This window comes from Myceligenerans crystallogenes (assembly GCF_039529775.1).
In the GTDB taxonomy this organism is placed as follows: Bacteria; Actinomycetota; Actinomycetes; order Actinomycetales; family Cellulomonadaceae; genus Myceligenerans; species Myceligenerans crystallogenes.
The window spans coordinates 1-57671 of the sequence record NZ_BAAANL010000005.1 but is presented as its reverse complement, the minus strand read 5'-3'; the positions used below and the strand labels follow the sequence as shown (position 1 = coordinate 57671).

40 protein-coding genes (1 of these 40 running past the window's edge) are annotated in these 57671 nt (G+C 70.5%); 14 read left to right on the top strand and 26 right to left on the bottom strand.

Annotated elements, in window-relative coordinates:
- From ABD208_RS12715 to ABD208_RS12700, 4 genes are all read left to right on the top strand, one after another.
- Positions 1-165, top strand: partial view of a hypothetical protein gene (locus ABD208_RS12715; protein ID WP_344103357.1) — the end only. It extends 1161 nt beyond the left edge of the window; 165 of the gene's 1326 nt are visible here — the last part of the coding sequence; its start codon lies off the left edge, out of view; its stop codon occupies positions 163-165.
- Positions 162-2063 (top strand): galactose-binding domain-containing protein, encoded by a 1902-nt coding sequence (locus ABD208_RS12710; protein ID WP_344103354.1) that lies wholly within the window; start codon positions 162-164, stop codon positions 2061-2063. Before ABD208_RS12715 ends, ABD208_RS12710 begins: the two co-directional genes overlap by 4 nt.
- The gene (locus tag ABD208_RS12705) at positions 2063-6466 is read left to right on the top strand and encodes an FtsK/SpoIIIE domain-containing protein (RefSeq protein ID WP_344103352.1); all 4404 of its coding nucleotides are present in this window, start codon (positions 2063-2065) and stop codon (positions 6464-6466) included. The genes ABD208_RS12710 and ABD208_RS12705 overlap by 1 nt, the downstream gene beginning before the upstream one ends.
- A 63-nt stretch (positions 6467-6529) precedes the next feature.
- Positions 6530-7966 (top strand): alginate lyase family protein, encoded by a 1437-nt coding sequence (locus tag ABD208_RS12700; protein ID WP_344103349.1) that lies wholly within the window; start codon positions 6530-6532, stop codon positions 7964-7966.
- Positions 7967-7997: 31 nt separating this feature from the next.
- Here ABD208_RS12700 and ABD208_RS12695 read toward each other — a convergent pair whose 3' ends face one another.
- The 3 genes from ABD208_RS12695 to ABD208_RS12685 all read right to left on the bottom strand — a co-directional run bounded on the left by ABD208_RS12695 (position 7998) and on the right by ABD208_RS12685 (position 11023).
- Positions 7998-8591, bottom strand: coding sequence for a hypothetical protein (locus tag ABD208_RS12695; protein WP_344103347.1), 594 nt, complete (start codon positions 8589-8591; stop codon positions 7998-8000).
- 78 nt (positions 8592-8669) lie between these two features.
- On the bottom strand, positions 8670-10181 hold the full coding sequence (locus tag ABD208_RS12690) for a WXG100 family type VII secretion target (RefSeq protein ID WP_344103345.1): 1512 nt from the start codon (positions 10179-10181) through the stop codon (positions 8670-8672).
- Between the two features lie 152 nt (positions 10182-10333).
- Positions 10334-11023, bottom strand: a complete 690-nt coding sequence (locus ABD208_RS12685; RefSeq protein WP_344103343.1) for a DUF6766 family protein — start codon at positions 11021-11023, stop codon at positions 10334-10336.
- 516 nt (positions 11024-11539) lie between these two features.
- Here ABD208_RS12685 and ABD208_RS12680 point away from each other — a divergent pair.
- Complete coding sequence (locus ABD208_RS12680) at positions 11540-12400, top strand: SDR family oxidoreductase (RefSeq protein ID WP_344103341.1); 861 nt, start codon at positions 11540-11542, stop codon at positions 12398-12400.
- A gap of 54 nt (positions 12401-12454) precedes the next feature.
- Here ABD208_RS12680 and ABD208_RS12675 read toward each other — a convergent pair whose 3' ends face one another.
- The gene (locus tag ABD208_RS12675; RefSeq protein ID WP_344103339.1) at positions 12455-12649 is read right to left on the bottom strand and encodes a hypothetical protein; all 195 of its coding nucleotides are present in this window, start codon (positions 12647-12649) and stop codon (positions 12455-12457) included.
- Between the two features lie 213 nt (positions 12650-12862).
- Between ABD208_RS12675 and ABD208_RS12670 the strand changes: the two genes are divergently transcribed.
- On the top strand, positions 12863-14092 hold the full coding sequence (locus tag ABD208_RS12670; protein WP_344103336.1) for a sulfotransferase family protein: 1230 nt from the start codon (positions 12863-12865) through the stop codon (positions 14090-14092).
- 73 nt (positions 14093-14165) lie between these two features.
- On the opposite strand, the gene ABD208_RS12665 is transcribed toward ABD208_RS12670, so the two are convergent.
- From ABD208_RS12665 to ABD208_RS12655, 3 genes are all read right to left on the bottom strand, one after another.
- The gene (locus tag ABD208_RS12665; protein WP_344103334.1) at positions 14166-16742 is read right to left on the bottom strand and encodes an alpha-amylase family glycosyl hydrolase; all 2577 of its coding nucleotides are present in this window, start codon (positions 16740-16742) and stop codon (positions 14166-14168) included.
- 272 nt (positions 16743-17014) lie between these two features.
- Positions 17015-18157, bottom strand: a complete 1143-nt coding sequence (locus tag ABD208_RS12660) for a hypothetical protein (RefSeq protein ID WP_344103332.1) — start codon at positions 18155-18157, stop codon at positions 17015-17017.
- Positions 18158-18292: 135 nt separating this feature from the next.
- Entirely contained in the window at positions 18293-18940 is a 648-nt protein-coding gene (locus ABD208_RS12655) for a hypothetical protein (RefSeq protein ID WP_344103330.1), read from the bottom strand.
- Positions 18941-19118: 178 nt separating this feature from the next.
- Here ABD208_RS12655 and ABD208_RS12650 point away from each other — a divergent pair, with 178 nt between their 5' ends.
- Together ABD208_RS12650 and ABD208_RS12645 are read left to right on the top strand one after the other, a co-directional pair.
- Positions 19119-19397, top strand: coding sequence for a hypothetical protein (locus ABD208_RS12650; protein ID WP_344103327.1), 279 nt, complete (start codon positions 19119-19121; stop codon positions 19395-19397).
- A gap of 62 nt (positions 19398-19459) precedes the next feature.
- A complete protein-coding gene (locus ABD208_RS12645; RefSeq protein ID WP_344103325.1) occupies positions 19460-20248 on the top strand; it encodes a hypothetical protein in 789 nt (262 codons plus the stop codon).
- On the opposite strand, the gene ABD208_RS12640 is transcribed toward ABD208_RS12645, so the two are convergent.
- Positions 20231-22438, bottom strand: coding sequence for an MMPL family transporter (locus tag ABD208_RS12640; RefSeq protein ID WP_344103323.1), 2208 nt, complete (start codon positions 22436-22438; stop codon positions 20231-20233). The genes ABD208_RS12645 and ABD208_RS12640 overlap by 18 nt on opposite strands.
- A gap of 119 nt (positions 22439-22557) precedes the next feature.
- Between ABD208_RS12640 and ABD208_RS12635 the strand changes: the two genes are divergently transcribed.
- On the top strand, positions 22558-23235 hold the full coding sequence (locus tag ABD208_RS12635) for a TetR/AcrR family transcriptional regulator (protein WP_344103321.1): 678 nt from the start codon (positions 22558-22560) through the stop codon (positions 23233-23235).
- Between the two features lie 77 nt (positions 23236-23312).
- Here ABD208_RS12635 and ABD208_RS12630 read toward each other — a convergent pair whose 3' ends face one another.
- Both ABD208_RS12630 and ABD208_RS12625 read right to left on the bottom strand, forming a co-directional pair.
- On the bottom strand, positions 23313-25823 hold the full coding sequence (locus ABD208_RS12630; protein WP_344103319.1) for a NucA/NucB deoxyribonuclease domain-containing protein: 2511 nt from the start codon (positions 25821-25823) through the stop codon (positions 23313-23315).
- Between the two features lie 39 nt (positions 25824-25862).
- Positions 25863-26468 (bottom strand): TetR/AcrR family transcriptional regulator, encoded by a 606-nt coding sequence (locus ABD208_RS12625; RefSeq protein WP_344103317.1) that lies wholly within the window; start codon positions 26466-26468, stop codon positions 25863-25865.
- 87 nt (positions 26469-26555) lie between these two features.
- Between ABD208_RS12625 and ABD208_RS12620 the strand changes: the two genes are divergently transcribed.
- From ABD208_RS12620 to ABD208_RS12605, 4 genes are all read left to right on the top strand, one after another.
- On the top strand, positions 26556-27005 hold the full coding sequence (locus ABD208_RS12620; RefSeq protein ID WP_344103315.1) for a DUF4267 domain-containing protein: 450 nt from the start codon (positions 26556-26558) through the stop codon (positions 27003-27005).
- 43 nt (positions 27006-27048) lie between these two features.
- Positions 27049-27330, top strand: coding sequence for a hypothetical protein (locus tag ABD208_RS12615; RefSeq protein WP_344103313.1), 282 nt, complete (start codon positions 27049-27051; stop codon positions 27328-27330).
- Positions 27331-27482: 152 nt separating this feature from the next.
- Positions 27483-28028, top strand: a complete 546-nt coding sequence (locus ABD208_RS12610; protein ID WP_344103311.1) for a hypothetical protein — start codon at positions 27483-27485, stop codon at positions 28026-28028.
- Between the two features lie 166 nt (positions 28029-28194).
- Entirely contained in the window at positions 28195-29379 is a 1185-nt protein-coding gene (locus ABD208_RS12605) for an NAD(P)/FAD-dependent oxidoreductase (protein WP_344103309.1), read from the top strand.
- A gap of 101 nt (positions 29380-29480) precedes the next feature.
- Here ABD208_RS12605 and ABD208_RS12600 read toward each other — a convergent pair whose 3' ends face one another.
- The 11 genes from ABD208_RS12600 to ABD208_RS12550 all read right to left on the bottom strand — a co-directional run bounded on the left by ABD208_RS12600 (position 29481) and on the right by ABD208_RS12550 (position 39252).
- Positions 29481-30035 carry a VapC50 family PIN domain-containing toxin gene (locus ABD208_RS12600; RefSeq protein WP_344103307.1) on the bottom strand — a complete coding sequence of 185 codons (555 nt, stop codon included), beginning with the start codon at positions 30033-30035 and terminating at the stop codon, positions 29481-29483.
- On the bottom strand, positions 30035-30484 hold the full coding sequence (locus ABD208_RS12595; RefSeq protein WP_344103305.1) for a helix-turn-helix domain-containing protein: 450 nt from the start codon (positions 30482-30484) through the stop codon (positions 30035-30037). Before ABD208_RS12595 ends, ABD208_RS12600 begins: the two co-directional genes overlap by 1 nt.
- A gap of 32 nt (positions 30485-30516) precedes the next feature.
- The gene (locus ABD208_RS12590) at positions 30517-31134 is read right to left on the bottom strand and encodes a dihydrofolate reductase family protein (protein ID WP_344103302.1); all 618 of its coding nucleotides are present in this window, start codon (positions 31132-31134) and stop codon (positions 30517-30519) included.
- An 8-nt stretch (positions 31135-31142) separates the two neighbouring features.
- Positions 31143-32126: a hypothetical protein gene (locus tag ABD208_RS12585; RefSeq protein ID WP_344103299.1), complete on the bottom strand. Its 984-nt coding sequence runs from the start codon at positions 32124-32126 to the stop codon at positions 31143-31145.
- A gap of 3 nt (positions 32127-32129) precedes the next feature.
- Positions 32130-32687: a hypothetical protein gene (locus tag ABD208_RS12580; protein WP_344103297.1), complete on the bottom strand. Its 558-nt coding sequence runs from the start codon at positions 32685-32687 to the stop codon at positions 32130-32132.
- Between the two features lie 221 nt (positions 32688-32908).
- Positions 32909-34255: a serpin family protein gene (locus ABD208_RS12575; RefSeq protein WP_344103294.1), complete on the bottom strand. Its 1347-nt coding sequence runs from the start codon at positions 34253-34255 to the stop codon at positions 32909-32911.
- Between the two features lie 119 nt (positions 34256-34374).
- The gene (locus ABD208_RS12570; protein WP_344103291.1) at positions 34375-35058 is read right to left on the bottom strand and encodes a hypothetical protein; all 684 of its coding nucleotides are present in this window, start codon (positions 35056-35058) and stop codon (positions 34375-34377) included.
- Between the two features lie 47 nt (positions 35059-35105).
- A complete protein-coding gene (locus ABD208_RS12565) occupies positions 35106-35798 on the bottom strand; it encodes a hypothetical protein (protein WP_344103289.1) in 693 nt (230 codons plus the stop codon).
- A gap of 48 nt (positions 35799-35846) precedes the next feature.
- The gene (locus ABD208_RS12560) at positions 35847-36539 is read right to left on the bottom strand and encodes a hypothetical protein (RefSeq protein WP_344103287.1); all 693 of its coding nucleotides are present in this window, start codon (positions 36537-36539) and stop codon (positions 35847-35849) included.
- Positions 36536-38806 carry a DUF6571 family protein gene (locus ABD208_RS12555; protein WP_344103285.1) on the bottom strand — a complete coding sequence of 757 codons (2271 nt, stop codon included), beginning with the start codon at positions 38804-38806 and terminating at the stop codon, positions 36536-36538. Before ABD208_RS12555 ends, ABD208_RS12560 begins: the two co-directional genes overlap by 4 nt.
- 113 nt (positions 38807-38919) lie before the next feature.
- Positions 38920-39252 (bottom strand): hypothetical protein, encoded by a 333-nt coding sequence (locus ABD208_RS12550; protein ID WP_344103282.1) that lies wholly within the window; start codon positions 39250-39252, stop codon positions 38920-38922.
- A 280-nt stretch (positions 39253-39532) separates the two neighbouring features.
- On the opposite strand from ABD208_RS12550, the gene ABD208_RS12545 reads away from it, so the two are divergent.
- Entirely contained in the window at positions 39533-40393 is an 861-nt protein-coding gene (locus ABD208_RS12545) for a SecDF P1 head subdomain-containing protein (RefSeq protein WP_344103280.1), read from the top strand.
- A 31-nt stretch (positions 40394-40424) separates the two neighbouring features.
- Here the strand turns inward: ABD208_RS12545 and ABD208_RS12540 are convergent, their stop codons facing one another.
- The 5 genes from ABD208_RS12540 to ABD208_RS12520 form a co-directional block, all read right to left on the bottom strand.
- Entirely contained in the window at positions 40425-43814 is a 3390-nt protein-coding gene (locus ABD208_RS12540) for a helicase-related protein (RefSeq protein WP_344103277.1), read from the bottom strand.
- Positions 43811-48793 (bottom strand): DEAD/DEAH box helicase, encoded by a 4983-nt coding sequence (locus tag ABD208_RS12535; RefSeq protein WP_344103275.1) that lies wholly within the window; start codon positions 48791-48793, stop codon positions 43811-43813. The genes ABD208_RS12540 and ABD208_RS12535 overlap by 4 nt, the downstream gene beginning before the upstream one ends.
- Positions 48793-52116 (bottom strand): hypothetical protein, encoded by a 3324-nt coding sequence (locus ABD208_RS12530; protein ID WP_344103273.1) that lies wholly within the window; start codon positions 52114-52116, stop codon positions 48793-48795. The genes ABD208_RS12535 and ABD208_RS12530 overlap by 1 nt, the downstream gene beginning before the upstream one ends.
- Before the next feature lie 2 nt (positions 52117-52118).
- A complete protein-coding gene (locus ABD208_RS12525; protein WP_344103270.1) occupies positions 52119-55526 on the bottom strand; it encodes a Swt1 family HEPN domain-containing protein in 3408 nt (1135 codons plus the stop codon).
- A 1-nt stretch (position 55527) separates the two neighbouring features.
- Positions 55528-57671 (bottom strand): DUF1156 domain-containing protein (locus ABD208_RS12520; RefSeq protein WP_344103268.1); only part of this gene is annotated, 2144 nt, incomplete at its 5' end.

Sequence of the window (57671 nt, the reverse complement as noted above, 5' to 3'; positions counted from 1 at the left end):
CGGTTCTCCGACCCGCGGTTCGGCTGGGTGGTCATCGTGCTCGGCCAGGTGCCGGTCGCGCGGTGGCGGTTCACGGCGCGCGACGACGGCTGGCTGCGCAGCAGCTTCCTGCCGGACGTGCGCTTCGACGAGCAGACGGCGGTACGACGGGCGGGAACACGATGAGGTGGCACACGAGGATCCTGCGACGGGTGGCGGTCGCCGCCGTCGTCGTGGCGACGGGGACGACGACGGCGCTGGCGGGCCCCGCGGCGCCCGCCGCCGCCGAGCCCGAGCTGCTGTCGCAGGGCAAGCCGGTGTGGGCCTCGAGCGTCGAGAACAACGACCCGGAGCTCGTGGCCGCGCACGCCGTGGACGGCTCGATGGCCACGCGCTGGGCGAGCCACCACGCCGACCCGCAGTGGATCGCGGTCGACCTCGGCAGGAGCTCCGACATCCAGCGCGTCGAGATCGTCTGGGAGGCCGCCCACTCCACGATGTACGGGATCGACGTGTCCGGCGACGGCGAGAACTGGACGAACATCGGCGTGGTGAACCCGGCCGACGGCGGCACGGACGTCCTGGAGTTCACCGGCACCGGGCGCTACGTGCGGATGTTCGGCAACACGCGGAACAACATCGCCGGGCACTCGATGTGGGAGTTCCGCGTGTACGGCACGCCGGTCCCGGAGCCCGCCGAGCAGGAGCCGGAGCAGGAGGACGAGGAGCCGGCGAAGAAGAAGGAGCAGGCGCAGGCCGAGCCCGCGCGGGAGCCGAGCCCGAGCCCGACGCCCTCGGCCGCGCCTGTCGTCCCGGTGCCGCCGTCGCCCTCCCCGTCGCCGTCCGCCCGCCCGGTACCGGACCGCAAGGGCCCGCCCGGATCGGTCGTCCACTACATCGTGAAGAAGAAGCAGGACGGCACCGCCGAGAAGATCGAGGGCATCGCCGAGCGGTTCCTCGGCAGCGCCGGCCGGTGGAAGGAAATCGTCGCGCTCAGCAAGGCCCACCGCCAGCGGGACGGCAAGTTCCTCACCGACCCGCACCAGCTCCGCCCCGGCTGGGTGCTGCAGCTGCCCGAGGACGCCGTCGGCGAGGGCGTGCGGTTCGGCCCGCTGCCCGGGTTCACGGCCAAGAGCCCCTCGCCCTCGCCGACGCCGTCCCCGGCGGCGGCCGAGGTCAGCCAGGACCGCGCGGGCCAGGGCTTCCGGCTGCCGCCCGTGCTGCTCCCGATCGGCCTCGGGCTGGGCGCGCTGCTGGTGCTCGCCGGCCTGGTCCTGGCGGGCGTGCGGCTCGTGGCCGCGGCCCGGCGGCGCCGCGCCGCGAAGGTCACGTTCGACGACAGCATGCTGCGCACCGACACCTCGGCCGCGTGGACCGTGAACCACGCGCTGCGCGCCCTCATCGCGGCCTGCGAGCGCGACGGCCTCGAGGTCCCCGGCGTGACCGCCGTGTTCATCGAGGGGAGCGCGCTGCGCCTGCGCCTGACCAACCCCGCCTCGCCCGCGCCCGAGCCGTGGACGGTGAGCGAGGACGGCCAGAACTGGCTGGCGCCGCTGTCGAGGCTGCAGGGCGCGCCCGTGTCGGACGGCTCGACGGCGCAGTTCGCGCGCCTGGTCAACCTCGGCATGAGCGAGACCGGCCGCGTGCTCGTCGACTTCTCCCTCGCCCGGGGCGCGATCAGCCTCGACGGCTCGGTCCGCGCGCGGCACGAGGTGCTGCGCCGCTGGCTGGGGGAGTTCACCGGCAACCCCTGGTCGGGCGAGCCGCGCGTGGTGATGGTGGGCGACGGCCTGCCCCGCCCCGACCAGGTGGAGCACGCCTCGGCGTTCGACCAGGTCAAGTCCGAGATGGAGGTCGGCGAGGGCGGGGTGCTGGTGCTGTCCCAGCCGCCGTCGTCGGCCGATCGCGACCTGCTCGCCGAGCGCTTCGCGGACCCGGAGTTCCACTGGGTCGTGGTCGTGCTGGGCTCCTGGCCCGCCGCGAAGTGGCGCTTCACGGCCCGCGACGACGGGTGGCTGCGCAGCGGCTTCCTCCCGGAGGTCCGCTTCGACGAACAAGCCGCGGTACGACGGGGGAACGACTGATGCGGGTACTGATCACGGCGCGGCACGGTGCGCGCGAGGCGCTGCTGTCCGTGGACGCCGACGAGGCGACGCCCGTCGCGGAGCTCGCCGAGCGGCTTGCCGCGGAGGTGGGGGCGCCGCGCGGGAGCGTGCTGCACGTGGACGGCCGGCCGGTGGCGGACACCCGGCCGGCCGGCGGCCCGGCGCTCGCCGCCGACAGCCCGGTCCGCGACGGTTCCGTGGTCACCTTCGCCCCGGCCGCGCCCGACCGCGCCGCCGGCGTCGGCGGCCCCGTCGACCTGTGCGTGACGGGCGGGCTCGGCGCGGGCGCCGTCGTGCGGCTCGGCGTGGGGGAGTCGGTGCTGCAGGTCGGGCACGACGGGCGGGTCCGCGTGGACGAGCGGCCGGAGGGCGGCCTGCCCGCCGTCGCCGTCGTCGTCGCGCTCGACGGCGGCGTGACGGTACGGCGCGTCCCCGACCCGCGGTCCGCGGGTCAGGACGTGCGCCACGACCGTCTGATGGAGCCGCTCGGGGACGACGACGTCGCCTGGCCCGCGGGCACGCAGCTGCGCATCGGCCCGAGCGTGCTCACGGTGCAGTCCGCCACGCGGGCCGACGCCGACCTGCGCCCCGGGGAGCAACCGGGCACGCTCGACTACAACCGGCCCCCGCGGCTGGTCCCGCCCATGCCCGCCACGCACTTCCGGCTGCCCGCCGAACCCCCGCCGCCCGTGCGCAACCCGCTGCCGTGGCTCGGCATGGCGATGCCCGCGGTGCTGGGCATCGTGATGGCGATCGTGTTCCGGTCGCCGTACTACCTGATGTTCGCCCTGGCCTCGCCGCTGATGTTTCTCGGCAACTGGTGGATGGGCAAGCGCAACGGGAGGACCACGCACAAGGAACGCCTGCAGCAGCACGCCGAGGAACGCGCGGCGCTGGAGGCCGAGGTGCTCGACGCCGTCCGGCGCGAGCAGCACCGCCGCCGGCTGTCCAGCCCCGGGGCGGCCGAGCTGCGGATCATCGCCACCACGCCGACCCGCCGCCTGTGGGAACGCCGTGAGACCGACGCCGACCACCTCGCCGTGCGCCTCGGCCTCGCGGACGCGACCAGCCAGGTCGAGGTCGAGGACTCCGCCGAGCCCGAGCACCGCCGCAAGTCCCGGGCCACCGTGCAGTCCGTCCCCGTGACGGTCTCGCTGCGCGAGGCGGGCGTCGTCGGCATCGCCGGTCCCGGCGCCTGGCCCCGGCGCCGCGCGCGCTGGATCGTCGGCCAGCTCGGCGTCCTGCAGTCCCCGCGCGACGTGCAGGTGTACCTCCTGACCGGCCCCGAGCACGTGGACCAGTGGGCCTGGGCCGCCTGGCTCCCGCACGTGCGCCCCGGCCTGGGGCAGGAGGCCGTCGCGCTGATCGGCACCACCACCGAGACGCTGTCGGCGCGCGTCGCCGAGGTGAACTCCCTGATCACCCAGCGCCGCGCGCTCGCGCAGAGCATCGGCGGCGGCAAGGTCGCGCTCGGGCCGCAGGTCGTCGTCGTGCTCGACGGCGCCCGCCGCCTGCGCGCCCTGCCCGGCGTCGTGGCCATCCTGCGGGACGGGCCCGCCGTCGGCGTCAGCGTCGTCTGCCTCGACGGCGACGAGCAGCTGCTTCCCGAGGAGTGCACCGTCGTCGCGCAGGTCCGGGCCGACGGCGGCCTCATGCTGCGCCGGCAGGACGCCGACGACCTGCGCGCGGTCACCCCCGACGAGGTCGCCGACGACTGGTTCGAGCCCGTCGCCCGCGCCGTCGCCGCCGTCCAGGACGTCACCGCCGCCGAGGGCGAGGGGATGATCCCCGGCTCCGCCCGGCTCGTGGAGGTGCTCGGCATCGAGGAGGCCGGCGCGGACCAGTTCGCCGCGCGCTGGCGCGGCATCGGGAACACCGGCAGCTCCCTGGCCGTCATCGGCGTCTCCATCGACGGGCCCTTCGGGCTCGACCTCGTCAAGGACGGGCCGCACGGCCTGGTGGGCGGCACCACCGGCTCCGGCAAGTCCGAGTTCCTGCAGACCGTGGTCGCCGCGCTCGCCGTCGTCAACACGCCCGACACCATGAACTTCGTGCTGGTGGACTACAAGGGCGGCGCCGCGTTCAGCCAGTGCGAGCACCTGCCGCACACCGTCGGCATGGTCACCGACCTCGACTCCCATCTCGTGGAGCGGGCCCTGGACTCGCTGCGCGCGGAGCTCACCCACCGCGAGCACGTGCTCGCCGCCGTGGGCGCCAAGGACCTCGAGGACTACCTCGACGCGCAGAACCGCGGGCACCAGGGGCCGACCCTGCCGCGGCTGCTCATCGTCATCGACGAGTTCGCCGCCATGGCCACCGAGCTGCCCGACTTCGTGGCAGGCCTGGTCAACATCGCCCAGCGCGGGCGCTCCCTCGGCATCCACCTCATCCTGGCCACGCAGCGGCCCGGCGGCGTCGTCTCCCCGGAGATCCGCGCCAACACCAACCTGCGCGTCGCCCTCCGGATGACCGACAAGGGCGAGTCCCAGGACGTCATCGACGCCCCCGACGCCGCCGAGATCGCCAAGTCCCAGCCCGGCCGCGCGTACGCGCGCCTCGGGCACGGGTCCGTCATCCCGTTCCAGTCCGCCCGCGTCGGCGGACGCAGGCTCACGCGGGCCGACGTCGCCGAGGTGCCGCCGCCCTTCGTGGCCCGCGTGCCCGTGGCCGAGCTCGGCAACCCGACCCCGCGCCGCCGCCGGACCGAACGACGCCAGGAGATCGAGACCGACCTCGCCGCCCTCGTCGCGACCCTGCGCGAGGCGGCGCACCTCGGCGGCTGGGACACGCCCCGCAAGCCCTGGCTGCCGCCGCTGCCCGGGCTGCTCGCGCTGGACGCCGTGCCGCGGCCGTCGGCCGGGCCCGCAGGGGCGTCCGCGTTCGGCTGGGCCCTCGAGGACGAACCCGCCTCCCAGCGCCAGGGCCCCGCGGTCATCGACCTCGACGAGTTCACCCACCGCTACGTCGTCGGCGCCCCCGGCAGCGGCCGGTCCACCGCCCTGCGCACCACGGCGTTCGCGGCCGCGCACGCCCTGTCCGTCGCCGACCTGAACATCTACGCGATCGACTGCGGCAACGGGGCGCTCGCGGTGCTGGACGAGCTGCCGCACACGGGCGCCGTCGTCCAGCGCGGGCAGGAGGAGCGCGCGCAGCGCCTCCTGACCCGGCTGCGCGCCGAGCTGTCCCGGCGGCAGCAGATCCTCGCCGCCGGGAACTTCGCCAACGTCACCGAGCAGCGCGAGATCGCGGGCCCCGGCGAACGGCTGCCGCGCGTGCTGGTGTTCCTCGACCGGTGGGAGAGCTTCCTGACCACCTACGGCGAGTCCGACGGCGGCGCGCTCCTGGACGCCGTGACCGAGCTGCTGCGCGACGGCGCCGGCGCCGGGATCCACGTGATCGTGGCCGGCGACCGCAGCCTGCTCACGAGCCGGATGAGCGTGCTCACGGACGACGTCGTCGTCCTGCGCCTGACCGACCGGCTCGACTACGGCATGGCCGGGATCAACCACAAGAAGGTGCCGGACGAGGTGCCGCCCGGCCGCGGGTATCGCGGGGGGAGCGGGCTCGAGCTGCAGATCGCGATCCTCGGCGAGGACCCGGCGGGCCGCGCGCAGAGCGCGACGGCGCGGGCCATGGCCGCGGCGATCCGGGAGCGGGAGGACGTCGCGCCGGGCACGGGGCCGTTCCGGGTGGACGACCTGCCGTCGACCATCACGGTGGAGGCCGCCTACCGGTACGCCCCGGCGGCCGCGGCGGGGCCGCTGTGGGCGATGCTCGGCGTCGGCGGCGACGACCTCACGGCGATGGGGATGGACCTGGCCGGGGACGCGCCGTCGTTCGTCGTGGCCGGCCCGGCGCGCTCCGGGCGGTCCACGATGCTCGCCGTCATGGCCGAGTCGCTGCTGCGCGGCGGGACCGAGCTGCTGGTGGCGGCGCCCCGGCCGAGCGTGCTGCGGGACCTCGCCGGGCGCGACGGCGTGCGTGCCGTGCTGACCGAGGCCGGCGAGCTGACCGAGGAGGCGCTCGGGCGGCACCTCGCGCCGGGGGCGCCGGTCGTCCTGCTGGTGGACGACGCCGAGCTGGTGGCCGACTGCCCGGCGAAGAACTGGCTGCGCACCTGGTTCCGGACCGCCGCGGACCACCGGCAGGCCCTGGTGCTCGGCGGGGACGCGAAGGAGGTCGCGAGCGGGTTCTCCGGCTGGCAGGTCGACGCCAAGAAGCACCGGCGGGGTGCGCTGCTCAGCCCGCAGGACCGGTTCGACGGCGACCTGGTGGGCGCGAGCCTCGCGCGGTCGGCGGTGGTGTCGCAGGTGACGCCGGGCAAGGCCCTGGTGCACCTGGGGGACGGGGAGCTGCGGACGGTGCTGGTGCCGACGCCCTGAAACCGCGCACCGACGCCGCTCGTGTGGCACTCTCCCCTTATGCGACCTTGCATCGCTTTGGTGATGACCGTGCTGATCGTCGTGAGCGGCTGCGCTCCCGGTGCGGTCCAGCGTGCCTCCGCGGAGCCGCGTGCGGCCTCGGAACCGGAGCAGGGACTCGGCCTGGCCGGGCCGGGGGCTCCCGCGGAGTCCGACGCGACGACGAGCCCCGGCGGGCTCGCGCCGCCTCCCGTCGTCGGGGTCCGGCCCGCGCCGGACGAGGACGGTCGCGAGGGTGACGACGGACGCCGCGGTGGCGGCCGTGACGGGGACGACGGCGCCGGCCGGGACGACGGCGCCCCGCGGCCGGACGCGGGCGCGGCCCCCGACGGCGGGTTCGAGCACCCGGGGATCCTCCTCGACCAGGGCAAGCTCGATCGCATGCGGTCCCGGGTGGCCTCCGGCGCCGAGCCGTGGGCGTCGGAGTTCGACCAGCTCCTCGGCTCGAGGTGGGGTTCGCTCGACGTCGTCCCGCACCCGTACGGCTACGTCGAGTGCGGCGCGCACGACAACCCGGACAACGGCTGCCGCGAGGAGCGGTTCGACGCCCACGCGGCGTACGCGCACGCCCTGGCCTGGTACGTCACCGAGGACTCCCGGCACGCCGAGAAGGCGATCGAGATCATGGACGCCTGGTCGGCGACGATCAAGGACCACACGAACGTCAACGAGCACCTGCAGGCGGGGTGGGCCGGGGCGATCTGGCCGCGCGCGGCCGAGATCATCCGGTACACGTACGACGGCTGGGCCGCCCCGGACGTGGAGCGGTTCGAGCACATGCTCCGCACCGCCTACCTGCCCGACGTGTCGGTGCGCAACTACGCGAACGGCAACTGGGAGCTGGCGATGACGGAGGCGGCGATCGCGATCGCCGTGTTCACCGACGACCGCCCGGCGTACGACCGGGCGCGGGCCGTGTTCCAGGACCGGGCCGAGGCGTACGTCTACCTGGCGTCCGACGGCGCCGCACCGCTGGAGGCCGCGGGCAGCCCTTACAACACCCTGCTGGAGATCGTCGCGTTCTGGCGCGACGACGACTTCGGCGAGGGCGCCACCCAGGAGACCTGCCGCGACCTGAACCACGCGGGGCTGGGCCTGGCGGGGATGTCGCACAACCTGGCGACCACGGCGATCCAGGGCGACAACCTCTACGGCACGGCGGGCCGCCGGCTCGCCGAGGCGTTCGAGCTGCACGCCAGGATCGCGGTGACGGGCGAGGTGCCGTCCTGGCTGTGCGACGGCTCGCTCAGCGGGGAGCTGGAGTACCTGCCCGACTCCGCGCTCACGACGCTGACCGGGTGGTACGGCTGCGAGATGTCGTGGTCCCGGCAGCACAACGCGGTGACGCAGCTCCCGTACGGCAGCGGGGAGCTGCTGACCGCCTGGGAGCCGCTGACGCACGGGGCGGCGACGGCGCCTCCCGCGGGGGCCGAGGCCAGCCCGACGGTCTGTCCCACCTGACCGGCCGCCTGACCGCGGCGCGGCGCCGCCGTCAGGTCGCGGTCTCGACCACGTCGCGGACGTAGAACTTGTACCAGAGGCGGGTCGGGGTGCCCTCGCCCTGGCCCACCTCGGTGCTGGGCTTGACGGAGGTGGAGACCTCGCCGGCCGCGCCGTTGTAGTTGGCCTTCTCGCGGGTCCGGTGGGTGGTGGCGGTCTCCGCCCACCGCGCGACCTCGGCCCACTCCGCCACGCGGGCGGCGTCCACGCCCAGCAGGGCGGCGTCGGCGACCATCCGGTCGGCGGCGGCCTGCCCGTCCGGCTCGGTCCAGAACAGGTCGACGGAGTCCACGTAGCCGTGGCGCGTCGAGACCGTCATCTCCTCGGTGCGCCCGGTCCAGGTGCCGGTCGCCAGGACGAGGCTCACCGTGGCGTCGCCGGGCACCTCCACGACCACCATCTGATCGGACGGCAGTCCCAGGGCCTCGGCCTCCAGCGGCTTCGTCAGGTCCCACTCCATGCTGTTCCCCTCTTCGAACACCTTCGCGCCGTCGTCGCCGGCACCGCCGACCCGGATCGAGCAGCCCGCCGTGGCCACGAGGGCGACGATCGCTGCTGCCGCGAGGATCACCTGACGTACTGACATGGGTCCACCTTGTCATGCTTCTCGTCGCGTCCCCGCGGGGCGTCGCGCCGGGCCGTACCGCGAGGCGGCCGTGCGGGCTCACTGGTCCGCATCGACGCTCCAGTCGGTCGCCAGGCGCTCCGTGATGCGGCCGAGCCGGTCCGGGTTGGTCAGGCGGTACTCGTCGATGCGCTCGGAGACGGGCGTCTCCAGGATCTCCTGGATGCGGCCGGGGTCGTTCGCGAGCAGGTCCTGGTAGGCGGGGAGCGTGTCCGCCTGGATGTACTCCCACCGCTGCGGCGTGTCGGCGATGTTGCCGTCCGGCAACGGGGTCTCGATGCTGACCGAGCCCTGGAGCGGGTTGTCGATGCCGGTGAACGGGATGTTGTCCGGGCCGGGCGTCTCCGCCGTGATGGTCAGCGGGTTGACCTCGGCGAACGTGCTGGTCCCGGGGATGGACGCCTCGCCCACGAGCGTCATCATGTACGTCATGGCCTCGCCCGTGACGGGGCGGTCCATCATCGCCTGGTAGTCGTCGTGGATGATGTCCTGCTGCTCGCGGCGCAGCATCTCCACGTTGCCCTCCGAGACGCGGTCCGGGTCGCCGGAGTCGATGTCCGCCCAGGCGTCGTAGGTGGCCTCGTCGATGGCCCCGGACTCGTACATCCGCTCGATCTCGGCCATGCCGCCGTGCTCGTAGGCGGCGTGCATCGAGGCCTGGTCGTGGAAGATCTCCTGCTGCATCGACAGGAAGGTGGTCTCGTAGAAGGCCAGCTCCTCGTCGGTCATGGAGCCGGCCAGCTCGATCAGCTCCGCGCCGGGCACGTTGCCGTGCTGCAGCACGTCGCCGCCCACCTCGAAGCCCTGCGCGACGTCTCGCATCATGTCCAGGTCGAGGAAGCCCGCGGCGAACGACGGGCCGATCATCGCCGCCATCCCGGCCCACTGCAGGTCCGGGTTCTCCAGGTAGAGCTGGGCGTAGTACTCGTAGACCGCCTCGATGTTCGCGCGGTTGGCCTCGGAGCCCTTGCTCGGGTCCCAGGAGAGGTAGTCGATCCCGGCGTCCTGCGCGGCCTGCCGGGTCCAGTGCTCGCTGGCGACGGCGCCCGCGTCCGGGCCCGGGTACAGGCCCTGGGCCTCCATCGCGGCGAGCAGGTCGGCGACCTCCTGGTCGGTGGCGGTGGCCAGCCACTCCTGGCGCTCGGCCTCGGACATGTCCTCGTACTCGTCCGGGGTGATCGTCAGGGCCTGCGGGGCCGTGGGGGCGGTGCTCGGGTGCCCCGCCGGGTCGGGCCCGCCGCCGGAGTTCGTGCCGGTGCCGGCGCCCGCTCCCGCGCCGCCGGCGTCGTCGCTGGTCCGTTCCTGGTCGTCCGCGTTCCGCTCGAGGGTCTCGCCGGCCCGGGTGAGGGTGTCGATGGCCTCGGTCATCGTCAGGCGGTGCGTGCCGGTCCACTCCTCGCGGAACCCGTCGGAGTCCTGGCCGAACCACTGCACGTCGTCGACGGCGACGTCCACCTGCGTGCGCGCGGCCTCCAGGGCCTGCGCCTCGCGGAGCATCGTGGTCGCGAGCTCGCGCAGCGAGGCGATGTCCGCGCCCCATAGCTCACCCAATGGTCTCCCCGTCCTGCAGTCGGCCCCGCCGGGCATGCCGGCGGATCCGGCTGCGGAGAACCTAGCAAGGCCGCCGGTCAGGAGCCATGGGGAGATCTGCCCGGACGGCGGCGGGGCCCGGCGTCGTCGGGCACGACGACGACGCCCGGCCCCTACTCCGCCACGACGCTCGTGGTGTGGTGCGGGATCCCGACGGGCTTCGACTCGCTCGACCCGCGCTGCCGCAGGTAGATCGAGAACGTGACCATCGCCGCGACGGCCAGGAACTCGGACTGCCAGTTCTGCAGCGTGCGGTTCCAGAACTCCGGGGACGCCACGTACTGCGCCAGGGACGGTGCCGGTTCGCCGTGCAGGGCGCTCTCCTGGTTCGCGACCCGGTGCCCGGCCAGGGCCTGAGCCAGCCACGAGAGCAGGAAGATCGTCCCCATCACCAGCAGGAGCGAGTTGGACAGGAGCCACAGCCGCAGGCCGCGCACGCGTGCCCAGGCCGGGGAGTCGTCCCGGGCGTACTCGCCGATCAGCTGCTCCTCGTCCGTGCCGAGGCCCTCGTCGCCGGGCTGCTTCGACTCGGGCGACCCGCGCTGCACCAGCCAGACGGTCGCGAGGATGAACATGAAGAACTGCAGGAACTCGGACTGCCAGTTCTCGGCGACGTCGACCACGAACGCCGACGAGCTCACGTACCGGAGGTACGGCTCCGCGGCCGCGCCGTGCCCGGCCAGCTCCTCGTTGCGCTGCGCGTGTCCCACCAGGGACTGCCCCGCGAGCGTCAGCAGGAACATCCCGGTGAAGGCGAGGCTCAGGCCGTTGTCGCGCACGACCCGCCGCACGGGCCTCGTCACCGCCCCGCCAGCGGCACGGCGATCATCAGCGCCAGCCCCGCCCCGACCAGCCCCAGCAGCACCCAGAACACCGGCCCGGCCCCGGGCCCTTTCCCGCGTCCGCCGTTCATGGCTCCCCCTCGGTCCTCGTCGCGTCCTGCCACTCGTCGCGTCCCGCACGGGGCGATCGTGCCCGCGGCCCGTCACGCCTCCTGTCCCGCAGGCGCGGCGGACCGCGGACACGATCGCCTGACCGGTACTACTTGTTCGGCGGGGCGTCGGAGATGTCCGCGAGGGCCGACGTCGGTCATGACATCCATGACCTTCTGCGGTCCCATGTCGTCCTCCTCGGGTCGTGGTGGTCGGCCTTCTCAACGTAACCCCGGGTACCGCCGCTCGCACACGGCCCGCGGGCGCCCGTCCCGGTCTCCCGCCCATGCGAGTGACCTGGGCCCGGCCTACGGTGGGGGCACGGTCACCCCGCCGCGACGCACGCCCCCAGACAGCAACCACCCGCATCGGTTCCCGGAGGACGTCATGAGCGACGAGACAGAGTTCCCGCCCCAGCAGCAGGACCCGCCCGGCCTGACCGAGCACATGGACCCGGTGCCGGACCACGGCGAGGGCAGCTACGTGGGCAGCGACAAGCTCGCCGGGCAGCGGGCGCTGATCACCGGCGGCGACTCCGGCATCGGCCGCGCGGTCGCGATCGCCTTCGCCCGGGAGGGGGCCGACGTCGCCCTGTCCTACCTGCCCGAGGAGGAGATGGATGCAGCTGTCACGGCCCAGTGGGTGCAGGACGCCGGGGCGCGGTGCGTGCTGCTGCCCGGCGACCTGCGGGACGAGGCCACGGCGCGCGGCGTCGTCCACCGCGCCGCGATCGAGCTGGGCGGGCTCGACGTCCTCGTGAACAACGCGGGCTACCAGATGGCCCGCCGCGAGTCGATGGCCGACATCACCACCGACGAGCTGGACCGCGTGCTCAAGACCAACCTGTACGCGCTGTTCTGGGTGACGCAGTCGGCCCTGGAGCACCTGGGGGAGGGCGGCGCGATCATCAACAACTCGTCCATCCAGGCGTACCAGCCGTCGAACGCCCTGCTGGACTACGCGGCCACGAAGGCGGCGATCAACAACATCACGGTGAACCTCGCCGCGGAGCTGGGCCCGCGGGGCATCCGGGTCAACGCGGTGGCCCCCGGCCCGATCTGGACGCCGCTGCAGCCGGCGACGCAGCCCGCGGAGAAGATCGGCACCTTCGGCGCCGACACCCCGCTGGGCCGCGCGGGCCAGCCGGCCGAGGTCGCCCCGGCCTTCGTCTTCCTGGCCTCGCCGGTCACGGGGTCGTACGTCTCCGGGACGGTGCTGGGCGTCACGGGCGGCCGCCCGGTCTTCTGACCGGCCGGGAACGGCGGGCCGCCGGCCCGTCGTTCCCGGCCGCTCGCCGCCGGGTCAGAGATGGGCGCGGTGCTCGCCGAAGATCCGGTCGATCTTGGCGGCCTCCTCACCCGGGTTCTGGCTCGGGGTGTGGATCTTCGTGCTCCAGCCGCAGGGGCACTCGATGAACCAGAACTCGACGTGCATGCGCTTCATGCGCAGACCGGCCTTCGCGGCTTCCATGGCGCTGTTGAGGATCTTGTGGTGCACCTGGATTCCTTTCGTCGTGTGCGGACGAGGCGAACGTAGGGGTCTGGCGCAAGCCCGGGCCTCTTGACCAAGGAGTCAAGATGCTCGTCCGGCGGCCGCCTGGTAAAGACGCATCGCAGGCCACGGGGCATCTGCATGCCGGGAATCTTGGACACCGGTCGAAATATCCGGCAGTCTCGGCCACGTCAGAGACGTTCCCCGGAAGGAAACATCGTGAGCCGCACCACCCGCGCCTCGAAGGTCGTCAACACGCTCCTCGCACCGGTCGTCAAGGGACGCGAGGATCCCGTCCGGACCTGGGCCGACGCCGTCGCGCAGATCGAGCAGGACGCCGGTACCCAGGACCCGGCGTACGCCGACGGCCTCGGCGTCCTGGTCCGGGCCGTCGCGGCCGAGCCCCGGCTCACGCCGCTGGGCTGGACCCTGGCGCTCACCGACCTCAAGGGCCGTTACGCGAACAAGCTCCGCGTCCGGCGCCTGCTGGCCGAGCACCCCGGGATCGCGGGGGAGCGGATCGAGAATCCCGTGTTCGTGCTCGGGCTGCCCCGCACGGCCACGACGCTCACCCACCGGGTGCTCGCGGCGTCGGCCGCCCATCGCGGCCCGCTGCTGTGGGAGATGAGCTGGACGGACCTGGAGAACCGGGAGCGCGCCGAGAAGCAGATCAGGATGATGGACCGGGGCAGCAAGGTCGTCACCGGCCTGCTCGCGCCGGACATGAAGAACATGCACCCCACCGGTGCGGGCATGCCCGAGGAGACCCTGTGGCTCCTGCCGCACGGCCCCTTCTACGCGGGGATGTTCGGCACCCTCGCGCCCTACGTCGAGTGGTTCGAGCAGCGCCCCGCGGCGGACCTGACCGCGGACTACCGGTTCGTGCACGACGCGCTGAAGGTGCTGCAGCACGGGCGGGAGCCCAAGCGGTGGATCCTGAAGTACCCGGGGCACCTCAACGACATGCCGACCATCCGGGAGGTGTTCCCGGACGCGACGTTCGTGTGGACGCACCGCGACCCGTCGTCCGTCGTCGCCTCGGCGTGCAGCCTGGTGGAGACCGGCTGGGCGATGTACCAGAAGGACCCGGACCCGCTGGAGGTGGGCCAGGTGGTCATGAACTGGATGGTCACCTGGCTGGGTAACGCGCTCGAGGCGCGGCTCGACCTGCCGCCGTCGTCCCTCGTGGACGTGCCGTACCACACGCTCGCCGCGGACCCCCACACCGAGGTGCCGCGCCTCTACGAGGCGATCGGCGCGACCTGGACCGCGGCCGACGCCGAGAAGCTCGCCCAGGTGATCGCCCGCCCGGCGGGCGCCAAGCCGCACCGCTACGACCTGTCCCGCTACGGCTTCACCCCGGACCAGGTCCAGGAGACCTTCGCCGACTACCTCCGCCTCCTGTCCACCATGGACGTCCTGGACGCCAAGCCCGCCGCCGACCTCTGACCGTTCCCGGGTGATGCCCTCCGCCGCGGCACCCGGCCACCGGCCGCGGCGGAGGGCACGACACGGAGCCCGGCTACCTCAGGTACGGACCCGTGGCGCCGACCTTCCCGGGGGCCGGGTTGCCCGGCAGTTCCAGGACGTACGCGCGCAGGTTGCCCTTGCCCGGGGCCGCGACCGTCAGGGTCCCGTTCGAGACCGTGCGGCGGTCGCCCGTCACGGCGTCGACGTACGTCCCGTCCGGGATCCGCGAGAACGTCGCCCCGCCGGACACGGTCACCAGCACGAAGCTGTCCGTGGACCCCTGGGTGAACCGCCGCTTGTACGCCGTCGATCCGGTCACGCCCACCGTCGAGTACTGCCCCTTCTGCAGGGCCGGCACGGCCCGCCGGATCAGGTTGAGCCGCTGCACGTGCTTGACCAGCGGCTGCGCGAGGGTCTGCGCCACCGCCCCCGACGCGCTCGACACCACCCCGAAGTCACTCGCCGTCACCGACCCCGCCAGATGGTCGCCGTAGTATGCCCGCCCGGTCGTGGCGAGCGGGCACGTCGGCCCGCAGTCGATCCGGCTGCCCTTCCGGAACTCGATCTCCGACCCGTAGTACAGCGTCGGGATCCCGCGGAACGTCCACATCAGGGCCATGTTCTCGGCCCACGCGTCCGTCCCGCCGTCGTACCGCACCGTGGACTTGTTCGGCCCGTAGTCGTGCGAGTCCACGTACACGGCGTTGTAGGTCGAGTCGTTGTACGAGTCGTCCGAGTCCTTCCCCGCCCAGAACGCGTTCCCGGCGTCCCCGAAGTTCATGTGCATGCGCATGTCGATCACGTTCATGCCCGAGAACCTCGAGTGGTCCGGCGCGTGGTACGTGTTCCCGTCCGTTCCGGTCAGGAACGCGTTGTCCGACGTCGGCTGGTTGCCCGTGCCCTGCAGGTTCTCGTACTCGAACTGCTCGGCCGCCGCCACGACGTCGTCGAGCGAGTACTCCCGCCGCTCCTTCCACGTGTAGAACTGCGCCGAGTGGTTCACGGACCCGCGGTTCCACTTGTCGTGCACGAACGCCGCGACCTCGCCGAACACGTAGAAGTCGTTTCCCTTGGCCCCGTGCGTCGCCACCGCGTGCTCGCGGATCGCGGGCAGGAAGTGCCGGTTCCACATGACGCGCGGGACGTGCACGGCCGTGTCCACCCGGAAGCCGTCCACGCCCATGTCGATGTACCTGTTGTACGCGTCGATCAGGTACTGCTGCACCACGGCGTTCTCGGTGTTCAGGTCCGCCAGGTCCTCGTGCAGCCAGCAGTCCTGCGCGTCCTTGCCCTCCCAGTTCCCGATCCAGCACCGGTGGTACCGGTCCGCCGGGAACATCCCCGACGTCGGCGACGGCCACTGGCAGTGGTGCAGCGCGAAGCCCTCCCGGCTGTAGCCACCCGTCGGCGCGCCGTAGTTCGCGCACGCGGTGCCCGCGGGCGCCGTCGTCGACCACAGGTCCCCGTTGTACGGACGGCCCTTCGCGAGCGCGTTCTGCGCCGGCGTCAGCGCCGGATCGGCGCCGTCGTGCTCCTCCAGGGGGTCGTACCCGCGTCCCGCCTCCTTCGCCGAGTACATCCAGTCCCACTGCCCGTCCCGCGCACCCCACACGGTCGGCGTGAACAGCCCCTTCGCGCCCCAGCGCGACGAGTGGTTGTACACGACGTCCTGGTAGATCTTGATTCCCTCGGCGTGCGCCGCGTCGATCAGCTCCTGGTACGACGCCCCCGGACTCTCCAGCCGCGGGTCCACCCGGAAGAAGTCCCAGCCGTGATACCCGTGGAAGTCGTAGTCCGACCGGTTCAGCACCACCGGCGTGATCCAGATCGCCGAGAACCCCAGCGCCTTGACGTAGTCGAGCTTGTCCACCAGCCCCTGGAAGTCGCCGCGGAACATCGGATCGCCGTTCGCTGCGTTCCCTGAGGCCACGTGCTGCGACCCGCCGCGGTTGTTCGCCGCCGCGCCGTCGTTGAACCGCGCCGTCATCACGAAGTAGATCGAGTCCTCGCGCGGGTCGCCGCCCAGCGGTGCGCCGGCGGGGGCGCTCGAGGTCGGTGTCGGGGAGGGCGTCGGCGTCGTGCCCGGGGACGACGACGGGGTCGGGCTGGGGCTGGGCGAGGTGGTCGGGCTCGGGCTCGTCGTCGGGTTCGTGGCCGACGGCGTCGGGCTGGGTGCGGCACACGGTGCGGTGCCGGTCGTCAGGACACCGTCGGCGACCCGCACGATCCCGGCGCCCGCACGGTAGTTCGCACCGCGGTTGTTGTCCCACCAGCCCTGGCCGTTGTTGAAGGTGAGCTGGACGCCCGAGGCCGGGCCGAGGTCGATGTCGTAGCGGAGCCAGCCGTCGCAGGCCTTCGTCATCGGGTGGCCGGGGACGGCGGTCCACGACTGCCCGTCGACGCCGTAGTGGATGTTGGTCAGGGCCCATTCCGCCCGGTCCTTGTAGTACACGGTCGTCACGGCGTTCTGCGCCCCGGCGGCGGGTATCCCCGCCAGCGCGGCCACGGGTGCGGCGATCGTGGCGGCGAGCACCGCGGCGACCGCTCGCCTCGTCGCGGCCACCCGCGATCGTGCGCCGATGCGCGGCCCTGCGGCAGCTCGCCTCTTCGCGAGCAGTGATCCGTACATGATCCTGTCCTCCCTCACCGGTCGCGCCGTCGCGACCGGATGCTTCGTGCCCGGCGGCCACGACACTGCGGCGGCCCGGAGCTGCGGCGTAGCAAGATTTCAGAAACTTGCAGCACGTCTTGCAGGATCGTACAGACCGGACATCCACGTGTACAGAGCCGGCACGGACGTAGCGGGGAAGGGGCGCGGCGGACCTGCCGGTCGGCACGACCGCACGCCGGGGACCACCACGCCGTGGTGAGAGGTTCGCCCTGGTGACGGGCTCAGGCGCCTCAGCCGAGGGGGAGGACGGCGGCGAGGTCCGCCGCGAGGAGGAGCTCGCGCAGCGGGACGACCAGGAGGCCGAGCCCGACGGCGACGGCGATGCTCGTGCGCAGGCGCGGGGTGTCCCGGGCCCCGCGGAGGTGGACCGCCGCGATCATCGCGGCGACCGCGAGACCCGGCAGGATGCCGACGACGATCGCCGGCACGGTGCCCAGGACGACCTCCAGGGCGGGATGCCCGGTCAGGGAGATCGCGGAGGCCGTGACGGCGCCGCACAGGTCGATGAGGTGCCCGACGACGGGCGGGGCGCCGCTCTCCTCGATGTGGCCGTCGAGCGACAGGCGGAAGCCGAAGCACAGGAAGAGGAAGATGTAGGACGCGATCGGCAGGACGGCGCCGAGCAGACCGGGAACGGACGGTTCGGACGCCGTCGAGGCGTAGATCCAGGCGGTGGGGAGCGCGAGCACCACCGTGAGCAGCACGAGGGCGATGACGCCGTACACCAGGCTTCGGGCCTGCGCACCCCGCTTCCGCAGGATGCGGTCCAGGGCGAGGGCGGCCGGGACACCGAGGACGAGCAGCCCGCCGAACACGTACGCGTTGAGGTCGCCGAGCACCCGGGCGTTCCCGCCGGTGAGCGCGAACGGCACCACCGACAGCACGAACATCAGCGCGAGGAAGGCGGTGCCGCCGATCACGGCGACGAACGGTCCCCGCAGGCCCGGGCCGCGGACCCCGCTGAGCCAGGCGAGCAGCAGCCAGCTCACGCCGAGGACGATCGTCTGCGTGAGGATCGCGGCCGGGGCGATCGTGCCGAGGAGATCGGTGACCAGGCGGCTCGCCTGATCGGCCGGATCCACCTGCTCGCCGGGGAACAGGCCGTACGCCACCACGAGCAGCACGAGCGAGACGAAGGTGCTCAGCTGGCCCGGGTCGCGCCAGGCTCGCTCCCGGATCTTGGTGCGGACGAACCCGATCACGCCGTCGGCCGCGCCGACGAGCCACCGCACCACCTTGTACGTGACGTAGATGCCTACGGCCGCCGCGGCGATCCGCAGGATGCCGCCCAGCTCGTCCGGTCCGAGCTCGCCGAGGAACGGCTCGAGGTCCCCGAACCCGATGTCCCCGACGAAGGACTCCCACCACTCCACGAGCCGAGGCTAGGGCCGCAGCTCGCTCCCAGGAAACCCTGTGACCAGGTGAAATCTGCGACCAGGTGAGAGCCGCAGTGCGGCGGGCCCGGGCCGGGAGACTCCCGGCCCGGACCCGCCGCACGGGTCAGCGGATCAGGGCTGGACGGTGGGGACGAAGTTGTCGAGGAGGAACTGGCCCTCCTCGCCGGCGGGCAGCTCGCCCATGAAGCGGGTGACGACCCGCGTCTCGGCCGACTTCACGAAGAGCTGGAAGTCGATGGTCTCGACGGACGCGTCGGCCCAGTGGCCGGTCTGCGCGGCGACGAGCACGGCCTTCGAGGCGCCCTCGACCTCGACGTACGAGGCGTGGAACCCGAGCCGGTTCAGCTCCGCCGGCCGGGGCATCCGCTGGTCGAAGAACGGGGACTGGACGAGGACCCGCCAGTGCAGGTCGCCGAACTCGTCGGAGACGGCGACCTCGGGCGACTCCCACTCGTGGCCGTCGCCGCCGTCGCCGGAGATCGCCCGGCCGGTCCAGTCGGCGGGGAGCTGGTAGCCGACGCCGTTGGTGGCGGTGGCCTGCCAGCCGTCGGTCGCGCCCGGGGTGGGCTCGCCGAGGGTGATGGGCGTGCCGACGGGGTCGCAGTCCGCCGGGGTGTCGGCGGCGGCGACGCGCGCGGCCGGGGAGCAGGCCGCGGCGGGTGCGGCACCGGCGACGGCGATCGCCGCGGGTGTCGCGAGGAGTCCGACGGCGAGGCCGGCGGACAGGACCTTGGAGCGCATCGTGCGTGTGTCGTTCATGCCTTCCAAGACGCGGGCGGGGGCGGTGAGGTTGGCTCTACCTGCGCATTCACCGGTGGAGAAATGGTGAGGGGCGCGCGGCGTCGTCGTCCGCCCCCGCGCGGGCGCGCCCCCGCGCGGATGCGATGATGAGCACCGACCGACCGGGTCGACGGACCCACCGACCGAGGAGAACCGCATGTCCGAGTCCGAGTTCCTGTCCCAGCAGCCGGGCGAGCACGACCTGGACGGTGACGGCGTCACCGACGTCGAGACCCGCGACACGGACGGCGACGGTGTCGTCGACGCCCAGTACGAGGACTACGACGGCGACGGCGTCCCCGACCTGGAGCTCCACGACACGGACGGCGACGGCCACCCGGACGTCGTCCGCGAGGTGGCGGCCGGTGTCGAGACGATCGGGGTCGACACGACGGGCGACGGCGAGCCGGACGTGATCGACACCTTCGACGCCTGACACACCCCAGGCCCGGCGGCCGTTCGTTGTCCGGTTCGGGCTGGTATCGGTATGCTTCGCCGGTGAATCTTCGGATGGCCGGCTCGAGGGCTGCACTGCTCGCCGTGGTGCTCGTGGCCGTGCAGCCGGTGCTGCTGCTGATCGGGAGGGTCGCGGATCCGGCCCAGGCGGCCGAGGTCGACGGGGCCTCCTTGCCCGAGGTCGTCGTCACGCTGGCGGGGGTGCTGGTCCTCCCCGTGGTGGTGGCGTCGGTCGCGCTGGTCCTGCTCGGGCGGCGGCTCGTGGTCATGGCCGCACTCGTGCTGACCGCGGCATGGACTACCGCCATCGGGTTCGCGGAGACCTCGGGCGCGGACCTGCCTGCCTCCGTGGACGAACTGACGATCGCCGTCGTGCTCATCGACGCAGGCCTGGCCATCGCTCTGGCCGAGACGGAGACGGGCCGGCGGCTCTGGCGCCGGGTGGGCGCGGGTTTCCTCGCCGCCGCCGCGATCTGGTGGGGCGTGCACACGCTGCTGGGCACGGTGGGGCCGGTGTTCTACCTCTTCGAGCAGCCGCCCGGCGTGTTCGTCACCCTGGTGGCCGACGCCGTCGTCGTCCCCGCGGTCACCGTGGCACTCGTGATCCTGCTGTGCACGGGTGGTCCGCGCGGCCTGCGCGTGGCCGGCTTCCTGGCAGGCGCGCTGGTGCTCGACATGGTCTGGGCGCTGATCGGCCTGATCGCGGCGGGGGCGCATCCGGCGTGGCCCGTCGTCGCCGTCCTCCGGGCCGCCGCGCTGATCGCTGTCACCCTGCTCGCCTGCCACGCGGCCGGTTCTGAGGCGGGAACGGCCTCACCTCGGGTGCCGTGACGTGAGACGCCTCCGGCGGGTGCCGGGCCACGACGGCGCCCACCAGTTCGCGTCCCCGGCGAGCCGCATGAGGGCGGGCACCAGGATCCCGCGGATCACCGTGGCGTCCACCAGGATGGCGACGGCGGTGCCGATCCCGATCATCTGCAGGTACATGACCGACCCGGTGGCGTAGACGCCGAACGAGACGGCGAGGGTGACGGCGGCGGCGGTGATGAGCGGGGCACTGCGCTGCAGTCCCGCCAGCACCGCCCGCCGGTTGTCGCCGGTGCGCTCGTACTCCTCCCGGATGCGGGACACCATGAACACCTCGTAGTCCATGGACAGCCCGTAGACCAGGCAGAACATCAGGATCGGGAACGCCGGGTCGAGGGTGCCCACGGGCGTGAACCCGATGACCCCGGCCAGCAGGCCCTCCTGGAACACGAGGGTCAGCACGCCGAACATGACGCCGATGCTGAGCAGGTTGAGCAGGGTCGCCTTGAGCGGCACCACCACGCTGCGGGACAGGGCGAACAGCACCACGAAGGTCATCGCGAGGATCAGGCCGCCGACCAGCGGCAGCCGGTCCAGCAGCACGGCACGGAAGTCGGCGAGCTGCGCGGGGTAGCCGCCCACCAGGACGTCGTCGAACGGCGACGGCGCGGCGCGCACCCCGGCCACCGCCTCGCCGGCGCCCGCCTCCAGCGCGTCCCGGGCCAGGACCACCTCCAGGCGCTGGTGCGTCCCGCCGTCGAGCCTGTCACCGGTCGCCTCGGTGCGGCCGCCGGTCACCGGCTCGCCGCGGCGAAAGACCCCCGCGGCCGAGCCGACCTGGATCACGCCCGGCAGGCGCGACAGCTCGGTGGCGTAGGCCGCGACGGCGCCGTCCGACGGCGGGGCCGCGGCCGTCCCGACGACCTGGAGCGCGTCGTGCGGCTCGGTGGCGAAGTCCCGCCGCATCAGGTCGTAGGTGTCGCGCACCGAGGAGCCCTGGGCGAGGACCCGGTCGTCCGGGACCCCGACCCGCAGCACCGCGACGGGCGCCGCCGCGGCGAGCAGCACCAGGAGCGCGGCCGTACCCCACACCACCGGGCGGCGCATCACGTGCAGCCCCAGCCGGTACCAGCCGCCGGCCTCGACCGGCCGCGGCGCCGGGAGCACCACCCCGCGCCGGGCCCAGCGCTCGCCCAGCACGGCGAGCGCCGCGGGCAGCACCACCAGGGCACCCAGCGCCGCGGTGAGCACCGTCGCCACGCCCGCGTACGCGAACGAGCGCAGGAACGGGAACGGGAGCGCCGCCAGCACGGCCACCGAGGCGGCGACCGTCAGGCCGCTGAGGATCACGGTGCGGCCCGCGGTACCGAGCGTCTCCCGCAGCGCCGCCCGCACCTGCGCGCCGCGACCGAGCGCCTCACGGAACCGCGAGATGACGAACAGGCAGTAGTCCACCCCCAGCCCGATGCCCATCACGAGCACGATGTTGGCCGCGAACGTCGCGATCTCGACCAGCGAGGTCAGGGCCCGCAGCACCGCCAGGGTCAGGACCACGGAGAACACGCCCACGCCGAGCGTCAGCAGGGCGGCGCTCACCCGCCGGTGGATGATCGTCAGGAGCACCAGCATCAGCGGGACGATGATCAGCTCCGCGCGGACGAGGTCCTGCGCGGCCTGCGCGCCGATCTGCGTGGAGGCCGCCTCGGGCCCGGCCACGCGCACGGCGACCGTGCCGTCGTCCCGGGTGAACTCCTGGATGTAGCGGGCGATCTCGGCCCGCGCGGCGGTGGCGTCACCGGTCACGTGGGCGAGCACGAGCGCGGACGCGCCGTCCTCGCTGCGCATGGTCGTATCGCCCGTGGACCAGTAGGACCAGACCTCGGCGACGGCAGGCTCCCGGGCGAGGTCGCCGGCGACGGCGCTCGCGGAGCGGGCCACGTCCGGGGCGTCGACGTCGCCGGCGTGCGCCGAGACCAGCAGCACCACGTTGGCGTTGCCGGTGCCGAACTCCCGGCGCAGCAGGTCCTGCGCGGCGACCGATTCGGTGCCGGGCGCCTCCCAGCGGCTGAGCACGAAGGACGACATCGCCCCCGCCGCCACCACGCCGAACGCCACGAGAGCGGCGCACGCGGCGACGAGCACGGTGCGGCGCCTGCAGTACAGGACGTCGGCGAGGCGTTCGAGGGCGGACGCCGCCCGGGGAAGGTTCGTCATGGTGTCTCCGCTGCTTGCTAGGCTGATGCGAGCGAATGCTCGCGATCCGAGGTTCGCGACCGAGAATACGAGCGATTACTCGCATTGTCGAGTGTCGGCGGGACGGAGGTGTGCGCGCCATGGGCGGGACGACGGGGACGACCGGGACGGCGGAGGCCGGCGACGGCGCGCCCGTGCGGCGCCGGCAGGCCCGCGGGCAGAAGCGGATCGAGGAGATCCTGCACGCGGCGGCCGAGGTGTTCGGCGAGCAGGGCTACGACGCGACGACCACGAACGCGATCGCCGCCCGCGCCGGGGTGTCGCCCGGCTCGCTGTACCAGTTCTTCGGCAACAAGGACGAGGTGGCCCGGGCGCTCGCGGAACGTTACGCGGCCCGGCTCGAGACCCTGCGGGCCGAGCTCGGGACCGTGGGGGACCCGGGCGACGGCCAGGACCTGGAGGAGCTGGCCGCGGACGTGCTCGGCCCGCTGGTCGCGTTCAACCTGGCCCACCCGGGGTTCAAGGCGTTGTTCGCCCGTACCGACATGCCCGCCGGGCTGCGCGACGCCGTCGCGCCCGTGCAGGCCGCGATCCACGGCCGGGTCGCCGAACTCGTCGGCCGGCTCCTGCCCGGCCGCCCGGACGGGGAGGTGGCGCGGGTCGCCACGGTCTCGATCCAGCTCGTGCGAGGCATGATCCCGCTGGTCACGGGCGCCGACGACGGGCGTGAGCGCGAGGCGATGATCGCCGAGCTGCACACGGTGGTGGTGAGCTACCTGCGCCGCCAGGCGGACCTGGCCGGGGAACGCCCGGTCTGACCGACCACCCCGGCGCGGCCCGCGGGACGTCGTCCCGGGGCCGCGCCCGCGAGGTCACCGTCGTGATGACCGCCCGGTCAGCCGAGCCTGCACGAGCTCACGGTGATCTCCTGCCCGAGGGCGACGGCGCGGATCGCGTTCTGGACCAGGCGTCCCTCCGGGTCGATGGTCTGCTCGTTGTAGTGGATCTCGACGAGCCCGAGCACCGAGAGCGAGCCCGTTCCCGTGCCGATCGGGATCCCGTTGATCGTGCCGACGGCCGAGGTCCGGACGATCCCCGCGGCGTCGGCCGTGCACGTGCTGACGATGTCCTCGATCCGGACCAGCCCGCCGAGCAGGGCGACGTCGCCGACCTCGGAGTGCACCTCGGTCCGGCCGCTGGTCGTGTTCACCGAGCACGAGACGGCGAGCGCGCGGAGGTCCGCGACCGGGGTGCCGAGACTCGCGGCGGCCTGTTCGTCGTCCGGCGGGCATCGCACGTCGGGGGTGCGGCCGACGTCGATCGTCCCGTCCGCGGACAGCGCGTGTCCCGCTCCGGGGACGAACACCACCACGTCGACCGACCGCACGTCGGCACCGCCGTCGTCGTCGGTGACGGTCGTGGTGATCGTGCGCGGCCCCAGCCCGTCGAAACCGTACGTGTGCGAGGCGGTGCACGTCCCGCGACCGCGTTCCTGGCTCACCGTCCCGGGAACCGCGGGCGTCCCGTCGCCGAAGTCGACCGCACAGGAGTGGGTGTCGTTCGCCCCGGGGTCGGTGAAGGCCACGGTGACCGGCGCCGGCACTCTCGCGTTGACGAGCTCGCCGGCGGCGGGCGCCGTGATGCCCGAGCTGGGTGCCACGTTCGTCACCTGGACGAAGGCCGGGTCCGTGACCGGAGGGTTGTGGCCGTCGTCGGCGGTCAGGGCCACGACGGCGTCGCCGTCGTCGTCGCACACGAAGGTGGTGGCCGTCGAGCCGGGCGTGCCGAGGGCGCAGGCCGCGCCGGGGTCGAACTGCTCGCCCTGGCCGTAGGACCAGGACACCGCGGGATCGTCCTCCGGATCGGTCACCGTTCCCGTGAGGCCGACCGGCGTGCCCTCGGGCGTCGTCCGGTCCGGCCCCGCGTCCACGTGCGGCGGCTGGTTCACCGGGGGCGGGGGATCGTCGGGGTGGGGCGGGCGGGGGAAGCACAGGACCCCCACGTCGTCGGACGCACCGGCCGCCGTGCTGCCGCAGCCGCCCGGGCTCAGCCCGAGCAACGGCTCGCACGTGGCGGTGACCACCTCATCCTTCTCGCCCACGTGCACGAAGAAGTCGTCCTGGTGGATGAAGGTGCCGGTCTGGGCGCGGTAGGACCGCAGGATCCGGTCCTTGCGGTAGTAGTGCTGGAGGGCGGTGCCCGCGCATTCGTTGTCGTCCGCGGAGACCCCCTCCACGGAGTAGTCCTCGGCCCCGTGGGCCGCGCCCTCCGCTGTCGAGGCCATCGGGTACTCGTCGCACTGCTCACCGGCGGCCGGGTCATAGACACTGGTCGGCGCCTTGCCGCACGTCGACTGCACGACCTTTCGGTTCGCCTCGGCCTCCTCTGGTGAGATCCGGTGCAGTGCTCCGGCGCGGGGCTCTCCGGAGACGTACTCCCCCGGGATCGTCTTGCCGTCGAAGTACGGGTAGGTGTTGTGCCGGGCGCCGTCGCGATAGCAGTTCGGCTCCGCCTGCGCGCATCTGATGTGCTCCGACACCTCGTCGACCAGCGGGTCCCGGGTCGATAGCTCGAAGCGGGGGATCACGTCGTTGAAGACGCACGCGCCCTCCCTCCCCGGGAAGTAGGCCGCGGAATCACACCGGATGTTGTGCCGGGCCGAGTTCGCCATCGTGAGCTGATACCCCCAGTCCGGATCGTTCAGCGTGCCGGTGAAGAACCAGGGGGCATGCGACACCTGGTCAGGCCCGCTCCCGAAGGCGGGGTCGGAGGTGACCTCGAACCTGGTCCACGAGCCGACCCAGTCCTTGATCTGCTTGCGCTCCCAGTCGGTGTCGTCGCACTGGTTCTCGGGGCACGAGATGCCCTGCTCGATGTAGGACGTCGGCCGGATCTGCCCCTTCGGCGTCGGCCAGTAGTCGACGTCGTCGCCGCGGAAGAAGATCACCACCGACCGCTGCTGGTCGTCGCGGCCGTACCCGACGATCGAGTAGTCCATCTCCATCGTCGCCACGACGCGACCGGCCACGCCGCGTACCGCGTGGTGGTGCCACCGCTGGCACCACATGAACCGGTTGTAGACGCGTCCGGCCTCTGAGTGCGCCTCGTCGCTGGCCAGGCAGTCCTCGACGTCCTCGCCGCTCGGTTCCGCCGGCGGCGTCCGCTTGGGTTCCGCGAGGATGCCGACGTCGGCGGCGGGCGTTCCCGGGCCGGGTACGTCATCGGTGGTGACGCGACCGACGCCGGCGGGTGCGGGGGCAGCGCCGGCGGCGGGCACCGACACCAGCACCGACATCGAGACACAGACCGCCAGCAGGACGGCCCACGCTCCCCGCGCGCGTCGTCGTACCCACCGGTACGAAAGCATCAGGTCGTTCGTTCCGGCGATATCGCGGAGCTCACGCATTCCCGGATATTATCGTGCGAAATTCACCCGGTCTACCCTTCAGGCCGGCGGGCCCGCAGGTGAGCCTGTGGGCGGGCCGGTGAAGCCGGTCAGGAAGCGGTCCAGCCGGTCGGCGGCCTGGTCGGGGCGCAGCCGGCGGGCGGTGCCCAGGGTGGCCAGGCCGTGCAGGCCGCTCCACAGCACCTCGGTCGCGGTCTCCGTGTCCGTCCCGCCGGCGAACGGGGTGACCACCTCGACGATCTCGGCGAACGCGGATCGCAGGGGCGCGGGGGTCTCCGCGGTGCCGAAGGGGATGCCGAGCGGCCGCACGAACATGGCCTCGTAGAGCGCCGGGTGCGCGGCCGCGAACGCCAGGTACGCCTCGGCGAGGGCGCGCAGCGCCGCCCGCGGATCCGCCGCCCCGGCGCGGGCCGCCCGGGTCAGCTCGCCGAGCTCGTCGAACGCCTCGATCGCGACCGCCCGGACGATCGCCTCCTTGCCGGGGAAGTGGCCGTAGAGCACGGGCTGGCTGTACTCGATCTCCCGCGCGAGGCGCCGCACGGTGACGGCGTCCCACCCCTCGGACTCGGCGATGTCCCGTGCGGTCCGCACGATGAGGCGGTGCCGTTGAGCGCGCTCCCGCTCCCGCCGCTCCTCGATGGCCATGCGCTGATCCTAGCAGTGCTAGACAGGCGATCGCCGGTAGATGTAGCGTTGCCCCGAAACCTAGCACCGCTAGAAACTGGAGCCCTCGTGAAGCACCTCAACACCGTCCTCGTCGCCCTGACCGTCTGCGCAGGGCTGTTCTTCGGCCTGAACTTCCTCGTCCTGGGCGCCGGCGCCGCGGCCGGATTCGGCATCGAACCCTGGCCCACCGGCAACGCCGCCGGCTACTACACGGTCAAAGGCGTCCGGGACATCGCCTACGGGCTGACCGCCCTCGTGCTCCTGGTCCAGGGACAGCGCCGCGCGCTGGCCTGGGTCCTCCTCGTCGACGCCGTCATCCCGGCCGGCGACATGATCGCGGTGATGACCCACGGAGGCACCGTCGGCCAGGCGCTCGCGGTCCACGGCACAGCCGTCGTCCTCGTCCTGATCGCCTCGGCGCTGCTGTTCCTCGAGCAGCGCGGCGTCACCCGTGACGGTGCCCGGGACGGCGACCGCGACACGGACCGCGGCGCGCCGGTGCCGGCCGCTCGCTGAGGGATGGCGCCACCGCTCGACGGCGTCCGTGTACGGTCAAAACGTGAACGTGCACGGAAGCCGCCGGACGACGACGCCCGCGACCCACCCCGCCGAACCTGCCCTGACCTCCCTGGCGCCCGGCTCCGGGCGACTGCCCGCCCGCGCGCGGCTCCGTTCCGGCGCGCCGGAGCTCTCGCTCGACGGCGGCCGGGCGTTCCGCCTGGGCGCGGGGCAGCACGACCTGACCGAGGGCTTCGAGGCCCCGGAGTTCGACGACGCGGCCTGGGACGAGGTCGCCCCAGCCCCCGCCTGCTGGTCCACGCTGCTCCGCCACGACGCCTGACGACGGCGGACGGCCTGGTGTCCGATTGGGCGGGTTTCCTTGCAGATTTCGCATCTGCGCACCTAAGATTGTGAGAGCGGCCTCGTCTTTGTCGGCGATCGCCACACCTTCGGATTGATCACGGATCGGAGCAATGCTCTTAATATTTCATTATGACGGGGGTGAATGTTGCCGTGAGAGCTGTCGGAGTGGCTCTGGTCTTCATCTTGGTGATTGTGGGAATGATTGTTAATCTCCGCCTGGAGGGTCGCGGCAAGGAATTACTTCGAGAGCACCTGGACAAGGTCGGGGTCGTGACGACCGCGCGGGTGACTGCCCGGGCTACGACCACAGAGCACCTCGTCATGCATGACGGGGACGCCACAATGGAAAGGCGCGAGCTACCCGTGATGTTGTGGGTGGACGCTCCGGTCTCGGCAGAGGTCCAGCTGGGCACGGACGGTTATGCTGGATTTCAGGAGGGTGACCGCGTTCGCGTGGTGTACGACCCGGCGACGGTCGGCGACCCAGCGATCACGGTGTTGCTCGAGGAACAGGTAGAACTCGGTCTGGCTGAGGCGGAGGCCGCCCATCTGAAAAAGTACCCGAAAGCAGATCCTGAGGTACGACCAGTTCCTGGGTACGAGTGGGCCCTGCTTGTTGTTGCCTTGATCGCTGTCGGTGTGACAAGCGCATTCTGGGACCGGCGGTCTGATTGAAAGCACGATGATCTCGAACTCCCGTGCAGCGCCCGAAGGGATCCGCCACGTGAGCGGTCGGAAGCTGCCGTTGCTGTGCGTCACGTCACGTCCCCTGGCCGTCACGTTCTGCTGGTGGTCTCCTGTCGTCAGGGGTAACAGCAGATCGAGCAGCATGGGAGTCACCATGAGCAGCACCCGAGTTGTCGTGATCGGAGCCGGGTACGCGGGAGTGCTGGCCGCGAACCGGCTCACCCAGCGCGACGACGTCGCCGTCACCCTGATCAACCCGCGCGCCGAGTTCGTGGAGCGCATCCGCCTCCACCAGCTCGTCGCGGGCAACCACAGCGCCGTCCACCGCCTGGAGGACGTCCTCGCACCGCGCGCGCGGCTGCTGGTCGACGCCGTCGAGCGGATCGACGCACCGGCACGGGACCTGACGCTCGCGTCGGGCGAGCACGTCGGCTACGACCGGCTGGTCTACGCCGTCGGCAGCCGGTCCACCACGCCCGACGTGCCAGGCGCCGCCGAACACGCGTACCGGCTCTCGACCGTGGAGGAGGCCCGGAGCCTGCGTGCCCGCCTCGACGAGATCGCACCGGGCGCGCCGATCGTCGTCGTCGGCGCCGGCCCGACCGGCATCGAGTCCGCCGCCGAGCTCGCGGAGCAGGGCCGCGCCGTGACGCTGGTCTGCGGCGAGCGGCTCGGGCCGTACCTGCACCCGCGGCTCCGCGGCGTCGTGGGGGAGCGCCTCGCCCGTCTCGGCGTGAGCGTGCTGCAGGGCGCCGGCGCGAGCGTCGAGCAGGTGATGCCCGACGCCGTCCGGCTGGCCGACGGCCGCACCCTCCCGGCCGCGGCGACCGTCTGGACCGCCGGTTTCGGCGTCCCGGACCTGGCGCGGCGCAGCGGGCTGAGTACCGACGACGCCGGGCGCCTGCTGACGGACGAGACCCTGACGAGCATCGACGACGACCGGATCGTCGCGGCCGGCGACTCCGCCGCGCCGTCGGACGCCCCGTTCCGCATGAGTTGCCAGGCGGCGCTCCCGCTCGGCGCGATCGCCGCGGACACCGTCCTGGCCGGGATCGAGGGCCGCGAGCCCCGCACCGCGAACGTCGTCTTCGCGGGGCAGTGCCTGAGCCTCGGCCGGGGCGACGGGCTGTTCCAGCTCGCGACCATGGACGACCGCGCGACGCCGCGCTCCGTCGGCAGCGGCCGGTCCGGCGCCTGGCTCAAGGAGCTGGTGTGCGCCAGCACGGTCAAGGAACTGCGGCGCGAGGCGCGCAGGCCGGGCCAGTCGAAGCTGCACCGGCTCGTCACGAAGGACATCCGCATCCGGTACCTGAAGCTGGCCGGCGCGGGGATGCGGTAGACCGGACGGCGGGGGCGGCCGCGGCGTTCGGCGGAGGTGGCCTGACGTCGTCCGGCGTGTGAGCGACGTCCGAAGTGCCGGTGTCCCGGCCTGCGGGTCCGTTATGAGGTCAGTGCAGACAAGTCGTCGACGAAGGCGGGGACGAACTGCTTGAGCTTGCCCAGGAGGTCGGGGACCGACATCGGTGGTTTGCGGTAGCTCTGGGCCTGGTGCCGTATCGCGGCGATGACCTCACCTGGTCGGCTCTCGAGCAACGAGAGCAAGAAGTCGTCCGGGTGCACGGCTGCGATCCCGTACGGGGCGAGGGCGTGGTCCGGAAAGTCCTTGAGGTTTGCCGTCACGATCTGCTTGCTCTCGGAGTGGACCGCTGCGGCGGCCACGTGCCGGTCGCGCGGGTCGTTCCGCATCTGATCGATCAGTGGCTCGTATCCGGTGACCATGGCGAGCGGGAACGCGCGGCGCATCGTCCCGACCCGGCGTGCAACGGCATCCTGGTCGAGGTGCGCCACGGGGCCGAGGTTCCGTTCCAGCTCAGCGAGGATGTGATCGGTCCACTGCGGGGCGAACACGTCCCGGTAGGCGAGCCGAAGGAGCGTGTCACAGAGCGTGATCGGTAGCAGGACACAGGTGTCGATCACGGCCCTGTGCGTCATCATTAGCGAGTCCTTACAAATCCGGTGAGATCGTCGTCCTGTACATCTTCGGCCATTTCCCGCAAAGCTTCTCGCTGAATCGCGCGGAGGCGTGCCCGATAGGTCAGGACGTCAGCCAGGAGGATCCTGCGGTGGTTCTTGGGGCGCGTGTACGGGATCTCCCCCTCGTCGAGCAACCGGACCACCGTAGGACGAGAGACGCCAAGCAGGTCCGCGACTTCCTGCGTCGTGAGCACCGTGTCGACCACTGTCAGGGCAACGGCCCTGCCAGTCGCCAGGGTCGTGACGGCGTCCCGCAGAAGCGCGACGACATCCTCGGGCATCTCGACACGAGACCCGTCGTCGCCGACGATGTCTGCGCGCGACAGCGACGCGAGCGTCTCGGCGAGCGCGTTCAGTGCATCGCCCGTAGCCGCGTCGGGCACCGTGGTGTGGTTATCCAGAACCGCCATAGGCACACTGTAAAACGAAAAATTCGAACGTGCTAGGGGTCCGGGTTGGTCACGTGGTAGCGCAGGTGGGTGACGCCTGGGGCGTCGACAACGCGTGTGACGTCGAGGTGGCGGGGTTCGATGCCGAGGGTGCCGAAGAGGGATCGGCCGCCGCCGAGCAGGACCGGGACGAGATGGATCTGGAGTTCGTCGAGGACTCCGGCCCGGAGTGCCAGCTGCGCGGTCGTCGCGCCGTGGACCAGGACGTCGCGGTCGCCCGCGGCCGCCCTGGCCCGGGCCATCGCGGCCTCGATGCCGTCGGTGGCGTAGTGGACGTGCGGGCCCCGGACGGCGTCGGGGCCGGGTCCCGTGCGGGTGAGCACCTCGATGCGGACGCCGTCGTGGTGGTCGCCGCCCCAGCCGCCGGCGGCGTCGAACGTGCGTCGCCCGGTCAGCACGGCGCCGGTGGCCAGCATCTCGTCGACCAGCGGGACGCTTTCCGCGCTGGTCCGGAGGGTCGGGGTGCCGGCGGTCTCCCGGACCTGGTCGCCGTCGAACAGCCACGCGTGCAGCCGCTCGCCGCCGGTGCCCAGGCCGTTCGCCGGGCCGTCGTCGGGCCCCGCGATGAAACCGTCGAGCGACATGGACATGTCGAGCACGGAACGGGCCATGCCTTCGATCATCCGCCTTCCGGGGGTGCCGCGCACGGATCGGCCGGGGTCGTGGTGCGGCGACCGTCGGCCGGCGGGGCCAGGTGGTCCAGCCGGACGTCGTCGGACACGGGCACGGCGATCACGGCGGACGCGTCCGGCGTCCAGTCGCGGGGGACGAGCAGGTAGCGGTCCGCCGACGCGATCATCAGGACCATGCCGTCGTAGCGGTACCGGTATCCGTCGCCGGGGCAGGCCGCGGCGGTCACGCCCGGTGCGGCGATGCCCAGGTCGGTGGTGCTGCGCACGACGACGCCCGGTGAGGCCGGCAGCTCGCGCACGAACTGGTGGGCGCGTGCCGTGCCGACCGCCGCGGAGTAGTTCCCCGCGGCCCAGAACAGCGCCACCGCGACGAGCGCGAACCCCGCACCCCACTCGGCGAGCCGTGCTGGCTCCGCCGGCGTCCTCCACGCGGGGTGTGTCCGACGACGTCGCCGGACGACGGCGCCGAGCACCAGCACGCCACCCGCCAGGCAGAGCGGTGCGACCCAGGCCGGCACCCAGCCGGCCAGGCCGAGCCCGGGCCAGAAGGCCTGGGCGAGCCCGAACACCGTCAGGAGCCCGCCGAGTCCCGCCACGATCTGCTCGGCCAGGGCCTTCGTCCTGGGCCCGAGCGCGGCACCCGTCACTCGCCCGCGCACCCACAGCGTCACCAGCACGCCCGCCGACACGACGATCAGCGGGACCAGCAGGCCGTCCTGCGCGAGCAGGAGGTAGTCGGCCGTGGTCATCCGCAGCGACGAGATCTCCACGCCGAACCAGCCGTAGAAGAACGTCATCTGCTTCAGCCCGAAGAAGTACAGCAGGGCGGTGATCAGCGTGATCGGCGCGACCACCTCGGTCGCGATGCGCAGGATCCGGCCGACGTCGATCTGGGCGGCCTCGGGGGCGGTGGCGGCCGGCCCGGCTGCCGCCGGAGCCGGGGTCGCCGCGGGTCGGGCGTCGTCGGACATCGGCTACTGGTTCTCGACGGCCGGGGACTCGCCGGAGGTGTCCGGCTCCTCGACGGCCGGTGGTTCCTCGACGGCGGGCGGTTCCTCGACAGCCGGCGGTTCTTCAACTGCCGGCGGTTCGCCGGGCTCGTCCGGCTCCGGGACGTCGCAGTTGCCGTGGAGGATCAGCGTGTCGCCGACCTTGACCTCGATAGGGCCGGACAGGTTCAACGGCTCGGAGCCTTCGTACACGCATGCCGGGTCGTCCGGTTCGCTGACGATCGTTATGCATCCCGGATCGTCATCGCACTGGTCGGCAACTTCATCGAGGACCTGGGCCTTGATCTCACCCACGGTAAGGAAGCCATCGGCTTGCTGGGTGGCACTGATGACGACGATCGGGGAGGCAACAGCGCCGTCGTTGCCGTCACCGCCGCGGATACCGCCGTTGTTCGTGTCTTCCCTTCCTGAGGGCCCGTCGCCCCATGAGCACGCCTGCAACCCGACCAACGCCAATACCGACAGAAGTGCCCCGATCACCAGCGTCTGCCATGCCGGGGCCGGCCGTTCCGTATCTGCCATCTTCCTCACGACCTCGTCTGGTCGATGGGCCGTCCGGGGGAGACCAGGACGGTCTTGCCGCTTCCGCTCGCCGGCGGGTGGTCACGGTGAGGTGGTGCTCTCGTCCCGAGTGACGACTTCAGTAACGACGTTACCTTTGCCTTCACCCGACGGCCATGGCTCGATCGGTGATCTGAGATCCACTTTGCCGGGTCGGAAGCGGGACAGCGAGGCCCGGGTGCTCAGTGGCGCGGGCTGCGCACCGCGGCCAGGAACAACGGCAGCGCCGTCTCGGTGTGCGCGATCCGCAGCAGGTACGGCCGGTTCACGTCCATCGGGACGGGATCGTCCGACGGCGCGGCGCCGGCTTCCACGCCGAGTTCCGTGACGGCCGCCGCGACGGTGCCCTCCTCGTCGAGCCGCAGGTAGGCCTGCTGGTGGGCCCCGCCGAGAACCAGGGGTTCGGCGCTGATCCCGGACAGGTCGGGCGCGTCGTACAAGCCGCCGAGCCCCGCGTCCTCCAGGGCCGGCCCGAGATCCAGAGAGGGTGGTTCGAGCTTGAGGGTCGGCATGGTCAGATCGACCTGCTGTGGCTCCGCCACGTCCAGCGCCGTCGTCAGTTCGGTCAGCGTCTCGGCCGGGACGTCGGCGGGGTCGGTGCCGTCGGGTGGCAGCAGGACGTCGGCGTGGAACGCCTCGACGTAGGGGAGCCGGACGGCCTGCCAGCCGCCGGACTCCGCGTAGGCCCACCGGCTCGCCTGATGCACCATCTCGGTGGGCTCGGTGCCGTCCGGGCCGGTGAAATCCTCGTCGCTCGTCGCGTGCTCGTCGAACGGCTGCTCCCACCGCGCGGCCAGCACCACCGCGTTCTGCAGCACGAGCCGCAGGTCCGGATCCGGCTGGATCGCCGAGGCGTCCACGAGCCCTCCGGTGTGATGCCGCACCCATGAGTCCAGCAGGGCCTTCCCCTCGCCGGACCCCAGGTCGGTGCGCTGGATCCCGGCGTCGAACGCCGTCGCGAGCGAGTCCAGGTAGGCGGGTTCGGCGTCGAGCTGGTCGTCGAGGACGGCCTGGTTCGCCAGGTGCAGCAGCGGCCGGTCGGGCAGTTCGTCGTCGTCGGCGACGCCCGGATCGCCGTCGTACCCCGACAGCGCCCCGAGCAGCGCGTTGTACGCGTCGCTGCGCTCCGCGCCGCTCGCGCCGAGCGCGTCGTCCAGGGACGCCGCGGTCTCCCCGTGCGCGCCCTCGGCCAGCATCGCCAGGGCGAACGTCAGTGAGGCGGGGGAGACGAGCGCATTGGCTTGGTCGGACGACCGCAACGCGAGCAGGCCGAGCCGCTCGGTCGCGGCGACGGCGTCGGGTGCTGCCGGCGCGTCGGCTGGGACGACGGCGACGTACTCGGCGTCGGACCGGATGACTCCCTCGTCGGGTGCGGGGCCGGCACACGCGGTGAGCGTGACGGCGAGCGTTGTGGCGACTCCGCCGATGAGGGCGCGCGAGCGGCGTGACGGTCCTGCGGGATGTCCGACGACGGCGCCGAGCTGGGGACGGGACGAACCTGTTGTGGGCTGGGCCGGGCGACGTGACATGGGGTCTCCTTGGGTGGGTCGCCCTGCATGTGTTGGCTCTGGGATGGTTCTTTCCGATGCCGGGCCGCGGCTGTGTCCCCGGGTCCGGATCTGGGTGGTCGTGGCGTGCCGGGGTCGGGTCAGCTGTCCGCGGGGCGGCCGTCCGGGCCGATCACCATGTCGGGGGTTGCTTCGCGGAGGAGGTCGAGGTCCGGCGGGGTGGTGTAGGTGCCGGTGGCGACCTCGCCGGGGTCGCAGACGGGGCCGCCGCAGCCTCCGTCGACCAGCCAGCGGTTGTCCTGCTTCACCAGTTCGTACGTGATCTCTCGGAAGTCGGTCTGCTCGAAGCGGTACATCCCATCGCGTTCCTCCACGATCTCGGAGGTGTCGTCGAGCCTCGAGTCCAGACTCCACCACGGGGCCGAGCGCTCACAGACCGTGATCTCTGCGCGGTCGTACGGCAGCTCCTGGATCCCGACGACGCTGAAGGACGGAGGGCCCTCCCAGAGAGTCACGCTGTCCCCCCAGAGTCCCGTTGCGGAGCCGGCGGTGTTCGAGGAACTGCTCTCCAGCCCCGATTTCGTCGCGACGCTCGTGAGTGCGTCGTCCGAGTAGTTGAGGGCGTTGTCTGCCGCGTGAAGCTGTACGACGTACTCACGCAGGATCTCGACGCGGGGGTCGTCCTCGTACCGGCCGACGTTCCTTCCTTCCCACTGGACTTCCGCGTGGATCGGCAGGCCGGCAGGGGTGCATCCGGACACGAGGGTCATCGCCGTGACAGCTACCGCTCCGGCTACCAGTGTCCTGCGGGCTGGTGGTCTCACTGCTGGAGTTCCTTCCATCCGGCGAGGAAGCGACGTGCCGGGGTCGGTCAGCTGTCCGCGGGGCGGCCGTCCGGGCCGATCACCATGCCGGGGGTTGCTTCGCGGAGGAGGTCGAGGTCCGGCGGGGTGGTGTAGGTGCCGGTGGCGACCTTGCCGGGGTCGCAGACGGGGCCGCCGAAGCTGTGGCCGCCGAGGTCGATCCTCCAGTGGTCGTCCTGCTTCAGCAGTTCGTAGTCGTTCTCATGGAACTCAGTCTGTTCGAGGCGGTACATGCCGTCGCGTTCCTCGACGATCTCGCCGTGCTCGTTGCTCCGCTTGTCGAGCGTCCACCACGGTGCCCAGCGCTCACAGACCGTGACCTCTGCGCGTCCGTACGGCAGGTCTTCGATCCCGATCACACTGAACGATGTCGGGCCCTCCCACAGGGACACGCTGTCCCCCCATTGTCCGCTCGCAGATCCCGAGGTGTTGGATGCAATGCTTTCCAGCTCCGACTCCGTTGCCAGACGAGTGAGCGCATCGTCGGAATAGTTGAGGGCGTTGTCGGCTGCGTTCAGCTGAACGACGTACTCGCGCAGGGCCTTGACACGCGGGTCGTCCTCGTAGGGACCGGTGTTCGAACCCTCCCACTCGACCTCGGCGTGAACCGGCAGGCCGCTGTTCGTGCAGCCTGCCAGCAGCATCGTTGCCGCCGCGATCACCGTTCCGGCAGTCAGGGTCTGGCGGGTTGGTGGTCTCATTGCTGGATTTCCTTCCATCCGGCGAGGAAGCGACCTGTCGGGGTCGGGTCAGCTGTCCGCGGGGCGGCCGTCCGGGCCGATCACCATGTCGGGGGTTGCTTTGCGGAGGAGGTCGAGGTCCGGGGGTGTGGTGTAAGTACCGATGGCGATCTTGCCGGGATCGCAAGCGTCGCCTCCGAAGCCGTGACCCCCGCCGTCGATCCACCAGCGACCGTCTCGCTTCACCAGCTCGTACTCGGAGATGGTGAATTCAGGCTGCTCGAACCGGTACATCCCATCACGCTCGTCGACGAGTTCCGAGGTTTCAGAATGTCGCTTATCCAGGCTCCACCAGGGTGCCCAGCGCTCGCAGACCGTGACCTCCGCGCGCTCGTACGGCAGGTCCTCGATCCCGACGACGCTGAACGACGTGGGTCCCTCCCAGAGGGTCACGCTGTCTCCCCAGAACCCCGTTGCGGAGCCAGCGGTGTTGGAGGCGCTGCTTTCCAGCCCCCACTCGGTCGCCAGACTGGTGAGTGCGTCGTCGGAATAGTTGAGGGCGTTGTCGGCTGCGTTCAGCTGAACGACGTACTCGCGCAGGATCTTGACGCGTGGGTCGTCCTCGTGCGGGCCGGTGTTCGTGCCCTCCCACTCGACGTCGGCGTGGACCGGCAGCCCACGGGCCGCGCAGCCTGCCAGGAGCATGGCTGCGGTCGCGATTACCGTTCCGGCAGTCAGGGTCTGGCGGGTTGGTGGTCTCATTGCTGGATTTCCTTCCACCCGGCGAAGAAGATTTCGGCCTGGCCTCTGTGGTGTTCGACGTAGGAGTCGGTGCTGCCTTGGTCGTAGTGGCGAGAGAGTAATGCTCCGAGGTCGTGTGCCTTGCGTTCGATCTGCCGGTCGGCGTGCGCGGCACGGTCGGCCTCGGCATTCCGGATCGTCTCGTCGTGATCGGAGAAGAGATCGGTCGCGTAGTCCGTGATCCCACCGGCCGCGTCTGTGATGGGGACGGTGGTGCCGAAGGTGTGGTCGAGTTTCCCGGACGCGTAGCCCACGCCGTAGTCGATGATCTGGCGTACCCGTGCCTCGTCACGCGCGGCTGCATCGGCCAGCGCGCCGATCCGGGAGCCCTCGAACGCCAGATCGATCTGCAGGACACGGTCAGCCTGCCGATTCGCCTCTTCGGTCGTGATGACATCGGCGTCGTCGATGAGTGACTGTGCCACCCGGTTCCCGTACTCGGCCGAAGCAGCGGCAGCCACCGCCAGTCCTTCCGGACGCGTCAACGCCACACCGATTACCGCGGCGATCTTGTCCCGCTCCGCGTTGACGACATGGACGAGGTAGTTGCCGTGCTCCGGACCGTATCTCTCGAACAGGGCGGCATCGGCACGTTCAACACCTGTCGGTGTCCCGCCGATGCCGTTGACGGCGAGCTGGTCGAGCTGCTGGGTGACGGCGGTCGCGAGTTCCTCGGAGCCGTGAGCGTTGATGCCTTCGGCGATCAGGGCGTCGTTCCCGGCGAGTTGCTCGAATATCCGGGTCGAAAGATCCGCGACCTGTTCCTGGACGGCGGGGTCGGATTGTCCCGGGTCCAGCAGTGATCCCTCCGCTCGCTGGGCGCCGGCCCAGAGTGCGGCTACTCCTGCGAACCCGTCGCCGGTGGCGTTGTCCGCAGCGCCCAGTGCCCAGGCGGAGGTGCCTTCGGGGGTGGGGTCGGCGGAGTTGCGCGTGCCGTAGTAGTAGTCGACCCGTGCCTGCCCGAGATCGGTGCCACCGTGCGGGTCGGGTTCACGGGTGGTCAGCCATTCGAGAGCGGCATCCGGATACCCACCCAGCGTCTCCAGGACGCGTGCCATGGGGTCGTCCAGGCACGGCCCTCCCGTGTCCAGCGCCCGGGCGTCGTCCGGGTGGTAGAACTTCCCGGCCGTCTTCCCGTCGCGCTGGCGTTCCCACCGGTCGATCTCGTCCGCCAGCGCAACCGCGACCGCCTCACCCATCGGGTCCTTGTCCGGGTCGGCGAACAGGTACGCAACAGCCGACGGACGGTCGGGGATCTGCCCGAACAGGTCGTGCGCGAACTTCCGCGCTTGTTCCGCGTTCCACGTCTGGGATGCGCCGGCGACGGCATCACGCAGATCCTTCGCGAGTTCCAGCGCCCGTGCGCGGTCGGCCGACTGCTCGCCCGAGAACGAGGCGATGCGTCCCAGGTCCTGGAAGGCCTTCGCAGTCACTGCCGCACCGGCGCCCAGCACAGCAGCGTTCATGATGTCGTTTCCGAACGCATCCAGCAGGTCCGTCAGTGCCTCGATGTCCCCGTGAGTCGCGCCGTCGGCGACCCCGCGGATCCGATCGGCGACAGCGTTACCGATCGTGGCCGGGTCCATGTCCTTGATGTCGACACCGGCGTCGTCCAGCAGATCCAGCGCCTGCTGGGTTTCCCGGGGGACGCGGAAGCCCTTGAGTGGGAGGCCCGTGGCCAGCGCGCCGAGCTGGTTGTCCAGGTCGTGCTCGGCCTGACGGATCTCGTTGATCAGCTTCACCGCCTGATCGGTCAGGTCGTCGTTCGTCTCCACGGCGGTCCGCCACACGTGCCAGGGGACCCGGACCGGCCCCTGAGCGATCCCGCCGGTGGTGACGGAATCGATCTCGGGAAGTTGCGCGGAGAGGCCGGGCTCTATGTATCGCCAGCCGGGCACGAGCTTGCGGTCGGCGTCTGCGGCGTCGTCGACGTAGTAGCCACGCTGCACCTCCGCGAGGAAGTCCTCGGCATCTCGCTCCAGCCACCCCAGACGCGGGTCGATCCCAGCCACGGTCTCGGCGAACCGTTCCATCATCCGGGCGCCGTCGTCCAGCAGATCGCCGATCTCATCCGCCTTGGCCTGGTTGGACTCCATCGCGTTCACGAACGCGAGGGCCTCCTGGCTCGTGTAGTACTCCGTGACTCCGCCGAGCCTCGTGACGGCCAGCGCGGTCCGGGAACGGACCTGATCCGCGAAGAACCGCGTCAACCGCGCCTGCTCGGCCACCTCCTCATGCCCCAGCTTCCCCGCCCGGTACGGCCACCGATCCGGAGCAATTAGCGCATGTTCACCGACGCCGTCCACGACATCCCGCCGTACGACCGTCTCCAAGCCCGCCATCACCGATCGCCTCCGAACAAGGCCCGGCCACCCGACCGCGAAGCCGCACGATCCGTGCCGTCAGCCATCTCCTGATCGGCGGCGTCGTAGATCGCGACGATCCGGTGACCTGCCTCCACCACCGACGTCGCGTGTTCGACGATCTTCTGGCCCCGGATACCGCACTGCGCCTGGAACCCCTTGATCGCGTTCTCCGCGACCACGTTCGGCACACCCTGATCCTGACCGGCCCGCTGTGCCATCCCGTTCACCAGCCCCGCCAGCTCACGAACATGCTGCCCGGTCTCGTCCAGTACCCGGGACGCACTCGGCGGCGCGACCTCATACTCCATGGAGAACTTCTCCCCCACCGGAGCCCCCTTGACGTGTCGATGCAGTTCACCGAGTGGTGAGCCGTCCTGGAGCCATCCCAACAGGGGCGCGGATGGAGCGCAAGGAAAGTCCGTCATGTCGCTCATCGCGCTGGTCGCCGAAAGGCTGTGATTGGCTCGGCGGAGCGGCTGCGGCGACATATCCATGTTTGTCCGCTCACGACGGACAAGCCGATAGGGTGAGCGCCGATGGTGCGGCCGCGACGACCACGGAACGCAGGGCCTGACGAAGGAGGAGACGATGATTCGCCGCACGGTGTCGATTCTCATGGGATGTGCGGTGCTGCTCGCGGCCTCCGCATGCGGCCTGACGGGCGGCGCGCTTGAACCGGATGAACCGTCGACCAGGATCGTGCTCACCGCTGCCCCGCCCAACGGGACCGAGGCCACACCCGAGGACATGAAGGCGGCGGCCGATGCGTTCCGAGCCCGCCTCGAAGCCGGCGGTCGTACGGTCGCGGACGCAACCGTCGACGGCAGCACCGTCACGCTTGACGTCAACGGCAAGGTCGACGACGAAACCCGCCTGCTCCTCACCGAGCCTGGCGTGATCTCGTTCCGTCAGGTTCTCGCCCTGGGCGTCTCGGGCACCACCGCGTCCGCGTCGGCGCTGCCCGACATCCCGCGCGACGTCATCGCCGGGTTCGACGCACTGGACTGCACCGACGAAGCCAGTCACCAGGCCGACGCCGCAGGCTCGGACGAGTTCCTGCTCGTCTGCGACGCCGCCGGCACCAGCAAGTACGTTCTCGGCCCGCCCGAAATCGACGGGACTGACGTTGCCGAAGCGAACGCCGGCCGCCAGGAGGGGGCGTCGTCGGGCTGGATCGTCAACCTGCGCTTCGACGATCAAGGGACGACGGCGTTCGCCGACATCGTCGACCGCCTGCAGGCCGAGGACAGCCCGCGCAACCAGTTCGCGATCACGGTGGACGGCGCGGTCATCTCGGCCCCGGCCCTCATGCCGGGCACCGCCATCACCAGCGGCGAAGCCCAGATCTCCGGCGACTTCACGCGCGGATCAGCCGAGGTTCTGGCGAGCCAGCTCGGCGCGGACCCGCTCCCGTTCCCCTTTGAGGTTCAGGAGATCAGCCCGCAGTAGTTGCTGAAAGCATCGAAAGTCTCGGTCGCGCTCATCGTGGTTCGGCGCCGAGAGCCCAGAGTTTTCTCCAGTCTTTGATGTACTTCGTCGTCGTGAAGTCGTCGGTGTCCGTGTCGTCGAAGGCGCGTAGAGCATAGCGGACGCGGTCTTCGGCCGCGGAGTCGAACGAGACCTCGACGAGGGCTAAGCGGTGGTCGTCGCCGAGGTTCTTGGCGTAGATCACCTCGTTCTTGGTGACGGTGAAGTCGATCGCGCCGATGATCCGCCCCTTGACCTCGATGTGCACCACAGAGCCGTCTGCCCTGACCGACCTGATGTCAAAGCCTGGGTTGTTGTGCGGCATCTCTTCGGGTTCGGCGCCGAGGGCACGTTCGGCCGCGAGCACGGCGTCAATGGCACGGCGATCCACACGGCTGGTGTCGCGCGCGTGCAACGGGGCCTCGGCCTTCTCCTCGACGGCAAGATTCCGCCGGAGCATTCCCGCGGGAACGACGATCGCGGCTCCACGCACGAGCGGCGGCTGCACCGTCAGCTGCTCTTCAAGATCGAGCGAGTTCAATCGCTGACGGAGTCGGTCCTCCAGCTCGCGGGCTCGCCGGTGGGCGGTCTCGGGCCTCATCCGAACTCTTTTGCCTGCTGCGACTTGATCCGCCAACCTGGCGTGCTCGGCGTCCCAGTGGTTGATCTCGGCGATCAGACGGGTCCGGACTGCTGCCCGGGTCTTCGTGACCTTCTCGGCGACCGCGCGCGCGACATGGTCGGCATGCACAGGCAACGTGTGCTCCGCCGCCCAGGCGAGAGCCACAGACTCGGCGCCGTCGGACAACCAAGCGTGATCGGAGGCTTGCTCGACGGCGTCGGCCAGATCATCGGGTAGGGGGCTGTAATCGAGGTACGGGGCGGGACCACCCGCGCGCGCTTCGCCCGACGGATTCAGTTCGGTGTATGCGAAGCGCCGGGAGGCGACTCGCCCGTGGCCGTCGTGGATCGCCTCTGTCGAGGCGACGAGCAGGCGTGGTTCGGTCTCCTCGGAGCGCTCGTCGTACAGGATGGTGCCGCGCTCCAGAGCGGACCGGAGGTCCTCGATCGTCAGGTCGACGACGACGTCGAGCAGGGGATGCCCGGGCGCGAGAAGTTCTGCGACCGGAAGCCCGGGCCTCCGGATCTCGGAACGCTCGAAGACCACTCGCTCGTACCGCTCCAGCACAGGTGGGCCGGCACGGTGGCGGCGGCGCTCGCGTAGGCGGCGCGGAACCCGGGTGATCTCGTATCGCCCGGCTTCCCGCGCGATGATCCGACCGCCGAGCCGCGAGAATGCCGCCTGGAAGAACGCCCGTACGTAGTGGGGCTGAAGCCGCCGTGCTCGGGCCAACTCCAGCAGACGCGCGAGCTCCTCGGAGTCGGTCGAGGTGAGCGCATCCGAGTTCAGGGCGCGTTCGGCGAGCAGCCGGTCGAGACCTTCGCCGACTGTTGAGTCGATGACTTCATCGAGCCGGGCCCGCACGTCGGGCCGGTCGCCGTACCGAATCGCCTCCAGCAGCAGGTCTCGCAGCGGCTGATCCTCGAAGGCCTCGCCGAGCACGTCGAAGACCTGCCCGCCGTAGTCCTGGCGTTGCTGTTCCACCTTTGCCAGTAGCCGGGTGAAGACCTGCCCTTCCCGGGTGCCTTCGGCCACGAGGTTCCACAGGTGACAGGTCTCGGTCTGCCCGATCCTGTGGATGCGCCCGAACCGCTGTTCGATCCGGTTCGGGTTCCAGGGCAGGTCGTAGTTGACCATCAGGTGAGCGCGCTGCAGGTTGAGCCCCTCGCCGGCTGCGTCGGTCGCAACCAGGACCCTGACTTCGCGGTCTTGAGTGAACTGCTCCGTGACGGCGCGTCGGGAATCGCGGGCCAGCCCGCCGTGGATGGACACGACGGCGCCGGGGTCTCCGAGCAGCGTCCCGATCTGGTCGACCAGGTAGCCCAGTGTGTCCTTGTGCTCGGTGAAGACGATCAGTTTGCGGGGCATGCCCTGGGCGTCGGCCGCCACGCCCTGATCGATGAGGATCGAGCGCAGTTCCGTCCATTTGCGGTCGGTACCTGAGAGCCTGACCCTCTGTGCCAGGACGACGAGGTCGTCCAGGACAGCGATCTCGGCCCGGAGCTCGGCGACGGTCCTTGCAGCAGTGGCCGCATCGAGCACTTCGTCCTCGAGACCTTCGATCTCCCCGGCTTCGAGGTCGTCGAGGCGCTCGTCGAGATCATCTCCGTCCCAGGCCTGCAGCCGCGTCTCGCGATGCCCGACGACGTCGGGTGTTCCTCCCGCCTCAAGCTCACGGACGCTTGAGCTGAGTCGGTCGCGGCGACGTTCCAGACTTCGGAGGATTGCCGCGGGGCTGGAGGCCAGACGGCGTTGCAGAACGGTCAGGGCGAAGCCAACGGTGCTGCGACGCCCAGAGTCTGCTGCGAGCCGTTCGGCCCGGCCCATCTCGATTCGTACGTACTCGGTGACGCGCTCGTACAGTTCAGCCTCGCCGTCTGACAACACGTACGGCACCGTGTAGGCCCGTCGCTCGGGGAACAGCGGCCTTCCGTCGAGGGTGAGCAGCTGCTCCTTGACCCGTCGCAGCATGAGATCGCCGGGCTTCACCACGGACCCGCTCCGGAGCCGACCTTCGAACCTGTCGGCGTCCAGTAGCGCGAGGAAGAGTTGGAAGTCGTCGGCATGCCCGGAGTGGGGCGTCGCGGTCATGAGGAGCAGGTGCCGGGCAATCCGGCCCAGCAGCATCCCGAGCTGGTACCGCCTGGTCCGCTTGAGTTCCTGACCCGCCCAATGGGCTGACATCCGGTGCGCCTCGTCTACGACGACGAGATCCCAGTCGCTCGCCTCGAGGGCGTCGAGCAGGCCCTCGTGCCGGGCGAGCTGGTCCATCCGAGAGATCAGCAGTGGAGAGCCCGCGAAAACATCAGCGGGATCCTCAGCGGCGTCGATCAAGCTCTTCGTGAGGACGTCGAAGGAGAGCCCGAACTTGTCCGCGAGTTCGTCCTGCCACTGCTCGACGAGGCTGCCCGGCGCAACGACGAGGCATCGTTCGAGGTCCCCGCGGAGGAGAAGCTCCTTGATGTACAGGCCAGCCATGATCGTCTTGCCGGCGCCGGGATCGTCGGCCAGCAGGAACCGCAGCGGAGTGCGGGGGAGCAACTCCTCGTACACCGCGCGCAGCTGGTGGGGCAGCGGATCCAGGTCCGACGTCGAGACGGCGAGCATCGGGTCGTAGAGCGCGGCATACCGGATGCGAAGTGCTTCTGCGGCGAGTCTCCACTCGGCAGGGTCGGCGTCGAAGGGCCGCCGGGCAGGGTCCTCCGGGCGGCGCACGGAGACGTGCCGTTCCAGCTCGTTCCCGAGCGCCGCCTCGACCTGAGAGCCGTCGTCCGATGTCACCCGGCGAGCCGATCCCAGAGTTCGGTTCCCAGAGGCAGGATTACCCAGCCTTCGGCAGCGAGGTCGTGCCGCTCGGCCTCGTCGAGGTCGCCCATCTCCAGGGCGATCTGCTGATCGGCCCAGGAAATCGTGAGCGGAATGCCGCGATGCTCGAACGCGATGTCCGGGACAGGGACGCTGTGCTCGGCGAGCGTCTGGAGGACGTCATGTTCCTCGGGGTTTGCGAGGGAGAAGATCTGTTCCCATCCCGCAGGGACGGCAGACTCAGCGCCCAGGAGACTGCTCAGGATCTCGGCCGCTTCGCCGCGGGAGAGCTCGTCGTGATCGCGCTGGTTGCTGAACGATCGGAGGCAGCCGTAACACGAGGTCTCCGGCCCGCACTCGCAGGTCGTCACCCGCCGCAGGGCTGCGTCGAGTACCTGCTTCAGGTTCGCGTAGACGTTCAGCACGTGCCCGGCGCCGCCGGGGACCCGGTCGAACAGGGAGATGGACCAGTCCTCCGGGCCCTCGGGAACGAGGGAGCCACCGATGTCGTCGCGGGCGATCTCCAGCGTGTCGCTGGCGGCCTCGACGATCGCGTACAGGACCGACTTCCAGGCGCCCTGCGTCCTTCGGCCCCCGCGGACCGAGAAGCGGAGGGAGACGAGGTCCGTCTCGTACTGATGAGCCAGGTCGAGCAACTTCATCGGCCCTGTGCAGGCGAGGTCGCGCGAGGGGCGCTTGTGCTTGGCCGGCGGAACCTTCGGATGGTTGGCTCGTGAGGTTCCGAACCCGCACCAGTCGCAGATCCAGAAGCCCATCTTTCCGGGACCGTCTGCGACAGAGACGAGACGACCTCGTGGGCCGGCCTCCGCCTCGATCCTGCCACCCGTCAGTTGCAGTTCCCGGGTACTTGCTTCCGGGGACTTTGCCAGGACGTGCACGGCACCGCTCCAAGAGCGCCGTGGCGGGCGAGCCCCAGGACGCTTCGGCTCGGAGTCGGCGACGAAGCCGAACTCCGGGATCGTCAGGACTCGCGGAGAGGTCTGGTTCACGTACTCGCAGACAGAGCACACGCTGTCGAGCGCTTCCAGACCCTGCCAGAACGCGCCGCAGTTTCCGCAGACCTGGTACTTGAACTCCTGAAGGTCGCGTCCTGGAAGCTTGTGGAGGCCACGTGATGTCCAGAGCCGTCCACCAGCCACAAGCTCGGCATCCGGGGCGTACTCGTGGATCGCCGAGGAGAGGTCCCGGGTGAGGTCGAGGTCTGCGCCGCCGTCCTTGCCGTACCCGAAGTCAGTGCGGAGCTCGACCGAGTCCACAGGGAAGCCGTACTTCGGCAGGACGTTACGGTTCGCGAGGTAGCCCAGCAGATCGCGGTTGCGCAGGGTGTTGCTGACCTTCTGGTACCGCTCGGCCATCCAGTACACCTTCTTGTCAGAGGCCTCGGTGCTGAGGTTCTCAAGATCCTCGACCTCTTTGGCCAGATCGCGACGGACCCGTTCCAGGAGTTCGACGAGGCGCGCGGCCCAGGACCCGTCGCGCACGCCGACCTCGGCGGCGATCTCTGGCGGAATTACGCGCGCGAGTGACTCGCTCACTTCTGCCGGCACCGGGTTCAGGAAACCCTCGACCAGGGTGACAGGAGCGGCACTCCCGCCCTCACCAGGCAGGAAGAACTCACCGGCCTTCCGGTAGATCCTCCCGGTGCTCTCGAAGACCCAGCGGAAGAAGGCCGCCATCGCGATCGACTGGGCGTGGCGCCGGTCGATGCGCTCGTTGACGAGCGGGATGTATGGCGCCCTCACCTGGCCACTGATCATCACCCTGGGGTCGGCGAACTTGGTGAGGTCGTGGGACCGGCGCTGGGCGAAGGTCACCACGAGGGCGGCCGCGCCGGAACGTCGTCCGGCCCGTCCGGCCCGCTGGAGGTAGTTCGCGGTCATCGGCGGCATGTTCCGCAGCATCACGGCCTGCAGCTCGCCGACGTCGACGCCGAGCTCGAATGTCGTCGAGCAGGAGAGCGTGTTGACCTCGCCCTTGACGAATTGGTGCTGGATCTCCGCCGCCCGGGTGTTGGTCCATTGGGCGGTGTGCTCGATCGCGCTCAAAGAGACCGCGTTGAGGGTGCGGTACACGGTCCGGTAGTGATCCCGGTCCTCGCCAACAGGCGGGGGAGAAAACCGTTCGAGCGTTCCCTCGCAGCGCAGCGCGGGACAGACATCACGGACTGACACGGGTGTGGTCCTGCGGCAGACCGAGCAGCGGTACACGGGCGTCTTGTCTGTCACCAAGGAGAATCGCAGCAGCTCGTGATTGATCTGGTGGACCACGCCCAGCGACTTCTCGGTGTTGGAGCTGAGCCACTTGACCGGGGAGGCCGAAGCCGTGAGCATCCGCCAGATGTTTCTGAGAAGCTCGGTCGGTTCGGCTTCTGAACCGAGTGCTGCGAGGACCTTGGTCAGGTAGTCGACGCGGCGGTTGGTTCCCTTTGTCGGTAGCCAGGAGAGCACCTTGCGCATCGGTTCGGATCCCTCCCCGCGGACGCGGATCGGACCCAGACGAGGAGCAAAGATCTCGTCGTTCGACGGGACGGACTCCGGCATCTCCACGGCGCCCTGCTGACGGAGGGTGCGGACAAGCTCCTGCAGGAGGTTCCATGCCTCGTCGTTAGATAGACCCAGGGCAGCCAACGGGCCCGGCGCGGCCAACTCTGACGGCCGCTCCAGGAGGATTCCGACCAGGCCCAGGCCTTCGAGCGACTGGCGATCGTCGGTGGCTACGGCCTCCGCCATGATCCACGGCGCGACGATGCGCGACTCGCCCTGCGCTGTCAGCCCGTTCTTGAAGAACTGCACCTTCTTTGCGGCGCTGCGCGTGGTGAAGATGAGATCGTCGACCGAGACGGGATCCTCGTCGGCGCGGGCCTTGGCGAGCCCTTCGGTGATCAGGCGTCGCCGCTGGACCTTTCCGTAGGAGTCCTGGAGGTACGGGGCGAAGTACGCAGCGGCTTGACGTGAGTCGCTGAACGCGAGGAGCTTGCGACCTTCGCCGGGCAAGGAACCACCTGTGGCCTGGTCGTCGGCCGCCGGAAGGTTCTGGTAGAGCGAGGTCGCGATCACTGCACCGCTCGCATCGGAGCCGGTCTCGAAGACGCGAACCGTCCCGGGGCCGCGCGCCCCGCACACGAGGCATCCCGCGATCTCGTCTCCCCGCTGCTTGAGCTTGCGAACCGTCCGCAGCGAGCTTGATCCGCAGGCCTTGCAGGTCTGCGTCGAACCGGGGTTGATCGCACTGCACGCGGTGCAGAGCGTCTCGTCCTCACCGACGGCGGTCACGGGAACGTCGTCACCTGGGGTCGACTCCGCTGGGTTCTTCCCGTCACCGGGGGCGAGATCGACGGTTGCGTCCTCGTCCTCGTCGTCAACGGGAGGTTGGTCCCCCAGTACATACCAGGTGCCACGGGTCATCGCCTTGCGCGGGCGCAGGTGGAACAAGTTCTCGTGGATCTCGGGGGTGCCCAGAACATGCACGGAACCGCAGCGTCGGCAGGAGCCGATCTCGAAGACCGGCGCGTCACAGTCCCCGCAGTTCGTGTGTCGGGCGAGCTGGACGTGTGGGCCCGACGGCGAGAGGCACGTGAATGCGCCCTCGGTCGCGCGCAGGAACAGGTGGTACCGGGCCGAGATCGCCGTCGTCCCGTCTGGCTGGCGTAAGGCGCTCGCGAGCTCGACGAGAGAGGCGAGCCCACGCTCACCGTCAGGGTCGTTGCCGAAGATGGCCTGCTGGACACGGCGGAAGGTATCGGGTCCTTCGGTGAGGCGGCTTCGAAGGGTCGCCAGCGTCTTCTCGTGCAGGATCGCGTCGGCGGCCGAGCCGTCGCCCTGCCAGCCGGCGGACCTGGCCGCGGAGAGCACAGCCTCCTCACGGTCCCAGTCCTCGGCCAGCCCGATGTAGGCCTTCGCGTCCAGCGGACCCCAGAACGGACCGTTCGGCATCGCGACTCGTTGCGCACTGATGAGGTCCTGCCGGGCCGAGTCGTCAGGCTCCCACTCGAACGACTCTCCGAACAGGTTCGTCGCGAACCTCGTCACCGCGGCCGGATCGGTGTCGGCGCCGACGGTTGCCGAAGTCGCGAGGCACTGGATCGGCCGGTCCGGGGCCACCCGGTCGCGAACCCGGCGCAGCAGCATGGCGACCTCTGCGCCCTGGCTGCCGTCGTAGACGTGGGCTTCGTCCACCACGATGAAGCGCCACGGGCTGTTCTTGCCGCTGCCGAACAGTTCCAGGTCGAGCGGCCGCAGGAGGAGGTACTCCAGCATCGCGTAGTTGGTCAGCAGCAGGTGCGGCGGCGTCTGTCGCATCTCGGTGCGGCTGAGCAGCTCGTTGGGCAGGATCGGTTCACCGATGTTGAGATTCCCGAAGGCCTCGCGAGCGCGGGCGGGATCGGTCTCCGTGTCGCCGGTGTACCGGCCGAACGTGATGTCCGGGTAAGCGGCGAGGATCTGGCGGAGACGCTTCATCTGGTCGTTGGCCAGGGCGTTCATCGGGTAGAGCAGCAGGGCTCGGACGCCCGGTCCCAGCGTGCCGGCCTCGTGCTCGCGCACGAGGCTGTCCAGGATCGGCAGAAGGAACGACTCCGTCTTGCCCGAGCCGGTACCGGTGGCGACGACGACGTTGCGCCCCTGAGCGGCCTTCCGGATCGACTTCTCCTGGTGGACGTAGAGCGGCCGGTCCAGGGGCAGAGCTGTGCTGCCGAGTTTCGCGAACCCGGGCGACAGAACACCTTCGTCGATAAGGGATCGCAGCGTGCCCCCCGGCGCGTACGGCGGTGTGGCTTCCAGATACGGTCCCTTGTCGAGCATCGGGGTCCGGTCGATCGTGTCGGCGAGCGCGTCGCTGATCTCGGAGTCCCGGACCGCCAGGAGCGTCTGCAGGTAGCGGCGATACGTCGTGGTGATCTCTCGGGAGGTGCGGATCGCGTCCAGGCTTTCGGCCATCAGGGCTCCGTTCGATGGGTGCTGGAGACCAGCAGCTCGGCAAGGATCAGGTCGACGGTGACCAGCTCCGGCGCGACCTCGGCGACGGCCGTCCAGGTCGCCTTGCGGCGGCCGTTCAGCCAGGTCGTGCCCATCTGGTGGCCACGTGCTGCGTGGCGGGCGGCGAAGGCGTAGGTGAGCGAGATCGCCGGGACGACCCGCCAGCCATCGTCGGCGTCGTCGGGAATGCGGGCGTCCACGCTCGCCACCGCCACCGGGTCGTTGAGGAGCGGCAGGAAGCGGCGGCACTCCGTGAGCAGATCCCGGGAGCTTGCCACGACCTTCGGCAGCTGTCCGTCACGGCGTCTCTCCACGAAGGCGATGCTCGCAGCCGTCCGGGCATCCAGGCTGAGCAGCCCCTTGGGGATCAAGCCCATCTGCCTGAGCATCGCGTCGCGTAACGCGGCCGGTGCCCGGTCGAAGTGCACGGCCGACTGGTCGAGCAGGCCTGCCTTCGGAAAGGCATCCCCGTCATCGAGCAGCGAGAGCACCTCGGACCCGCAGACCGTGACGGCAGCCTGGACCTCGTCGTCCGACCACTCGCCGTCCGCCGCCGCAAGTAGCGTCGCAGGCACGGCGTTGCGCAGGTTCCAGACGACGGGCTCGTCGTCATGGGCGTCGGCGAGATCGGCCCACGCCAGTCCGGACTGCACGATGAACGAGGGGACCATCTCGCCCGGAGCGCGGGACTCGGTCACCGCAAGCAGGGCTTCGCGAGGACTGGACCGCAGGATCCGGTCCAGGGCCGACCCGATGGCCTCGGCCCGGGACCCGCTGGTGATCCGCCTGGCCAGACCGCGGGCGGTCCAGACGGCCTCGAGGTCGGCCACGGCGTCCGGCTCCGGACCCTCGTCGGCGAGGAAGGCCGACAGCGCGGTCAGGTCTGTCTCGTCGGATCGCACGTACCCGCCGATCTCGACGAGTCGCCCCTCGCCCTGTCCTGGCCACTCGGGAACGTCCGCAGGGATCCATGGGTCCTCGACGCGTACGACGACGAGCAGCGGTCCCGCGTTCCGCAGCTCCGCCGGAAGCTCCGCGCGACCGCCCAACACAGGCAGCGAAACGGGTGCCCTCCACGGTGCGGTCGTCGCGTAGACGATCGCCGTCAGGTCCTCGACGTCGACGGAGTCGACGAACTCCAGTCCGTCCCCGGCTGGAACGATCGCGGAGCACAGCCGCCGCGGACGGATGTGCCCGACGACGAGCCTGCCCTCCGCATCGAGCGCGAGACGCCCGTGCGGGTGGACACTCAGGGTGTCCGTGAGCTTGGCCAGATTGAACTGGTAGACCCCATGGCGCCCGGCCCCGGGCTCGACGACCTGCTGAACTCCGCCAGGGGTCAGAAAGTGCAGCTGAGGATCGGCTGTCTGGCCGACATCCAGGATGAGCCTCCCCGGATCAGCAGTCAGGTCTTCCTGTGCGAACTGCAGCGGACGGATCGACGGCGCGACACTCGAATCCGTGGCCTGATGGGAGACAGTCATGTGCGGGGGACCGACGACCAAGGTCAGCCACCGGTCCTGGGCGCCGACTCGTACGAACGTCTCTCGTTCGATCGGTGAGAGGTCGAGGCTGTTGCGAGCAAGCGTCACACCGCGGGCTGCCTCCAGCAGGACCTTCGCAGGCTGCAGTCCACCCGCGTCGAACCGCCGCCATGCAGGAACGGACGTGGCCCGCAGTCCTTCGACGACGTCGAGGGCCCGAGACGTGCCGCGTCCCCACGGCCCGCGGACCTGGACGGTGAACGAGCCGACCACAGGACGTCCGATCCGGTCCCAGATCGAGTCAGGATCGCCACCGCCGCCACTCCGCCACCGTGCCGCGAGGAGCCCGTCCGCCCCGAGCAGGGAGACCTCCCACTCGGCGGCACGCAACTCCTCAGGAAGCCGGATCGACGGCAGACCGGCGTAGACCGGCCGCCCCAGCGTGGTACGGATCCCCGTCACCGGATCGCCGATCTCCACGCGCGCCGAGGCGTAGCTCCGCACGAGTCGCCGTGACTCCGTACCCGCCAGCGAGACCGACTGCACGCCGTCCAGATCGACCAGCAGCAGAGACCAGCCTGCCCACCCAGGCGGCAGAGGACTCTCGGTCCGTACGTTCCGGGTACCGTTCACCACCAAGCTGTCGGGCGTGCCAGGGAACAGGAACCAGATGTGCCCGCCGGGAAGCGGCACGGCCGGCGATCGCAGTTCACCGTTCTCGTCGAACGTCAGCAGCGGGTCTCCGTCGTCCACCACATTGACGGTGGTCGTGAGGTCTTCATGGTCCGCGATCGACGCCGAGACCAGGCGGGCAGGGTGATGCAACGGGACGTCGGTCGGCGGAGCCTCGTCCAGGCCCGGCGGCACGACGTTGGCCTTGACGCGCTGCCTCGTCCCGTCCGCATCCACGATCCAGGTCGTTGCCCGGTCGCCGACGGACGACGCCGATGGCAGGCGCAGCACCACGCCGAACCCGAACGGGTCCAGCCGCAGGCGCGGCTGTTCGTCCGCGGCGCTCGCGGCCGACGACGTCGAACCGCGGGCTGCTCGGAGCACACGGCCGGTGCGGTGCAGGTCCTGGGCGACAGCGGCAAACCGCCCAGGGAGGGCTACGTCAGAGCCGTCACCGCCACTGGCGACGGCGTCGAGCAGGTCGAAGACGCGAGCAGTGACATCGACAGCGAACTCGCCGCCGTACTGGACGAATCTCTTGACGGGCTGCTCGACCTGGTAGAGCGAACCTCGTCCCGCCTGGGCGGCGGCCCACGCAACGAAGGCGTCGGGGCTCAGACCAGCGATGCCGGCCCGGCGCTTGCTTATCAGTTCGAAGAATGCGGGTAGGCACGATGTGGGCATGCCGGAGTGCATCAGAATCCGGCCCACATACCGGGTCCCTGCGTCGTCGCTGTCCTCGAAGGTCGGCAGGTTCAAGGTGTCGAGATTGTCGAGGAATGCGGTGCCCCAAGCCTGTTGGAACCCTGGGGTATGACTGCTTGCCCCGACTGACTTCGCCAGGAACGGCCAGAAGGTGTTCGAGGCATATTCGTCGGTCGCTGCCCCCGTCGTGCCGAGGACGTGGACAGCTGGCCAACGTCTCAGGATCCGGCGGTGGTCACGGGGATCTGCCCTCCGATAGACCCGGCCCAGGACCTCAAGCGCCTGCTGCCGGTACGCCGGCTTGATCCTGTCCAGGGCCTCGGTCACCAGTGAGACGTGCGCCAGTGCCTTGCCCCAACTCTCCTCCCTCAGATCCAGCAGTTCCCTGGGGGAGACGGTCCTGCGCCCATCCGCGATCGACATCGCTACCTCTCCTCGAAGCCCTTCTGCTCCAGCCCGAGCGTGTTGGCGTTCTCGCTGACGGTCCGCACGGTGCTCTCCGAGAAGCCGTCCGGGTTCTCCGCCTCGATCTCGACGGTGATCCGCAGTGAGGTGCCGTCCGCGCCGGTCAGCGCGGCGAAGAGCTCCTCACGCAGCAGGTTCCAGTCCTTGACGTAGGAGATCGGATCGAGGACCTTGGAACCGTAGAAGCGGCGCTTCGGCTGCTCCCGTGACGGGAGGTTCGGGTCGGGAGGTTCGATGAGGATGGTCTCGTCCCTGTCACCTTCCTCGTCCCCGGACCCGTTCCCGGATCCATCGTCGACCGTCTCACCTGCGCGCTGCGCAACCGCCTTGTCCGGCCGTACGAGCAGCCAGCTGTCCGGCACGGACGGAGGCTCCGGCAGGTCGCCAGGCAGCCACAGGTCGAGGTATCGCCCGGTCGCCTCGTCATACGCCGAGGCCAGGGCAAAGCCCTCGGTCTGCCACACCAGCGAGTTGCCGGCCGCCAGCACCGCCTGCTCCAGCACCTCACGACGCGGAAGCCGCTGCAGGTACGGGTACTGCGTGTACCAGTTCCACAGCGTTCCGAAGGCCAGGTGCCCGTCCGCCCAGACCGAGGCTAGCGGTCTGTCCAGAGCGATCCGCACCAGCGCGGTTCCGTACACGTCGGTGAGTTTGCCGACGCTCTTGAGCTTGGCCGTGACCCGCTCGGCCATCGAGGTCTGGGAGTCAGGGAGCCTGTCGAACGACAGCGTGACCTTCGCCCCGGGCTGCCCAACCGGTGTGAGGAGCGCGGTGTAGGCAGCCCGCAGCCGGGCCTCGACCATGACGTCCAGATCTGCCGACCGCTTGATCGCCTGGTTCTTCTGCTGCAGCGACAGGCCGAGCTCCTCGGCGCGCTCGACGACGTGGCGCCAGCCCAGCCCTTCGCGCACCGCGTTCTCCAAGTCGCCGTAGCGACCGCGGTCGGCGGCCAGGAAGACGATCTGGTTCCGGCGCTGCCGTTGACCCGACCCCGCCCGCGTGAGCGCCTCCTCGGCGAACTCCGTCGCCTGAGACGCATCCTTCGCCCAGGTCCGCCGCGGGTGAACCAGGACGAGCCGCAGGGCGTCGCCGTCGGGAACGTCGCCCGCGTCCTCCGGCGCGGCGTGCACGGAGGCGAACAGCCCCTTGGCCTTGCTGTTCTCCTTCCGCAACAGGGTGACGATCTCCGTGTAGACGTCCTCCTCGGAGTATCCAGCGGCCTTCTCCGTGGCGAGTCGGGTCGACGACGCCGCGGTGTCATACCAGGACCGGTCCCCGTCCTCATAGAAATAGGTCGCGCGGGTCGACAGCAGCTCCCGGGCGTCGCCCAGGTGGTTCATCACGTCGCCCGGCACGGCCGCACCAAGTCGCAGCCGGCGGATGTCGACGCCGACGTGCTGGGTGCGCAGGGTCGGCACGGTCGCCATGAAGACGGTGCGCGCCACACGGCGGGTCAGGTGCCGGGACCCGAAGGCCGGCCGCTCACCATCGATCACCACGGGTGTCGAGCCCGGGCCGTCCACGTCCTTGTCGATGATGGGGCGCCAGTTGTCGTCCAGGTAGTGCGTGATCTCCGAGTACACGTCCGACGACGAGACCGGCACCACGCCCGGCGTGATCAGCGGTGCGGTGTCCCCGGCGTTCCACAGGGCCGAGATCACCTGGCTCATCAGCCGGAGTACACCGCGGGTGCGCTGGAACTTCGGCAGTGCCGACCAGTCCTCGTAGAGCCGGTCGAACAGCTCCGGGTGGATCGGGTAGGCCGCCTTGATCCGGTTCTCGTAGGCGCCGGTGGTGACTTCCTTGGGGAAGAAACCGTTGTTCTCCTGGTAGAACTTCACGTACTGCTTGGCCACAGCAGCGATGTCCGCGAGGGCCGTCGCATCGGGCTCCTGGAAGAGCCGCCGCCGGACGATCTCGAAGGACTCCAGGCCGGTAGCCGGCCGCCAGTCGTCCGCGTTGCGGCCGATGACCTGCTGCAGCATCTCCAGCGCCACCCGGCCCTTGGGCCCGCCGACCTCCAGTGCGGAACCGCCGCCCCCGTTGTCGATGGATTCCGAGTCCGGGATCGAGACCACGAGCATCACGCCAGGCGTGGACTTCGCAAGTTCGGTGAGGTGCTGGGCGAACGTGAACTGCCCCTCGAAGGTGCCGCCCGGAAGCGGAGCCGGTGTATCGACGAGCAGGCGGGCGTAGGCGACCCACTCGTCGACCAGGATCAGGATCCGCTCGCCGCCGTCGATCACCTCACGAACCAGCTCGTCGAGTACGGTGCCAGGCGGTGTTCCGTTCGCATCGGCCTCAGCGACGCGCGCATAGGCGGCCGGGCCGCCGCCCGCTGCGCCCGCCTCACCGAGCTGCCAGGCGAGCTCGCCCCAGAGCGTACGGATCGTGGTCCCGTCCGGCTTGGTTGCGGTCTGACCAGGAGACAGGCGGGTTCCGACGAGGGTGATGCGCCTCACGCGCAGCGCGCCCAGCGGGTCGGGCTCGTCGGTCGCGGCCGTGAGCACGTCGCCGACGACGTCCTGGGCGCCCGCGGGCAGCGATCGCCCTTCGATCCCGGAGAACAAGTGGTAGAGCGCGAGCATCGAATGCGTCTTACCCCCACCGAACTGGGTCTGCAGGTTGACGACCGGCGAGGCGCCGGCGTCCCCGGAGAGCCGGCGCAGGGCCCGCTCCAGAAGGTCCTTCAAGCCGGAGGTGATAAAGGTCCGCGCGAAGAACTCCCGCGGGTCGGTGTATTCGGGTGACGACGACCGCCCGGTCGCAACTTGATGCAGGTCTGCGGCAAACTCGGCCGTGGAGAACTGCCCCTTCTTCATGACATCGGGGTGCGGGACGACGACGTCGCGCCACGGTTTGACCGTCACGCCCGCCAGGGTGCCGGCGACGGCGAGAGGGGTGACCTTCGAGGCGCGGTTGCGGGCCTGCTTCTCGTAGACCTCGCGCTGGTGCTCGGAGCGCAGGGTCGCGGCAGCATCGGCCTGGTCGGTCGCGCCGATCGCCGTGAGCAGACGTTCGATCGTGTCCAGCGCCCGGTACGCGTCGTCCGAGGAGAACTTCTCACCGTGGTGCGCGCGGTTCGCGGTGTCCCGCAGCTCGGTGGCAAGGGCCGACTGAGGGCGCTCCAGATCGTCCTTGAAGATCTGCCACTTCTCGGTCACGACGCGAAGGAGAACCCGGACGTCGTCCTTGGTGTAGGTCTTCGCGGTACCGAACTTCGCGTTCTCTGCCGCAGCCCACAGCTCCAGCCAGTCGGAGCCGGCCGGGGTGTGCATCGCCATGCGCAGGTCGACCCACGGGAGCATCCCCTCCTGCAGGAAGTCGAGACCGCGCAGTACTTTCTCGTTGTTCGTCAGGGTGGCCATTTCAGCTGGTCTCCTCGGTGACGGAGTCGAAGTCGAACCCGTCCTGAACGGCGGGTTTCGGCAGGTTCTGGGCTGTGGCGGCAACCTCGGCCCAGGCGCCGCCGATCCCGTTGAAGAGGCCGGCGGTCGCGGGGTCCTTGGTCTCCATGAGTTCGTAAAGGCGCAGGGCGAGGCGTTGGACGTCGTCGAGAGAGACCTTGCTCGAGCCCGCCGACGACGCGTCGGGCGCCTGGCCTGTCAGGCCGGCCATCAGGCGGGCAGCAGCCTCGCGACCTTCCTGGGCATAGGTGCGGGCCAGGTGACAGGTCGCCTCCCAGACAGAGATGCGGTCGTCGTGTGCCGGGTTCCATGCGGGATCGAGGTCAAGGGGCTTGATGAGAGTCACCTTGCCGCCACCGGAGGTCAGGACACCACCTCGCGTGATGCCGTCGACCGACAGGCCGAGTGGGACGGCGAGCGATTCGGCGTCGCCGTAGGGGCGAACGGCCCAGCCGTACGACTTGTACCAGTCGAGGCAGAAGCGAGTGTCGGGATCGACGTCGGCATCCTGCTCGGTTTCGATCGCGTCGAAGGTGGCGTTGATCAGCGCAAGGGCGCTCTTGACGGACATGCGCGAGCCGTCGGCCTCGAGGACACGGGAGTATCGGGAGTAGACGGCCATACCCGGGCCCAGGACCGTCTGGCGAAGGTCCGCCGGAGCGATGGCGCCTTCGCGGATGCGGGGCAAGGCTTCTTCGAGTTCCTCGCGGAGGGCGGCGAGGAAGCCGGTGCGGTCCGTGGCCGCTGCGCTCTCGGGACGCGGGCGGAGGGAGAGGACGATGGAGGAGGCGAGTGCGTTGGTGCCGGACGCGATCATGCGGTTGCTCAGTTCCGAGCGGACCGGCCAGGTCGCAGTGATCGTCCAACCCTGGCGGATCATGCCTTCGAGGAAGGTGGACCAGCCGGTGCTGACGACGCCTTCCTTCTCCAGCTCGGCCTGCTTGAAGGCGTAGAAGACGGTGATCGGGTAGTCCGGGTTCGCCGACTCGCGGGCGCGGCTGAAGACGTGCTCGAAGCCGGTTTCGAAGAACTTCTCGGCCAGTTCCTTGCTGCCGTGGCGATGCGGGTTGGCGACGAGTTCCTCGGCTTTGGGGACGAGCATGGTGCCGAACAGGTCTGGATGGATCGGTCGCAGTGCGCGGCGGAGCCAGACGTAAAAGAAATCGGAAAGGTCGCTATAGCCGATGTTGTCATAGTAGGGCGGGTCGGTGCTGATTACCACTTCGGTGTAAGGGCGGGTCGATGCGTCGGCCTGCCTGACGTTGGCATCGACGGTCCCGGAAACCTTGTCGAGTGATCCAGCGACCCATATGACGTCTTCGACGAGGTCGCCTGAGGAGCCGCCGAACGGGTTCGCCTCCGCAAAGTCCCAGGCCATGGGAATCTGTTGGCGAGCGAACAGACCTCGGACGGCCTCCATTTTTGGACTGCTGTCCCACGAGCAGATTGCAGTCAACTTGTTCGTCGTGCGGCTGATCGCGAACGCGAGATAGGTGGAGATCGCATCGGCGTAGGCGTCGGCATCTCGGTCACGGCGATGAGTACTGCCGGACATGCCTGCTGCGATCGCGTCCTTGAGGACTTGCCCCCTGGTCTCGGAGACGAGGTCGCTGAATGTCGTGAGAGCGCTGAGCTGCCGGTTCGTGAACAGACTGGACCAGCGCTCAAATCCATAGATCCTTATCGTCTGATGACTGGCAGGGCTCACGCTATGATTGGGCATGGCCTGGACCGGGACATCATCAGGCTCAGGCACTGCAGCTATTGCAACCTGTTTCGGGTCGGTTTCTAGGTACGTCCTACCTCGGGTCCCAATTGCGACGGTGGCCATCAACTGCTGACTGATCCGATGACCTTGTCCCTCTGTTCGGATGTAGGTCAGCGGTGCGACGCTGCTGCATGCAACACATGTTGCGCCGAGGCGGCCAACAGTCCCGTCGGTTTCCTTGGTAGGTGATTTCTTTGGGTCGTGTCCAATATGGAACACGACACGCCTGCCCGCCAGCATGGCGTCGTCGTCTACCACCTTCGGGATGACGTACGCCTCCTTGCCCTTCTTCTTGCCGAGCCACCATGACCGGACCAGTGGCATCTGGATGCCGCAGG

What these genes read in the sequence shown, in the direction of transcription:
- ABD208_RS12650 (WP_344103327.1), top strand. Translation starts at nt 19,119, where the DNA reads ATGTCCGAGTCCGAGTTCCTGTCCCAGCAGCCGGGCGAGCACGACCTG.
- ABD208_RS12605 (WP_344103309.1), top strand. Translation starts at nt 28,195, where the DNA reads ATGAGCAGCACCCGAGTTGTCGTGATCGGAGCCGGGTACGCGGGAGTG.
- ABD208_RS12705 (WP_344103352.1), top strand. Translation starts at nt 2,063, where the DNA reads ATGCGGGTACTGATCACGGCGCGGCACGGTGCGCGCGAGGCGCTGCTG.
- ABD208_RS12655 (WP_344103330.1), bottom strand. Translation starts at nt 18,940, where the DNA reads ATGAACGACACACGCACGATGCGCTCCAAGGTCCTGTCCGCCGGCCTC.
- ABD208_RS12545 (WP_344103280.1), top strand. Translation starts at nt 39,533, where the DNA reads ATGATTCGCCGCACGGTGTCGATTCTCATGGGATGTGCGGTGCTGCTC.
- ABD208_RS12535 (WP_344103275.1), bottom strand. Translation starts at nt 48,793, where the DNA reads ATGGCCGAAAGCCTGGACGCGATCCGCACCTCCCGAGAGATCACCACG.
- ABD208_RS12695 (WP_344103347.1), bottom strand. Translation starts at nt 8,591, where the DNA reads ATGTCAGTACGTCAGGTGATCCTCGCGGCAGCAGCGATCGTCGCCCTC.
- ABD208_RS12590 (WP_344103302.1), bottom strand. Translation starts at nt 31,134, where the DNA reads ATGGCCCGTTCCGTGCTCGACATGTCCATGTCGCTCGACGGTTTCATC.
- ABD208_RS12575 (WP_344103294.1), bottom strand. Translation starts at nt 34,255, where the DNA reads ATGTCACGTCGCCCGGCCCAGCCCACAACAGGTTCGTCCCGTCCCCAG.
- ABD208_RS12580 (WP_344103297.1), bottom strand. Translation starts at nt 32,687, where the DNA reads ATGGCAGATACGGAACGGCCGGCCCCGGCATGGCAGACGCTGGTGATC.
- ABD208_RS12530 (WP_344103273.1), bottom strand. Translation starts at nt 52,116, where the DNA reads ATGTCGATCGCGGATGGGCGCAGGACCGTCTCCCCCAGGGAACTGCTG.
- ABD208_RS12585 (WP_344103299.1), bottom strand. Translation starts at nt 32,126, where the DNA reads ATGTCCGACGACGCCCGACCCGCGGCGACCCCGGCTCCGGCGGCAGCC.
- ABD208_RS12550 (WP_344103282.1), bottom strand. Translation starts at nt 39,252, where the DNA reads ATGGAGTATGAGGTCGCGCCGCCGAGTGCGTCCCGGGTACTGGACGAG.
- ABD208_RS12600 (WP_344103307.1), bottom strand. Translation starts at nt 30,035, where the DNA reads ATGATGACGCACAGGGCCGTGATCGACACCTGTGTCCTGCTACCGATC.
- ABD208_RS12610 (WP_344103311.1), top strand. Translation starts at nt 27,483, where the DNA reads ATGACGGGGGTGAATGTTGCCGTGAGAGCTGTCGGAGTGGCTCTGGTC.
- ABD208_RS12665 (WP_344103334.1), bottom strand. Translation starts at nt 16,742, where the DNA reads ATGTACGGATCACTGCTCGCGAAGAGGCGAGCTGCCGCAGGGCCGCGC.
- ABD208_RS12625 (WP_344103317.1), bottom strand. Translation starts at nt 26,468, where the DNA reads ATGGCCATCGAGGAGCGGCGGGAGCGGGAGCGCGCTCAACGGCACCGC.
- ABD208_RS12700 (WP_344103349.1), top strand. Translation starts at nt 6,530, where the DNA reads ATGACCGTGCTGATCGTCGTGAGCGGCTGCGCTCCCGGTGCGGTCCAG.
- ABD208_RS12635 (WP_344103321.1), top strand. Translation starts at nt 22,558, where the DNA reads ATGGGCGGGACGACGGGGACGACCGGGACGGCGGAGGCCGGCGACGGC.
- ABD208_RS12560 (WP_344103287.1), bottom strand. Translation starts at nt 36,539, where the DNA reads ATGAGACCACCAACCCGCCAGACCCTGACTGCCGGAACGGTAATCGCG.
- ABD208_RS12640 (WP_344103323.1), bottom strand. Translation starts at nt 22,438, where the DNA reads ATGACGAACCTTCCCCGGGCGGCGTCCGCCCTCGAACGCCTCGCCGAC.
- ABD208_RS12710 (WP_344103354.1), top strand. Translation starts at nt 162, where the DNA reads ATGAGGTGGCACACGAGGATCCTGCGACGGGTGGCGGTCGCCGCCGTC.
- ABD208_RS12680 (WP_344103341.1), top strand. Translation starts at nt 11,540, where the DNA reads ATGAGCGACGAGACAGAGTTCCCGCCCCAGCAGCAGGACCCGCCCGGC.
- ABD208_RS12565 (WP_344103289.1), bottom strand. Translation starts at nt 35,798, where the DNA reads ATGAGACCACCAACCCGCCAGACCCTGACTGCCGGAACGGTGATCGCG.
- ABD208_RS12630 (WP_344103319.1), bottom strand. Translation starts at nt 25,823, where the DNA reads ATGCGTGAGCTCCGCGATATCGCCGGAACGAACGACCTGATGCTTTCG.
- ABD208_RS12595 (WP_344103305.1), bottom strand. Translation starts at nt 30,484, where the DNA reads ATGGCGGTTCTGGATAACCACACCACGGTGCCCGACGCGGCTACGGGC.
- ABD208_RS12525 (WP_344103270.1), bottom strand. Translation starts at nt 55,526, where the DNA reads ATGGCCACCCTGACGAACAACGAGAAAGTACTGCGCGGTCTCGACTTC.